Below are 56393 nucleotides of genomic sequence, written 5' to 3' on the forward strand. Positions count from 1 at the left end.
AAAACGTCAGGTTCAGGGTAGCGGCCAATTTCAGGGTGGTCAGGGCATAGACCCCCAGCGGGAAGGTGAATCCCCACCAGCCGAGGTTGAACGGAATGCCGTCGCGCAGATAACGCAGAGTAATCAGCAGCGCTACCAGCATCCACCACAGGCCGAAACCCCACAGGGTGATACCGGCCACCAGGCCCAGGCCCTCGGCGATTTCGCCCATTGCGGCCATGCCGTTGGCGGCGAAGATCGCTGGAGCGTCCGCGCCCAGCAGCAACATGCCCAGGGCTCCCGTGCCGATCGGCCCCAGGGCCAGCCAGCTCGAGGCAGCCATGCTTTCATGAGGCAGCTTATGCAAGGCCATGCGCAGCAGGAGAATGGTCAGGATGCTGAAAGCTACCGGCAGCGAGAAGGCCCAGAGCACATAGCTGGTCACCAGCATCACCAGTTGCGAATGCGCGTCCACCAGATGCGGCGCCAGCAGCCCGCCACTGGCGGCGGCGACTTCGGCCGCGACCACCGGCAACAGCCAGACCGCGGTCATCTGGTCGATACGGTGCTCCTGGCGGGTGAACATCATGTAGGGAATCAACACCCCGCAAGCCAGCGACAGCGCCACATCCAGCCACCACAACAGCTCGGCCAGTTGTACTACGCCCTCTCCCCAGCGCGGTACGCCGAACAGCAGGAAACCGTTGATGATGGTGGCCAGGCCCATGGGGATGGTGCCGAAGAACATCGAGACCGTGGAATGCCCGAAAATCCGCCGGGCTTCGTCGAAGAACATTACCCAGCGTGCCGCATAAGCAACGCTGAACACCACGAACAGCCCGATGGTGAACAGCCACAACCCCTCGGCCAACAGGTGCAGGCCCGGGATCCGCAGCGGCAACTGGGCCAGCGCCAGGGCCAGCACGCCGGTGCCCATGGTGGCGGCGAACCAGTTGGGGGTGAAATGGCGGATGGCTTCGCGAGGATGCTGCAGCTGGCTCAAGGGCCGTCCGGTTCTGAGGGTATTGGGGCATGTCATGGTGTGATCTCCTGTCCTCCGATGAGGTGGAGCCCATGGTAGAACTGGATCGAATATCTATATAACGGGTAATTTCTCTATCTGTTATCTATTTTGTAAATATAAAAGCTAGACACTGCCTGCGTTTCAACCACCGGCATCCGCGTCGCGCTCAACTCTCTTGCGCGACGCAGGCCTTGGCGGTTCGCTGACGCAGCAACCCCAGCAAAGCGCCCAGGGACAACAGGATCAACACTGCGCCATAACCGTCGGTGGTAGCGATCAGGCCGAAGCTGCGCGTCAGGTTTCCCGCCAACAGGGATGGCAGGCAGAACGCCAGATAACTCAGGACATAAAACGCCGACATCAACCCCGCCCGCTCATGGGGCAAGGCCAGCGGCATCACACTGCGCAGAGCACCGAGGAACCCGGAGCCAAAACCTCCGCCCGTGACCAGGGTGCCGAGGAAGAACAGCGGCAGGCTGGCGGTGTGCACGGCGATGAGGATCAGGCTGATGCCGACGGCCAACAGGCTCGCGCCCAACCGCAGAACCTTGTCGGCCGGACGATGGCGCAGGGAAACAATCATCAGGGCACCGCTCAGGGTCAGCACCGCCACCAGGCCGCCGCCGATCAGGTTCGAGGTCGAGCCTGTCGCGGTGCGCACCAGCGATGGCGCCAATGACAGAAAGAACCCGCCCACGGCCCACACCGCCACATCCACCGGTAACGCCAACCACAGCGCCCGCCGCGCCTGGGGCGGTACATGCAGCGAAGGCCGCAGGGAAGCCCAGACACCGGCCTGGGCAGTGGCCGTCTCCGGCAGGCGCCAGACGTACAGCGCCTGGGCGACAAACAGCACCAGCAGCAACCAGTAGGCCAGTTGCAGCGGCAACGGCGCATATTCCACCAGCAAGCCGCTGCCCATCGCCCCGCACGCCATGCCCAGCAAGGGCGCCACGCTGTTGACCAGAGGCCCCTGTTGGCGGTCGGTATCCAGCAGCGCCGCCCCCAGCACACTGGTGGCCATGCCGGTGGCGAAGCCCTGCATCACCCGGGCAGCAATTAGCCAGGCCACGCTGTCGGCCTGGATGAACAGCAGCATCGCCAGTATGTCCAGCAGCAGCGCCACGAAGATCACCGGCTTGCGCCCCAGATAGTCCGAAAGCGAGCCCACGGTCAGCAGCGCCGCCAACAGGCTCAAGGCGTAGACGCCGAAGATCAGGGTCAAGGTCGCCGACGAGAATTGCAACGCCTCCTGATACAGGTGATACATCGGCGTCGGCACACTGGAAGCGGCGAGAAAACTGAGTAAGGTGATCGCCAGAAACAACAGTCTGGAACGGTTTGACCGTGAAGAGTCGACACTACTGGACATGGGCACGCTCCATTAAAGCTAATTTTTTGCTTTTGCGGATTGTGCTACCGCCTCGCTCTTAAAGCAAATTCTTTGTGTTAAGGTTCGATCCATGGCTATTAAAGAAGGTTTACGCCCGGGCGGACGCAGTGCCCGGGTACAGGAATCCATCCACTCGGCAGTCAGGGAACTCCTCGAAGAACAGGAGCGCTCGACCCTGACCGTGCCGCAAATCGCCACCCGCGCCGGCGTTACGCCCTCGACCATCTACCGGCGCTGGGGCGACCTGTCGGCACTGCTGGCGGATGTCGCCCTGGAACGCATGCGCCCAGACAGCGAACCGGCCGCCACCGGCAGCCTGCGCGGCGACCTGCGGGCCTGGGCCGAACAATACCTCGACGAAATGAGCTCCGAACCCGGGCGCAACATGATGCGCGACGTGCAATGCAGCAGCACGCCCGGCTATTGCGTGAACATTCTCAGCGGGCAATTGCAGATCATCCTCGACCGTCACCGGCACAGCGAAGCGGCCCCGCCCAGCATTGACCGGCTGTTGAACATGCTGGTGGCGCCAACGGTGTTCCGCATCCTGTTCGCCGCGCAACCGCTTGAAGTGCAGGAACTGCATGAACTGATCGACATCGCGCTGCGGCCTTGAGGCCGCTCTCGCGCCAACCGGTTCCGAGCCACCTTCCATAGGCGCGCGCCTTCCGCGATAAAACCTGACAGACAGCCCTCTTCCCCCTGCGACACCTGGCCGCGCCAATACCTTGGTCGACACTGACGAACCCCGAACATCGTGCGAGACTGTCTGACCGGGCTGAAGCGCCCGGCGCGCCTTTATGTTCGGAGTTTCCATGTCGCTGTCCAGCGGGCTGATCGCCATCGTCGCCCTGGCCTATATGGCCATCATGTTCGCCATCGCCTTTTACGGTGACCGCCGCAGCGCGCCCTTGCCGCCGCGAGTGCGCGCCTGGGTGTACAGCCTGTCGCTGGCGGTGTATTGCACCAGCTGGACCTTCTTCGGCGCCGTCGGCCAGGCCGCCGAGCAACTCTGGTCGTTCTTGCCGATCTACCTGGGGCCGATCCTGCTGCTGGTGCTCGCGCCCTGGGTCCTGCAAAAGATGGTGATGATCAGCAAACAGGAAAACATCACCTCCATCGCCGACTTCATCGCCGCGCGCTACGGCAAGTCCCAGACCCTGGCGGTGGTGGTGGCGCTGATCTGCCTGGTCGGCGTGCTTCCTTATATTGCCCTGCAGCTCAAGGGCATCGTGCTTGGCGTGGACCTGCTGATCGGCGCGGGGGCCGACACCATGGGCACCCGCGCCCAGGACACGGCACTGATCGTGTCGCTGATCCTGGCGCTGTTCACCATCGTCTTCGGTACCCGCAACCTCGACGCCACCGAGCACCACCGCGGCATGGTGCTGGCGATTGCCTTCGAATCCCTGGTCAAGCTGCTGGCCTTTCTCGCGGTCGGCGCCTTTGTCACCTATGGCCTGTACGACGGTTTCGACGACCTGTTCAGCCAGGCCATGCTCGCCCCGCGCCTGGAACAGTACTGGGAAGAAACCATCAACTGGCCGTCGATGGTGGTGCAGACCGGCGTCGCCATGATGGCGATCATCTGCCTGCCGCGGCAGTTCCACGTCACCGTGGTGGAGAACATCGAACCCCAGGACCTGCGCCTGGCCAAGTGGGTGTTTCCCGCCTACCTGGCCCTGGCCGCGCTGTTCGTGGTGCCGATCGCCCTGGCCGGGCAGATGCTGCTGCCCAGCTCAGTGCTGCCGGATTCGTTCGTCATCAGCCTGCCCCTGGCCCAGGCCCATCCGGCCCTGGCCGTGCTGGCCTTCATCGGCGGCGCGTCGGCCGCCACCGGCATGGTGATCGTCGCCAGCGTGGCCCTGTCGACCATGGTCTCCAACGACATGCTGCTGCCCTGGCTGCTGCGCCGGCAGAGTGCCGAACGGCCCTTCGAAGTGTTCCGCCACTGGATGCTCTCGGTGCGCCGGGTCAGCATCGTGGTCATCCTGCTGCTGGCTTATGTCAGCTACCGCCTGCTGGGCTCCACCGCGAGCCTGGCGACCATCGGCCAGATCGCCTTTGCCGCGGTGACCCAACTGGCCCCGGCCATGCTCGGCGCGCTGTACTGGAAGCAGGCCAACCGCCGCGGCGTGTTCGCCGGATTGGCGGCCGGCACTTTCCTGTGGTTCTACACCCTCGTCCTGCCGATCGCCGCCCACAGCCTGGGCTGGTCGCTGAGCAGCTTCCCGGGCCTGGCCTGGCTGCACGGCAACCCGCTGAACCTGCCAATCACACCCTTGACCCAGGGGGTGGTGCTGTCGCTGGCCGGCAATTTCACCCTGTTCGCCTGGGTCTCGGTACTGTCGCGTACCCGGGTTTCGGAGCACTGGCAGGCCGGGCGCTTCATCGGCCAGGAAATCAGCGGTCGCCCCAGCGCCCGCTCGATGCTCTCGGTGCAGATCGACGACCTGCTCAAGCTCGCCGCGCGTTTTGTCGGGGAAGAACGGGCCCGCCAGAGCTTCATCCGCTTTGCCTACCGCCAGGGCAAAGGCTTCAACCCCAACCAGAACGCCGACGGCGAATGGATCGCCCACACCGAACGCCTGCTGGCCGGCGTGCTCGGTGCATCGTCCACCCGCGCGGTGGTCAAGGCCGCCATCGAAGGGCGGGAGATGCAGCTCGAAGACGTGGTGCGCATCGCCGACGAAGCCTCGGAAGTGCTGCAATTCAACCGGGCCTTGCTGCAAGGCGCGATCGAGAACATCAGCCAGGGCATCAGCGTGGTCGACCAGTCCCTCAGGCTGGTGGCCTGGAACCGTCGCTACCTGGAACTCTTCAACTACCCGGACGGGCTGATCAGCGTCGGCCGGCCGATCGCCGACATCATCCGCCACAACGCCGAACGAGGCCTGTGCGGGCCGGGCGAGGCCGAAGTGCATGTCGCCCGCCGCCTGCACTGGATGCGTCAGGGCCGCGCCCACACCTCCGAACGGCTGTTCCCCAATGGCCGGGTGATCGAGTTGATCGGCAACCCGATGCCCGGCGGCGGCTTTGTCATGAGCTTCACCGACATCACCCCGTTCCGCGAGGCCGAACAGGCCCTCACCGAAGCCAACGAAGGCCTGGAACAACGGGTCGCCGAGCGAACCCAAGAACTGTCGCAACTGAACGCCGCGCTGACCGAGGCCAAGGGCACCGCCGAGGCCGCCAACCAGTCCAAGACCCGTTTCCTGGCGGCGGTCAGTCACGACCTGATGCAACCGCTGAATGCCGCACGGCTGTTCTCCGCCGCCCTCTCCCACCAGGACGACGGTTTGTCCGCCGAAGCCCAGCAATTGGTCCAGCACCTGGACAGCTCCCTGCGCTCTGCCGAAGACCTGATCAGCGACCTGCTGGATATCTCCCGCCTGGAAAACGGCAAGATCAATCCGGAGCGCAAGCCGTTCGTGCTCAACGAACTGTTCGATACCCTGGGGGCCGAATTCAAGGTGCTGGCCCAGGAGCAAGGCCTGAAATTCCGCCTGCGCGGCAGCCGTCTCAGGGTCGACAGCGACATCAAGCTACTGCGCCGGGTTCTGCAGAATTTCCTGACCAATGCCTTCCGTTACGCCAAGGGGCCTGTATTGCTGGGCGTGCGCCGCCGCGGCAACCAGCTGTGCCTGGAAGTCTGGGACCGTGGACCGGGGATTCCGCTGGATAAGCAGCAAGTGATCTTCGAAGAATTCAAACGCCTCGACAGCCACCAGACCCGTGCCGAAAAAGGCCTGGGCCTCGGGTTGGCGATCGCCGACGGGCTGTGTCGCGTGCTCGGTCACGGCCTGCAAGTACGCTCCTGGCCGGGTAAGGGCAGCGTCTTCAGTGTCAGCGTGCCTTTGGCCAAGGCGGCCGTCAGTGCACCGAGGCAGGTGGCCGAACTCAACGGCCATCTGCTGTCCGGCGCCCAGGTACTGTGTGTCGATAACGAAGACAGCATCCTGATCGGCATGAACAGCCTGCTCAGCCGCTGGGGCTGCCAGGTCTGGACCGCGCGTAACCGCGAAGAATGCGCGGCGCTGCTCAATGATGGCGTGCGCCCGCAACTGGCATTGGTGGACTATCACCTGGACGATGGCGAAACCGGCACCGAGGTCATGGCCTGGCTGCGTACCCAGTTGGGTGACCCGGTGCCAGGCGTGGTGATCAGCGCCGACGGGCGCCCCGAGATGGTCGCCGAGGTGCACGCCGCTGGGCTGGACTACCTGGCCAAGCCGGTGAAGCCCGCGGCGTTGCGGGCGCTGTTGAGCCGGCATCTGCCGCTCTGACCTTCCGCCCCCGGGTCAATCCGGCAGTTCGAGCAACGCGCCATCGGCATCGGTCATTGCCCGCTCCAGCAGGTCCGCCGGCAGGCTCTTGCTGGCACGCGCCCCGAGCAACCGCAGTTGCTCGCTGCGGCTGACCAGGTTGCCACGCCCCTCGGTCAGCTTGTTGCGCGCGGCGCTGTAGGCCTTGTCCAGCTGCTGCAGGCGATTGCCGACTTCATCCAGATCCTGAATGAACAACACGAACTTGTCGTACAGCCAACCGGCGCGTTCGGCGATTTCCCGGGCGTTCTGGCTCTGCCGCTCCTGCTTCCACAGGCTGTCGATCACTCGCAGGGTAGCCAGCAAGGTGGTCGGGCTGACGATCACGATATTGCGGTCGAAGGCTTCCTGGAACAGGTTGGGCTCGGCCTGCAAAGCGGCGGAAAAAGCCGCCTCGATGGGTACGAAGAGCAACACGAAATCCAGGCTGTGCAAACCTTCCAGACGCTTGTAGTCCTTGCCGGCCAGGCCTTTGACGTGATTGCGCAAGGACAGTACGTGCTGCTTCAGCGCCGCCTGGCCGATCACTTCATCGTCCGCTGCGACAAACTGCTGGTAGGCGGTCAGGCTGACCTTGGAGTCCACCACCACCTGCTTGTCGCCGGGCAGCATGATCAGCACGTCGGGCTGGAAACGCTCGCCGTCGGGCCCTTTGAGGCTGACCTGGGTCTGGTACTCACGACCCTTCTCCAGGCCGGCATGCTCCAGTACCCGCTCGAGAATCAGCTCGCCCCAGTTGCCCTGGGTTTTCTGGCCCTTGAGCGCACGGGTCAGGTTGGTCGCCTCGTCACTCAAACGCAGGTTCAGCTGTTGCAGGCGCTCGAGCTCCTTGCCGAGGGAAAAACGCTCGCGCGCTTCGGCCTGATAGCTCTCTTCGACCCGCTTCTCGAAGGACTGGATGCGCTCCTTGAGCGGGTCGAGCAATTGTCCGAGACGCTGCTGGCTGTTCTCGGCAAAACGCTGCTCACGCTCGTCGAAGATCTTGCCCGCCAGCTCGGCGAACTGCGCCCGCAGCTCGTCCCGCGAGCCTTGCAGGTCGCTCAGGCGTTGCTGGTGGCTTTCCTGCTGCTCGCGCAACTCGGCATTCAATGACGCGGCCTGGGCGTCCAGGCGCCGCAGCTCGGCTTCCTTGTTGGCCCGTTCAAGGTTCCAGGCGTGGGCGGCATCACGGGCGTTGTCGCGCTCGATCTGCAACAACTCGACCTCCCGGCGCACCGCCGCCAGATCGGCCTGCTTCACGGCATTGGCCTGGCCCAGGTCGCTGATCTCGTCGCGGCAGGCGTCCAGTTGGGCGTTCAAGCCATCCTGTGCCAGCAACGCGGTGGCCAGGCGTTCCTCCAGCAGGGACAGTTCGGTTTGGCGGGAGCTCAGACGGCGTTGCAGTTGCCAGGCGAGCGCCACCAAGGGCAATGCCGCGCCTGCCAGACCGAGCAGTACGCTGGTCAAGTCCATAGCCATAGCCACTCCAGACAGTGAAATAAAGCTTGAAGGTTAACCAAGGGACCGAGGCTTGGACAGCTCAGTCTTCGATCTGGCCAAGCTCCAGCTGGGCGCGGCGATCGCCAGCCCGTGCCGCCTGGCGCAGCAGGTCATGACCAATCCGCCGATCGCGGGCGTTGCCGCATTCGCGGCACATCAGCTGGCCAAGACGACTCTGTGCGGCCACCACCCCTTCCCGGGCAGGCTGCTTGAGCAAACGCCCGGCAAAGTGCTTGACGTTCCGGTTATCACCCAGGCGCGGGCTGTCGAGCAGCCACATGGCCACACGTAACGAAAAACGCTTGGGCTCGGTAACACTGGAAGAGGCAGAGGTAACAGAAGGTGACACTGAGCGAAACTTCATAAAGCACTGTAGGGCAGATCGGAAGGCGCGCCACTCTACTCCTTTTTTCACACGCGTAAAGTCGAAAAAACTCGGCACGCCCGTGCTAGAGCAAGCGCTTGGGACAATCCACAGAAGCTGTGGATAACTCAGTGGACAACCGCCCTACAAGTCTCCGAAAGCCGCATGGGACGGGGCCCGCAGTCAAACTGACGATTTTTTCACCAGTAAAAAAAACCGATGTTTTTCATTGACTTAAATTTTCATCGCAGGCATTGGAGGGCCCGGCAGGTGAGGTGACAGGCCGGTGACAGCCCGCGCAACTATTGTGCACAAGTAACCTTGATCCGGTTATATCGGTGCACCTTTTTCGCCCGTTCATGGGAGAACAGCAGCGAAGACCAAAGCTCCAGTAACAACTTTCTGCTCAACTACGGTGGAAAGCCCGGCCTGCCTCGTTCACGACCCCGCTCCCTGTGACACTCATAACCATTTTGCCTAACACACTTGCACCAGCTACATCAATCCGTTATCATCCACAGCGTTAGTACCAAGCTGAAAGTCAATTCTGGTCGAACAAGTCCCCCGGTTCAGCTTCCCTGAAGAGAAGTTTCTACCGAGCACACGGGATCGACCACCTCGCTGGTTTCCAGGTAAAGCTTTTGCCGACACTGCCTTTGAACACATTGCAAAGGATGTCGCGAAGCCCTTTTTACTCTGACCGAACCAACCTGCAAATTGATCAGGATCTTCACCTGGGGCCCAGAACCTTAACCCCTGCTGTGATTGCCTGCCCTCCTAAGTACCTACCTGCCAGCCCTAGCGCGCACTTGATAAAGCGCTTCCAACTGGCTGCTTTGTTCCAGTCGGGTTCTTCGTTCGACCAATGGTGGTCGGCGTTACTGGAACGTTTTAACGTTGCACGGTTCTTAACCGTGTCATTTGTAGGAACACCCAATAACTATGTCTACTCAAATCCAGACTCAGGATGCCATTCGCACCCTCACCAATGCTTTTGCTCCAATGAACTGCCTGATCATGGCTGCTCGCAAAGGCTGCTTCAGCTTCACCCTGGTCAACGAACACGGTATCGCTCGTCACAGCGAACGCCTGTACCCCGATCAGTATTCCAGCGCCGAGCCGCTGCAAGCGGTGATCGAGCGCACCCGTCAGGCCCTCACCGCCTGAGACGCCAGAGCGCTGAAAACCCGAAGCCCCGCCTGAATAGCGGGGCTTTTTATTACCTGTTATTTCGATTTGCCCGTCTTCGGCTAAAGCACCATCCGATATAACGGTTATAACAGGAAGCCGGAAATATTTTAAAAACAGGCCTTTACAGCAACGATATGACACTACACTTCAACTCAAGCGGCATGATCCGCTTCCGGCGAGCCTGACCGATCCACCGCTGCCAAGCTCCCCCATCAGGCCTCGCCGGCCACTTCACGCTTCGAGGGCTTTATGGGTATTGCCGCCAGCGAACTGTGCCGCTACGTGATCCGCCCGACCCTGATCTATCTGGGCAACCACAGTCGCACCGCAGAATCATTGCTGCTAGGCATCGCCGCCAGTCAATCCGCCCTCGGCTCCGCCCTGCACGACCGCAGAGGCCACGGCCTCTACCGCATCGCCGAACCCCGCCACCAGGCACTCTGGGACCACTATCTGGCCCTGGACCCGGAACGCGCCAGCCTGGTTCGCGGCCTGGCCAGCCAGCATGCATTCCTCAGCGGGCCGCATCTGGAACTGACCGTCAACCTGCGTTACGCCACCGCCATCGCCTGGCTGCTGGTAGAAGAGCAGAACACCCCGCTCCCCGAGGCCGATGACCTGGTCGGCATGGCCCGTATCTGGAAGCAGATCTTCCAGCCACAAGGACGTTTGCGGGATTTCGCCGATGCCTGGCAGACCTGTGTTGCGCCACTGAATCAGGTCGCCTGCTGATCGGACTTTTTGCAAGTTCGCGCAAACAAGCGCAATTTTGGTCGGATTGTCCTACAAAACCGCTCTATCTCAAGCCATACAGCCTATAGCGTTGAGGAGGAAATGTTGGTAATTTTCGCTCCGGTGATCACCAGGAGTTCTAATAATGAAAAAAGTAATACTCAAAACCAGTCTTAGCCTTGCCGTTGCCATGGCATCCACCCAACTTTTCGCAAGTGGCTTTGCCCTGAACGAACAAAGCATCAGCGGCATGGGTACTGGTTTCGCCGGTCGATCCTCTGCTGCCGACGATGCAAGCACAGTTTTTGGTAACCCTGCCGGTATGTCGCGCCTGAAACGCCAGCAAGTCACTGGCGGTCTCGCGGCCATTGACGCGTCCACCGATATCAACGACGCCAGCGGTAGCCAGAGAGGGACCAACAAAGGCGATATGGTGCCGTTCACCGCCGTCCCAATGGCCTACTACGTCAAGCCAATCGATGACCAGTGGGCCTTCGGCCTGGGTGTCTACGCCCCGTTCGGCCTGATCACCGACTATGAAAGCGGCTTCCAGGGCCGTAACTTCGGCAGCAAAAGCGAAGTTAAAATCGTCACCTTCCAGCCAACCGTCAGCTATGCCTTCAACGACAAGGTGTCGATCGGTTTCGGCCCGACCATCAACCGTATCTCCGGCACCCTGGAATCCGCGCTGACCACGCCACTGTCGCCTAACGATGGCAATGTCCAGATCAAGGGTGACGATATCGGCTATGGCTACAACATCGGTGTGCTGGTCCAGGCGACCGATACCACTCGCGTGGGCCTGACTTATCACTCGAAGGTCAAGTACAAGCTGGAAGGCCACACCGAAGTCAGCCCAGGCGCCGGTACTCCGGGCGCCCTGCTGCGCGGTGCTCGCTACGACGCCTCGCTGGACATCACCACCCCTGAGTCGGCCGACCTGTCGGTGACCCAGGATCTCAACGATGCCTGGAAACTCTACGCCGGTGCGACCTGGACCCGCTGGAGCCGCCTGAAAGACATCACCGTGCAAAACGAAGGCGTAACCGCCAGCGCCGGCGGTCTCCTGGCCCCGGGTGCGCTCAGCACCGTCAAGGAAGAGCAGAACTGGCACGACACCTGGGCCTATGCCATCGGTACTTCCTACCAGCTGAACAAGCAGTGGGTACTGCGTACCGGCCTGACCTTCGACCAGTCGCCAGCCAACAACACCAACCGCTCGCCACGCATTCCTACCGGCGACCGGACCATCTTCAGCCTCGGCGCCGGCTGGAGCCCAACTGAAGACCTGACCATCGACGTGGCTTACTCCTACCTCAAGGAAGAGAAAGTCAAGGTCAACAACCACAATACGCTCGGCCAGTCTTACAGCGCCGAGTACGAAAACAGCGCGAACGGCTTCGGCGTGGGGGCAACCTACCGCTTCTAAAGCCTGACGGCCTGAACGAAAAAGCCCCCGCATCCAAGGATGCCGGGGCTTTTTTATTGGCCGCGGATAAATCTCAAGGCTTGGACGCCAGTGCCTGTTCCACGGCCTCGATCAATTCAGGACTGTCCGGTTTGGTCAGGCTGGAGAAATTGGCGATCACCTTGCCCTGGCGATCGACCACATACTTGTAGAAATTCCACTTCGGCGCACTGCTCTGCTCGGCCAGGACCTTGAACAGGTGCACCGCGTCCGGGCCTCGGACCTGCTGCGGCTCGGTCATGGTGAAGGTGACGCCGTAGTTCGCATAACAGACCTTGGCCGTCTCCGCGCCATCCTTGGACTCCTGTTTGAAGTCATTGGACGGCACGCCTACCAGCTCCAGCCCCTGATCCTTGTAACGCTGGTACAACGCCTCGAGCCCCTTGAACTGTGGGGCGAAGCCGCAAAAACTCGCGGTATTGACCACCACCAGCGGCTTGCCGGCAAAGCGTTGGCACAGGTCGATGGATTCCTTGGCGCGCAACTTGGGCAACGAGCCCTGCAACAGCGACGGGCATTCGCCCGCCCAGGCCGAACCGACAAACACCATGAGTACAGCTGGAACAGCAAGCCAGCGCGCCAACATATTCAACTCCTTGAAAGTACCGTCAGAGGGTGAAGCTACTCGCCCGGCGGACGCCCTAGCAAGCGCTTCCTAGCAGACGCCCATGCCCAACTGCATCAGCGCCAGCCCACCCTGGTGCCAGCCCCACCAAGCCAACACCAGCAAGGCGATAACAACCATCAGGCCGACCCAGCGCAAACCTGTCCGGCTCATGCCGCGCTCGCCTGCAGACGGGCAACCGGACGCTCGCGCACCGGCCAGTTCAGGGCCGCGGCCAGCAGACTGAGGAGAATCGCCACCTGCCAGATCAAGTCATAACTCCCGGTTCGATCGTAGACCACCCCGCCGAGCCAGCCGCCGAGGAACGAGCCCAACTGGTGAAACAGAAACACGATGCCGCCCAGCATGGACAGGTTGCGCACCCCGAACAAGGTGGCCACCGTGCCATTGGTCAGCGGCACCGTCGACAGCCACAGAAAGCCCATAGCCATGCCGAACAGATACGCGCTGAGCTGCGTCACCGGCAGCCAGAGGAACAGGCCGATGACCACCGCGCGCAACAGGTACAGGCCGGTCAACAAGCGCGGCTTGGACATGCGCCCGCCCAGCCAGCCGGCGGTGTAGGTGCCGAAGATATTGAACAGGCCGATCAGCGCCAGCACGGTGGTGCCCACCGTGGCCGGCAAGTGCTGGTCCACCAGGTAGGCCGGCAAATGCACGCCGATGAATACCACCTGGAAACCGCAGACGAAAAAGCCGAACGCCAGCAGCCAGAACCCGGAGTGAGAGCAGGCCTCACGCAAGGCCTCGGAGAGGCTCTGTTCATGGCCCAGGCTGGGCAGCGGTTTGTCCTTGAGCATGCTCACCAGCGGCACGATCAATGCCACCAGCAACCCCAGCACCAACAGTGCCGACGACCAGCCGAGCCAGCCGATCAAGCCCAGGGTACCCGGCAGCATGGCGAACTGACCGAACGAACCGGCCGCACTGGCGACCCCCATGCCCATGCTGCGTTTCTCCGCCGGCAGCGCGCGCCCCACCACGCCGAGAATCACTGAAAACGAGGTCCCCGAAAGCCCGATACCGATCAGCAAGCCGGCGCTCAACGACAGCGACAGCGGAGAATCGGCCAACCCCATGAACAACAGGCCCACGGCGTATAACACACCGCCGACCAGTACCACCTTCGCCGCACCGAAGCGGTCGGCCAGGGCTCCAGTGAAGGGCTGGGCCAGGCCCCAGATGAGGTTCTGCAGGGCAATGGCAAAGGCAAACACTTCGCGCCCCCAGCCGAATTCCGCGCTCATGGGCGGCAGAAACAGCCCGAAGCCATGCCTTATCCCCAGGGACAAGGCCAGGATCAGCGCACTCCCGAGAAGAACCCAACCGCTGGTACGCCACATCGAAGTCATTTTATTCTCCATTTACGGGTATATACCCGCTTATCATCGAACGAAAGGCCTTCACGCCAGTTCGTTCAGCAAGGCCAGCAAGGTTTCGCGTTTTTCTGCACCCAGACGGTCGATCAAGCGCTGTTGCGCCGCTTCCCAGGCTGGCAAGGCCGCCAGCAGTCGCTGCTGGCCCTCATCGGTCAGCTGAACGATGCGATTGCGTTGATCCTCGCCTTCGGACAGCCGGACCAGGCCCTCGCCTTCCAGCACCCGCAGGTTACGGCCCAGGGTGCTGCGGTCCAGGCCCATGGCCTCGGCCAGGCTGGAAATGCTCGGTTGGTCCAGGCGCTGCAGGTTGCTCAGCAGGGAATACTGGGCAACGTTGATCCCGAAGCCGTCGAGAGCGCCGTCGTAGAACCTGCTGACGCCACGGGCGGCGCGCCGCAGGTTGGTGCACAGACATTGAGAAGGAAGCATGGTGCGTGTATATACCCGCGATTAAGGGAATGCAAGAAATTTGCATAGTTCAGGGCGCGAATAGAACCCGCGCTCCGCCTTTCTAGAACAGCGCCAACCCTACCAGGACCGTCACCTCCAGCAGTTCCAGCAGGGCGCCCGCCGTGTCCCCGGTGGTGCCGCCCAGGCGACGCAGCATCAACTGACGCAAGCCAGCAAACACCAGGCCCGCCAGCAGCAACGCCAACACCGCGCTCCAACCACCGAGCACGACACAGGCCAGCGCGGCGAGCGCCAACACCCACTTGCCGGCCAGACGTGGCAGATGATTCGCCAGCGCCTGCCCAAGGCCACCAGGGCGCACATAAGGCGTGCAGAGGAACAATCCCAGCAAGGCGCCGCGACCGATCAGCGGCGCCAGCAGCAAGGCGAAACCGGCCTGCTGCTCGATCAGCGCCACCAGCGCGGCGAACTTGAGCAGCAACACCAGCCCCAGGGTGACCACGGCAATCGGCCCGCTGCGCGGGTCCTTCATGATCGTCAGCGTGCGCTCCCGATCGCCAAAGCCGCCCAGCCAGGCGTCCGCGCTGTCGGCCAGCCCGTCCAGATGCAAGGCACCGCTGAGCAGCACCCAAACCGTCAGCAACAACGCCCCATGCAGCAACAGTGGTGCGCCCATCAACAACTGGTTCAGCCCCCAGAGCAGCACCCCGAACAGCAGGCCGATCAGCGGATAGAACAGCAACGACCGGCCCATTTCCTCGGGCGACGGCATGCCCGGCAAACGCACCGGAAAACTGCTGAGAAATTGCAGGGCGATCCAAAATGGCAACACGCTCAGACTCCTTCGCTCAATACCAGGCCAGCCTCGACAGTCAGAGCGAACAAGGCACCGTGAGCGACCTCGACACTCAGCAACTGCTCGCGCGGCAACCCTCGGGCCCGGGCCAGCAACAAGCGCATCACCCCGCCATGGCTGACCAGCAGCACCCGCTCGCCGGCATAGCGCTGATGCAGACGTTCGACCGCCCCCAGCACCCGCGCGGAAAACGCCAGCACCGGCTCGCCCTGCGGCGGGGTAAAGGCATAGGGATCGGCCCAGAACCGCCCCAGCGCCTCGGCATCGGTCGCCATCAGCGCCGCCGCGCTCTGCCCTTCCCAGGCACCGAAATGCAGCTCCTGCAGATCCGGGTCCAGGGTCACCGGCAGCGCCAGGCGCGCCCCCAGTTCCTCGGCAAAACGCGCGCAGCGTTGCAAGGGCGAACTCACCAGCCGATTCCAGGGCCCCAGGCCTGCGACAGCAGCACGCATCTGCTGCCATCCGGCATCGGTCAGGGCATCGTCGAGGCTGCCGCGCAGGCCACCACCGAGCTCGGTTTCGCCGTGGCGCAGCAGGTCCAGGCGCAAGGTCATGCCGGACGATCCGCCACGGCCGCCTCGGCGAAAGTCGCCATCTGCCCGTGCAGGTCGCAGGCCAGGCGCAGCAACGGCACCGCCAGCGCCGCGCCGCTGCCCTCGCCCAGGCGCAGGCCGAGGTCCAGCAAAGGCTCGGCCTCGAGGGTGTGCAGGATATGCCGATGCCCCGGCTCGGCCCCACGGTGGCCGAACAGCAACCACGGGCGGCATTCGGGGTTCAGCCGCACTGCCACCAGCGCCGCCACGCTGCAAATGAAACCATCGACCAACACCGCGACGCCTTCCTGGGCACAGGCCAGGTACGCCCCAACGAGCGCGGCGATCTCGAAACCGCCGAGGTTGAACAAGGTCTGCAAGGCATCGCCACGCTGGGCGGCATGCAGACTCAAGGCGCGCTCGATCACCTGCGCCTTGTGGCTGACACCCGCCGCATCCAGGCCGGTGCCCGGCCCCGCGAGGTGCGCCACCGGAATGTCCAGCAAGGCGCAGGCCACGGCGCTGGCCGCGGTGGTGTTGCCGATGCCCATCTCACCGCCGATAAACAGTTCGCTGCCCTGCTCGACGGCCCGCAGCACACTGTCACGTCCGGCCTGCAGGGCCTGCTCGCCCTGGGCCTGGGTCATGGCCGGCCCCTCGACGAAGTTCCGGGTGCCCGCCCCCAGGTTCAAATGCCGCACGCCGGGCAGGTTCAAGCCGGGCGTCACCGTGCCGAGGTCGACCACTTCCAGGCGTGCCCGCAACTGCCGCGCCAACACGCTGATGGCCGCGCCGCCGCTGACGAAGTTGTGCAGCATCTGCCCGGTGACTGCCTGCGGATAAGCCGAAACGCCCTCGGCCACCACCCCGTGGTCGCCGGCGAAAATCGCGATCCACAGCTGCTCCAGGCCAGGCTTGACCCGCCCCTGCAAGCCGGCCAGCTGTACCGCGACCCGCTCCAGCTGCCCCAGCGAACCCGCGGGCTTGGTCAATTGCTGCTGACGCGACTGCGCCGCCTCCAGGGCTTGAGTGTCGAGCGCCTTGCACGGCCGCAGCCACCAGAAGTCATTCATAACGCAGTTCCTTTCAGAGTCAGGGGCAGGCCGGCCACCGTCAGCACTACCCGCTGACAACGCTCGGCCAGGGCTTGATGCAGCCAACCGGCTTCATCGACATAACGGCGAGTCAATTCGCCCAGCGGCACGACACCCATTCCGGTCTCGTTGCTGACAAAAATGATTTCGCCCGGCAGCGACGCCAGGCACTCCAGCAGCGCTTCGCGCTCACTGGCGAGCCGCTGGGCATCCTCCAGCAGCAACAGGTTGGTCAGCCACAAGGTCAGGCAATCCACCAGCAGGCAGCGCTCGGTGCTCGCGGCTTCGCGCAGCACCCGCGCCAACTCCAACGGCTCCTCGATCAATGCCCATTCGGCCGGACGCCGTTCGCGGTGATGGGCGATGCGCTGATTCATCTCGCCGTCCAGCGCCTGGCTGGTGGCGATATAGGTCACGGCCAGGCCGCTCTCGCCAGCGAGCTTTTCCGCCAGGCGACTCTTGCCGGAACGGGCACCGCCGAGGATCAGTTGCAACATGCTTGGAAACCCTTGAATTGAGGTACAGCCACAGCGGCGCGGCAATGCCGGCGCCGACGCTCTAAAGCCCGCAAAGCTGGCGCAGGTGCTCGGTGTCCAGGTGCCGCTCCACCAGATCGGCCAGGCGCTCGATGTCACGCTCGCGCAGGGCGTGGTAGTCGACCGCCTGCACCTCGCGCAAACCCGCCCAGCGCAGCAGCGCACTGCAGGCCGCCGGCGCCTCGAACAAACCGTGCAGGTAAGTGCCGAGAATCTGCCCGTCGTCGCTGCGCGCGCCGTCGCAGCGACCGTCGTCCAGGGTCACGGCGGCCAGTTCCAGCGCTGGCCCCGTCGTGACGCCGGCATGGATCTCATAACCGCTGACCTCGGCCTCCTCCAGCGCCAGACGTCCACGCACATTGCGCAGCTGCTTCTCTTGTTCCAGCACCGTTTCGAACGCCAGCAACCCCAAACCCGCGCTGGACCCCGGCGCGCCTTCCAGCCCTAGGGGATCGTGCAGTTGCTCGCCGAGCATCTGCAAACCGCCGCAGATGCCCAGCAGCTTGCCGCCGTAGCGCAGGTGCCGGGCGATGGCCGTGTCCCAGCCCTGGGCGCGCAGGTACGCCAAGTCGCTGCGCACGCTTTTCGAGCCGGGCAGGATGATCAGGTCGGCCGACGGAATCGCCTGGCCGGGACCGATGAATTGCAGGTCCACCTGAGGGTGCAGGCGCAGCGGGTCGAAGTCGGTGTGATTGCTGATGCGCGGCAAAACCGGCACCCGTACTTTCAGCACCTGCTCGACCTTGTCGGCCTGACGCTGGTCGATACCGTCCTCGGCTTCCAGATGCAGGTCCAGCACATAGGGCAACACGCCGATCACCGGCTTGCCGGTACGCGCTTCGAGCCAGTCGAGGCCCGGTTGCAGCAGGGCGATATCGCCGCGGAAACGGTTGATGATGAAACCTTTGACCCGCGCCTGCTCGCTCGACGACAACAGCTCCAGGGTGCCCACCAGATGGGCGAAAACCCCGCCACGGTTGATGTCGGCGATCAGCACCACCGGGCAGTCCACCGCTTCGGCAAAGCCCATGTTGGCGATATCGCCGGCCCGCAGGTTGATCTCCGCCGGCGAGCCCGCGCCTTCCACCATCACCACCGGATAGGCCGCGCTCAGGCGTTGATGAGAGGCCAGCACCGCCTGCATGGCGATGGCCTTGTAGTCGTGATAGGCCACCGCGTTCATGGTGGTCACCGCACGACCGTGAATGATCACCTGGGCCCCCGTATCGCTGTTGGGCTTGAGCAGCACCGGGTTCATGTCGGTGTGCGGCTCCAGGTGCGCGGCCTGGGCCTGTACTGCCTGGGCCCGGCCGATCTCGCCACCGTCGGCGGTCACCGCGCTGTTGAGGGCCATGTTCTGCGGTTTGAAGGGCACGACGCTGACACCCTGGCGCGTCAGCCAGCGGCAGAGCGCCGTCACCAGGGTGCTTTTACCGGCGTCGGAAGTGGTGCCCTGCACCATCAGGGTGGTCATGGATGTTCCTTGGCGTAGGCGACGAAGGCCTGTTCGAGACGCGACCAATCGGCTTCGTCGGCCGGCAGGCCAAAACGCAGGCTGCTGTTGTGAGTGAACAGCCGCAGCAGGATGCCCCGGCGCGCCATGAACTCATGCAACAGCTCGGCGCAATCGGTGATCAGCCACTGGAACAGCGCACAGCCACCCTGGGGTTTCAGACCGTGGCGCTCGAGCAACTGCGCCAGGCGCAGGCTCGCCGCTTCGCTGCGCAGCCGTTGCCGCCCATGGCCTTGGCTGTCGCGCAGGCACACCTGGCCCAGTACCCGGGTCGGTCCGCTGACGGCCCAGGGACCGACCTGCTCGGCCAGCAGCTTGAGCAGCTTGCGCTCGGCCAGGACGAAGCCCAGGCGCACACCGGCCAGGCCGAAGAACTTGCCGAAGGAACGCAGGACGATCAACCCCACCTGATCGGCCTGGGCCGCCAGGCTCAGCTGGGGAGTGTTGTCCATGAAGGCTTCGTCGACCACCAGCCAGCCACCGCGCTGCGCCAGGCGCGCATGCCAGTCCAGCAGGCGCTCCGGGGTCAGGCTCAAGCCCGTGGGGTTGTTCGGGTTGACCACCACCAGCACGTCCAGGCTGTCGAGGAAAAAGTCCACTTCCTGTTCCAGCACTTCCCGCACGATGTAGCCGCTGCGGCGCCAGGCTTCGGCGTGCTCGGCATAACAGGGCGACAGCACGCCGACCTTGCCGGCGCGGCGCAAACGCGGGAGCAGCTGGATCGCCGCCTGGGAACCGGGCACCGGCAACACATGGGCCGCGCCGTAGTAGTCGCGGGCCGCCTGCTCCAGGCCATCGTCGGTTTCCGGCAGGCGCGCCCAGGCCCGCATCCCGATCTCGGGAATCGGCCACGGCCAGGGTGCCAGGCCGCTGGACAGGTCCAGCCAGTCGGCCTCGGCGATGCCGTATTGCTCGGCCGCCTTGCGCAGGCGGCCACCGTGCTCAAGCATAGAACTCAGCTCCCACGCAGAGAATCAGCAGCCATAACCAGACCCCGCGCTGTACCAGTTGCCAGCCGCGATCGATGGACAAGGCATCGGCCGCCACGCCTTCGCCCAATTGCGGGCGCTGGTGCAGCTCGCCGTGATAGATCGCCGCGCCGCCCAGCTCGACGCCCAGGGCCCCGGCCCCGGCCGCCATCACCGGCCCGGCGTTAGGGCTGTCCCAGGTCGGCCCCTGGCGGCGCCAGCATTTCAGCGCCAGGCGGGTCTTGCCCAGCAACGCGTAAGTCAGGGCTACCAGGCGGGCTGGAATGTAGTTGAGCAGGTCGTCGATCTTCGCCGCCGCCCAGCCGAAACGCTCGAAACGTTCATTACGATAGCCCCACATCGCATCCAGGGTATTGCTCAGGCGATAGAGCACCACGCCCGGCGCACCGGCCACGGCAAACCAGAACAAGGCGGCGAACACCGCATCGCTGCCGTTTTCCAGCACCGACTCGGTGGCGGCGCGGGCGACTTCGGTGGCATCCAGCTCGCTGGTCTGCCGGCTCACCAGATAACCGACCCGCTGCCGCGCCTGGTCCAGGTCGTCGCTGCGCAAGGCCTGGGCCACCGGCTCGACATGCTCGCCGAGGCTGCGCAGGCCAAGGGCGCAATACAGCGCCAGGATCTCGAACAACCAGCCGATGTAGGGCAGCCAGGAAAACAGGGTTGCCAGCAGGGTCAGCGGCAGCACCGCGATGACCCAGGCGGTGACGCCATGACTGCGCCAGCCGCGACCGCCGGAGTTGAAGCGTTGCTCGATGCGATCGGCAAAACGGCCGAACGCCACCAGCGGATGCCAGCGCTTGGGTTCGCCCAGCAACGCATCCAGCGCCACCCCGGCGACACTCAGCAACGCCACACTCATTGACTCACTCCCCAGTAATTTTCATACAGCAATTCACTCAGCGGACGCTCCCGCGCCCAGCCCTCGAGCACCAGCATCGGCGCCGGGTAAAACTCGCCCACCGGGCCCAGGCACAGCACCGCCAGCGGCTTGGCCCCGGCCGGCAGGCCCAGCAATTGGGCCAAGGCAGCGGGCTCGAACAACGACACCCAGCCCATGCCCAGCCCTTCGGCCCGGGCCGCCAGCCACAGGTTCTGAATCGCGCAGGAAAGCGAGGCCAGATCCATTTCCGGCAAGGTGCGGCGGCCGAAAATATGCCGCTCACGGTCGTCCATCAGCGCCGCCACCAGGACCTCGGCGCAGTCGTTGATGCCTTCGACCTTGAGCTTCATGAACTCATCGGAACGTTCGCCCAGGGCCTCGGCGGTGCGTACCCGCTCCTCTTCCACCAGCTGCTGGATTTGCCCGCGCAACGACCGGTCACTGATACGGATAAACCGCCAGGGCTGCATCAGGCCGACGCTGGGCGCCTGGTGCGCCGCCTCCAGCAGGCGACGCAAGACCTGCGGCTCGACCGTGCCACCGACGAAGTGGCGCATGTCACGACGCTCGGCGATCGCGCGATAGACCGCGTCGCGCTCAGCCGCGGAAAAGGCGTTGTCGCTCATAGGCGCCGCGCGAGCACGCTCGCTCCTGCCGGCGCCAGCAGGGCCGCCACCGCTTCGGGGTTGGACGGAAAATAGAAGTGCACATAAGAGGCGGTCATCCGCCCTTCGCGGTAAACCGCTTCCGCGCCGCGCCCGCCATTCGGGCTCAGGCCGCGGGCGATCGGCGCAAGCTCGGTGCTGGTCAACGAATGATGGTAGGTATGCCCGCGCAACGAGCCTTCCGGCAACTCCACCGCCTGCAAGGCCAGGGCCGCCAGGCGCTTTTGCATCACCGCATCGCCGGGCAACAGGCCCAGCAGTTCGGCGCGCTCACCGTCGACGTCGGTCAGGGAATCCAGCAGATACAACATGCCGCCACACTCGGCGAGCAAGGGTTTGCCTGCGGCGTGATGCGCGCGGATCGCGCTGAGCATCGAGCCGTTCGCCGCCAGCGCCCGGTGATGCAACTCCGGGTAACCGCCCGGCAGGTACAGGCTGTCCGCCTCCGGCAGTGTCGCGTCATGGATCGGCGAGAAAAAGCCCAGCTCGGCGCCCATGGCCCGCAACAGATCCAGGCTCGCGCCATAGGTAAAGGCAAAGGCTTCGTCACGGGCCACGGCAATACGCACGCCGGCCAACAGCGGCTCGACGGCAACCGTCTGAGGAGCGGCGAACGCCACGGCGGGCGGCAAGGCCACTTCGCAGCTGTCCGCCAGGGCGGCGGCCGCGGCGTCGAGACGCAGATCCAGATCGTTGAGTTCGCTGGCCTGCACCAACCCCAGATGGCGGCTGGGCAGTTCGATGCCGGTCTCCCGGGACAGCGCGCCGTACCAGCGCAGGCCTTCGGTCAGGCTGCCTTCGAGCAACTGCGCATGCCGCAGGGTGCCGACGCGGTTGGCCAGCACGCCGGCGAACCGCAAGTCCGGCTGATAACGCGCCAGCCCCAGCGCCAGGGCGCCGAAGGTCTGGGCCATGGCGGTGCCATCGATCACCGCGAGCACCGGCACCCCGAAATGCCGCGCCAGATCGGCGCTGGACGGCGTGCCGTCGAACAGCCCCATCACGCCTTCAATCAGGATCAGATCCGCCTCGCCGGCGGCCTCCCACAACAGGCGGCGGCTTTCCTGCTCGCCGACCATCCACATGTCCAGCTGATACACCGGCGCACCGCTGGCGCGCTCGAGGATCATCGGGTCGAGAAAGTCCGGGCCGCACTTGAACACGCGCACCTTACGCCCCTGATTGCGATGCAGGCGGGCGAGCGCGGCGGTCACAGTGGTCTTGCCCTGACCGGAAGCCGGCGCGGCAATCAATACCGCCGGGCAATGACGGGCATCACTCACAGTTCGACGCCTTTTTGCGCTTTGATCCCGGCCTGGAAGGCATGCTTGACCATGCCCATTTCAGTGACGGTGTCGGCCAGCTCGATCATCTCTGGCTTGGCGCCACGTCCGGTGACCACCACATGCTGCATCGGCGGCCGCGCCTGCAGGTCGCTGAGCACCTGATCCAGGTCCAGATAGCCGTGCTTGAGGGCGATGTTCAATTCGTCGAGCACTACCAGACCGATGTTCGGGTCGCTCAGCAGTTCGCGGGAAACCGCCCAGGCCGCTTCGGCCGCGGCAATGTCGCGCTGGCGGTCCTGGGTTTCCCAGGTGAAACCTTCGCCCATGACATGGAAACGCACCAGCTCCGGGAAGCGCCGGAAGAACAATTCCTCGCCAGTGCTGTTGCGGCCCTTGATGAACTGCACCACGCCGCATTGCATGCCGTGGCCCATGGCCCGCGCGAGCATGCCGAAGGCCGAGCTGCTTTTGCCTTTGCCGTTGCCGGTCAGCACCAGCAGCAAGCCGCACTCGTTCGGCGAATTGGCGATGCGTTCATCGATCACGGCTTTTTTGCGCAACATGCGCGCCAGATGGCGTTCGTCACGATCGGGGGATTCAGTCATGGGGCAGCTCTCCGTTGGGGCTGGATAACGGGGGGCAGGAATAGGAATAGACGGCGCAAGCCTGGCATCGCCCACCGTGATGCCGTTGGATGGATCAGGCCGGTCTCCGGGCTTGTGAGTGGCTGGAATGCCCAACTGCGCGCCTTCCCATGTCGACAGTCGACACAGTGGCATCAGGCGCAGTCTTGACTCACTTACCGTTGCGGGGGCAGCGCCGGAATTGTCGTGCGTGCGCCTTCGGCACGCGTACTCACCGGCTTCCCTGTTTCACTCTGTCGACCCAAGGCCACAGAGCACCTGAAACAAGTCGCGAAGGTTAGAGGGTTGGGGGTGGAGCGTCAATTAAAGCCCCGCAGATCGGCGAATGCTGCATATCGGAAAAATGACGCCAATCTTGTGCCACACTCAGAGCAGTGATATCAAATAGCCATAATCGCGTTAAAAAACTCCAATATCTCAACAATAATAGGAAAAGTCCGATGCAAGGCATGATCATCAGCAATCCGAAACTGGAATTCCTGCGCCCTGCCCTGGAACGCTGGTTCGATTGCATCGACCGCTACAACGCCGTGCGCGGCGATAACGAAAGCCCGTACTGGTTCGACGAAAAAGCCAACCTGGGAATGCTCTCGGCGGCAGCCTGGATGGCGGAGATGGTCACCCTGGAACACGCACCGAGCAAAAAACAGCTCGAGGACGGCGACCGCAATGGCCGCACCGACCTGTACATCGCCACGCAGGAGGAACGCGTCTATATCCAGACCACCCAGCGCTGGCCCCGGGTCAACAGCCTGCACCTGACCCAACCGTTGCTGGATGCTGCCAGCGACGCGAAAAAAGCCAGCTACCCCAGCGACCTGAAACTCGGCTGCCTGTTCGTCACGCCACAGAAAACCCAGCACAGCGCCACCCCGGAAGAATTGCAGGACATGGTCGACGACCTGCAAAAGGAACATTGCTGCGCCGTGGCCTGGTACTTCCCCTACGCGTACCGCAAATTGCGCAATGAAGCCGGCAACTATCACCCCGGCGTTGCCGTGCTGTTCAAGGAAGCGCGCTGAGCAGGTGGAACCATCGTCCATCTGTGCTTCTCTATGACTACACCGACTTCGTGCATTCATAGGGAAATCAGCATGCTCAAGCTTCGATACGCAATCCTTGTCGCCGTCGCCGCAGGCCTTGCTGCCTGTGGCGAAACCTCCACCCTCCAGGTCTCCGACGGCACCGGCCCCTCGCCGAAACTGCCCGAACCGAACAAAACCCTGTTCCCGACCGTGAACATCGCGCCCGCGATCGGCTGGCCGCAAGACGCCAAACCGGTGGCCGCCGCCGGCACCCAGGTCGCCGCATTCGCCGAAGGCCTGGACCATCCGCGCTGGTTGTACGTGCTGCCCAACGGCGACGTACTGGTGGCGGAGACCAACGCCCCGCCCTCCCCTGATGACAGCAAAGGTATTCGTGGCTGGATAGCCAGCAAGATAATGAGCCGCGCCGGGGCCGGCGTGCCCAGCCCGAACCGCATTACCCTGCTGCGGGACAAGGATCACGATGGCGTGGCGGAAACCCGCACGGCATTCCTGGAAAACCTCAACTCGCCGTTCGGCATGACCCTGGTGGGCAACGACCTGTACGTCGCCGATACCGATCGCCTGCTGCGCTTCCCCTACAAGGACGGCGACACCAGGATCAGCGCCCAGCCGACCAAGGTGGTGGACCTGCCTGGCGGCAAGTTGAACCACCACTGGACCAAAAATGTGATTGCCAGCAAAGACGGCAGCAAGCTGTACGTCACGGTCGGTTCCAACAGCAACGTCGGCGAAAACGGCATGGACCAGGAAAAAGGCCGTGCCGCCATCTGGGAAGTCGACCGCGCCACCGGCAAGCAACGGATTTTCGCCTCCGGCCTGCGCAACCCCAACGGCATGGCCTGGGAGCCGCAAAGTGGCCAGTTGTGGACCGCGGTCAACGAGCGCGACGAGATCGGCAGCGACCTGGTGCCGGACTACATCACCTCGGTCAAGGACGGCGCCTTCTATGGCTGGCCATTCAGCTATTACGGCCAGCATGTGGACGTGCGAGTCACTCCGCAGAACCCGGACCTGGTGGCCAAGGCCATCGCCCCGGATTATGCCGTCGGCCCGCATACCGCCTCCCTGGGCCTGACCTTCGCCGAAGGCAGCAAGCTGCCGGCGCCGTTCACCCAAGGCGTGTTCATCGGCCAGCATGGCTCGTGGAACCGCAAGCCCCACAGCGGCTACAAAGTGATCTTCGTACCCTTCGCCAACGGCAAGCCGGTAGGCCAACCGGTGGACGTGCTGACCGGTTTCCTCAACACCGACGAGAAAGCCATGGGCCGCCCGGTCGGCGTAGTGATCGACAAGCAAGGGGATCTGTTGGTGGCCGATGATGTCGGCAACAAAGTCTGGCGCGTATCAGCAGTCAAGGCGCAGTAGGTTCAGCGCTTGCGGCACAGGGTCAAGCCGTCCCCAAGGGGCAGCAGCGACAGGTCGACACGCGGGTCATCCTTCAAGGCGCGATTGAGTGCCTGGATGGCCCGGGTGTCTTCGCTCTGGGGATTTTCCTCCAGCACCCGACCGCTCCACAGCGTGTTATCGAATACCGCCAGCCCGCCCACGCGTAGCAGCCGCAGGGCACTTTCCAGATAAGCCGGGTAATTGGCCTTGTCGGCGTCGATGAAGACCAGGTCGAAACCACCCTCGCCCTCCTCCTGCTCGATCCTGGCCAAAGTCTCCAGGGCCGGTGCCAGGCGCAACTCGATCCGTCCGGTGACACCTGCTTCCTGCCAGTAGCGGCGCGCGGTGGCGTTGTAGTCGCCCGGGATGTCACAGCAGATCAGTTGACCATCCTCCGGCAAGGCCGCGGCCATGGACAAGGCGCTGTAGCCGGTGAAGGTCCCCACTTCCAGCACACGCCGGGCACCGATCAGCTTGATCAGCAACGCCAGGAACTGTCCCTGCTCGGGTGCCACCTGCCAGCGCGCCATGGGCAGCGCCTGGGTTTCGTCACGCAGACGGCGCAGCAGCGGCGTTTCGCGCAGGGAAACGTCGAGCAGGTAGTGATAGAGGGCGTCGTCGAGGTTGAGGGTACGAGCGGTCATGGCAACCTCGACGCAGAGACAGGACTAAGGGTTGTGCGCCAGATGCTCTGGCTGCAGCACGCGCTTGGCGCTCAGGTAGGCTTTTTGCCAATAGGCCTTGGACAGACTGTCCAGCTTCACCGTGCCACCGGTGGCCGGCGCATGGACGAAGCGGCCTTCGCCGACATAGATGCCCGCGTGGCTGACCTGGGAACCGCCATTGGTGGCAAAAAATATCAGGTCGCCGGTCTGCAAGGCATTCTTGCCGACATTCGGTGCCCGCATGCCGATCATTTCGCGGGTCGAGCGCGGCAGCGAGATACCGGCGGCGTCGCGATAGACGTAGCCGATCAGGCCACTGCAATCGAAACCGGAGTCCGGCGTGTTGCCGCCCCAGCGATAAGGTGTGCCCACCAGGCCCAACGCACGAAACAGCACGTCTTCGGCAGCCGGCGAGAAGGTCTGGGGAGTGTTGAATACGGGAGCACGTACCACAGGCGCGGGTGGCGGGGTACGACTGGCGCACGCGCTGAGCAGCGCGGCGAGAACGATCAATGCAAGGCGGGCCGACGTCGACATATGCAGAACAATCCTGATCTGGATGCGGCTTTCTCTGCCGTGAGGCCGAAAACAAAACCGCGTAAGCAGGGCTTACGCGGTTAGTTTTCAACAATAGATCAGGATTCTAGCGTCTACGCGCCAAACTTCAAGTAAGACTTTAACTTCACCTTACAAAAAGTCAGCTTACTTGCGTGCGGTGACCACAGTCGGCGCCATGGCGAGGGCGCGCTTGGCTTCGATGAAGGTCTTGCTCCAGTAGCTGTCGCCCAGGCTGTCCACCCGCACGCCACCGCTGCGGCGGCTGCTGGAGTGGATGAATTGGTCATCGCCCAGGTAGATGCCTGCGTGGCTTACGCGACCGCGGCGACCATTGGTGGCGAAGAACAGCAGATCGCCCGGCTGCAGCTTGTTACGCGCAACCAGCGGAGCATCAACGTTGATCATTTCACGGGTGGAGCGCGGCAGATTCATGCCGGCTTCTTCACGGAACAGGTAGCCGATGAAACCGCTGCAATCGAAACCGGCTTCGGAGGTACCGCCGAAACGGTAACGGGTACCGATCAGGGACATGCCACGTTCGAGAATACTGTCAGCCAGCACTGGCAGCTGGTAAGGCTTGTTGTCAGCAAACTCGGCGAGTTCTTTTTCGGTTGCCAGCTCTTCCTGGAAAATAGCGGAAGACTGGGCTTTTGAAGAGTTTTGAACCTGTTGCTGCTCTTGCTGGCTCACCGGAGAGTGGGTGGCGCAACCAAACAACAGGGTAACGAGTGCAAGAGGCACGAGGGGTGCGAAGCGCTTCAGCATGGGCACGACCGTGGCTTAAAGTTATAAAGAAGCCGCGACTATGCCTTCTATCGCTCTAATTTGCAAATTCAATCGATTGAAATGTGACTTATCGGTTTCTACTCAACATCTAAGGCCTTAAGCCCATTTTAAACGCACGCGCCTCTGGAACCACTTCCGGATGCGGGTTTCTGGCGCCTGAAATATGCCAAAAAGCCACTACCGCCCGCGGTTTTACCAGCCCAGAGTTTCCTTGAGAAAGGGAATGGTCAGCTTGCGCTGAGCCTGCAAGGACGCCTGATCGAGGCGCTCCAGCAGCTCGAACAAGGCGCTCATGCTGCGGGTACCGCGCGTCAGGATAAAGTGCCCGACTTCGTCGGTCAGGTGCAGCCCGCGACGCGAGGCGCGCAATTGCAATGCACGCAATTTGTCTTCATCGGAGAGCGGGCGCATCTGGAAGATCAGCGCCAGGGTCAGGCGGGATTTGAGGTCCGCCAGCTTCACCGGCAACTCCCGGGGGGAGGTCGAAGCCGCAATCAACAGGCGCCGACCGCTGTCACGCAAGCGGTTGAACAGATGAAACAGCGCCTCTTCCCAGTCAGCCTTGCCCGCCACCGCTTGCAAGTCGTCCAGGCAGACCAGTTCGTACTGTTCCAGGTTGTCGAGGATTTCGATGCCGCGATCCAGCAATTCCGCCAGGGGCAAATAGACCGCTGGCTCCCCCAACTGCTCGAACCGCAGGCAGGCCGCCTGCAGCAAGTGCGTACGCCCTACCCCATCCTTGCCCCAGAGGTAGATCAGGCTTTCGGTCCAGCCGGCGTCGGCTTCGCAAAGCCGCTCGACATAGCCGAGTGCAGCGGCATTGGCGCCTGGGTAGTAGTTGATGAAGGTGGCGTCATCACGCAGACGCACACCTAGGGGCAGCTGAATCGGTTTCATGCTGACTGAACAGTTCCAAACGAACCGTTAGTGGCCTCTGTGTAAAGTTTGCAAAGTTTATACCCGTGACGCCGGGCGCACAATGTAGCAGACCACAAGCAAAATCAAAGGTTTGCGTTAGCCTGATGAAATCACGGGGGTTTCTTTGACGGTGGATGTGACAGCTGTAAACACGCTCGACGGCACCCGCCTGAAACGCAGGCGCCCCGAAAGCGTTAACCGTGGACGTTACAGCTCGGACTCCTCTACACCGCTATAGATGTCCGAATCCTTGTACAAGTCGTGCACATGGCGCACCAGCACCATAATCACCGCCGCCACCGGCAAGGCCAGCAGGATGCCGGTGAAACCGAATAGCTCGCCACCGGCGAGAATCGCAAAAATCACCGCCACCGGGTGCAGGCCGATCCGGTCGCCTACCAGCAAGGGGGTCAGCACCATACCCTCCAGGGCCTGGCCGACCATGAACACGGCCACGATGCCGATCATCGGGTACAGGTCGCCGCCGAACTGGAACAACCCGGCAATCAGCGCCGCGCCGATGCCGATGACAAATCCCATGTACGGCACGATGGCCGCCAGGCCGGCAATCAGACCGATCAACAGCCCCAGTTCCAGCCCGACCAGCATCAGGCCGGCCGCATAGATCATCCCCAGGGCCACCATCACCAGCAGCTGACCACGGACGAACGCCCCCAGCACTTCATGGCATTCTCCCGCCAGCGCCACCACACGCTCCTCACGATCACGGGGCAACAGGCTGCGGATCTTCGCCATCATCAAGTCCCAGTCGCGCAGCAGGTAAAAGCTGACCACCGGAATCAGCACCAGGTTGGCCAGCCAGCCAATCAGCGCCAGGCTGGAGGCCGTTGCCTGGCTCAGGACCACGCCGACGATATCGGTGGTCTGCCCCATGTGCTCGCTGATCGCAGCCTTGACCTTGTCGAACTTCCAGAAACCATCGGACAAACCCAGCTTGGACTGCGCCCAGGGCATTGCCGTGTGCTGCAGCCAATCGAGCATCTGCGGCGCCAGTTCGTACAGGCGCAGCAGCTGCTTGGCGAGCATAGGCACCAGCACCAGTAGCAACGCCATGACAATCAGGGTGAACAGGGCAAATACCGCCACCACGCCCCAGGTGCGCGACAGCCCGAGCTTTTCCAGGCGGTCCACTAGCGGATCGAACAGATAGGCCAATAGCAAGGCCACCAGGAACGGCGTCAGGATCGGATGCAACAGGTACACAAATCCACAGAGCAGGACCAACCCACCCAACCAGACCCATCGACGCGTATCAGCCATGAACCACTCCATTGCTTCTATATAAAGAAAGAAAACCTACCAGCGAAAACGCAGTTGCGCGGCCGGTGCAGGCGCGGGTGTCGCGCCTTCGACAGTCGGCTGGACAGGCACAGCGCCCGCCGGGACTTCCTGCAACCGAGCCAGATTCAACTGCGCACGCAACTGCTCGGCGCTGCCGCTGACCCGGTACACCGAACGTTCACCATCGACGCTCTGCAAACGCCCACCGAAGGGCTCGAGCAAACGGCCCAACGCCGCATAGCGCTCCAGGTTCATGCCCTGCACTTCCAGCAACTGCTCGCTGGAGGCGCCCGGCTTGACCGCGAAACGCGGGGCCAGGCGCTGGCTGACCGCCAACAGCACGGCATCGGCCAAGGCCGGCACATCAGCTCCCTGGACGCTGCCCTGTTCCTTCTGGTCACCCAGCCACAGGCGCCATTTGGCCTGCCACTGACCGCCCTCTTCACTGGCATGCACCGCCAGCAGGGCGTCCGCGCCGTAACGCTCCGACGCGGCGCGCAATGGCGCCGGATCGGAACCTTCGAGATTCGGCGCCGTGGCGACAATCTGCTCATCCAGGTCACCCAGCGGCAAACGCAGCGGCAGGCCACGATGCAGGGCCGCACGGCGCAACGGCGTGGCGCTGGCCTGGCCATCGCCCACCAGGCTGGAACCTTCACTGGAGTCGGTCAGCCACCAGCCGAGAATCGACGGGCGATTGCTGCCCCACAACGACAGGCCAGCCTGGCGCAACGCCCGGTCGGTGCTGGCCGGGTCGAAGTCGACCTGCAGGCTTTCGGGAGGACCGGCGTCGTAGCCGTACTGGCTGATGATCTGCTGCGGGTCCTTGCGGATGGCCGCCAGTCCCGGGTTCTGCAGGGCCTTGCTATCGCCGGTCAGGCGCAATACCAGGGTTTCCAAGGCCCGCTGGGTAGCCTGGTCGCGCTCGCCAGGGGCCTGGCTGCTGACCGGTTCGCGGACCTGATACAGGTTATTGAGGGTTTCGGCATGACTCGCCAGGCTGACCAAAGACAAACAGCCCACAAAAAGAAATTTACCCAAACGCATGGAGGATTCCCGACGACAAAAGGCGGCTGGAACAGACCGCATGAACAGGATTGACCAAGGCTGTGACCACAAAGCCTGGGCAAACATTCACCCGGTCGATGGAAGTTTTCGTGCTGTCATAACGATAGCGGGTACAAGGCTATACCTTATACAGCCCCGAGCGGCGCGATCGACACGCGCAATTGCGGTTTTTTTTAAGCGGATATGCCCTGCCCGTCGGCCCGAGGATGGCCGCTACACCTCAAGCCTGATAAAATCGCGCGCCTTCGCAGACCGGCAACAGCCGGGGTCGCTGAAATGATTGCACGGCATTGCCGCCGCGACTGTTTCACTGGCCTCCCTGGACTCGGTCGATACCCCCTGAATCCCCCCTAAAGGCCTGGATCATGAGCAAGCAACCCTCCCTGAGCTACAAAGACGCCGGTGTAGACATCGACGCCGGTGAAGCATTGGTCGAACGCATCAAGAGCGTCGCCAAGCGCACCGCGCGCCCGGAAGTCATGGGCGGCCTGGGCGGTTTCGGCGCCCTCTGCGAAATCCCGGCCGGCTACAAGCAGCCAGTACTGGTCTCCGGTACCGACGGCGTGGGCACCAAGCTGCGCCTGGCACTGAACCTGAACAAACACGACAGCATCGGCCAGGACCTGGTCGCCATGTGCGTCAACGACCTGGTGGTCTGCGGTGCCGAGCCGCTGTTCTTCCTCGACTACTACGCCACCGGCAAGCTGAACGTCGACGTTGCCGCCACCGTGGTGACCGGTATCGGCGCTGGCTGCGAACTGGCTGGCTGCTCCCTGGTCGGCGGTGAAACCGCTGAAATGCCCGGCATGTACGAAGGCGAAGACTACGACCTGGCCGGCTTCTGCGTCGGCGTGGTGGAAAAAGCCGAAATCATCGACGGTTCCAAGGTTGCCACCGGCGACGCCCTGCTCGCCCTGCCATCGTCCGGCCCGCACTCCAACGGCTACTCGCTGATCCGCAAGATCATCGAAGTCTCCGGTGCCGATATCGAAACCGTCCAGCTCGACGGCAAGCCGCTGACCGAACTGCTGATGGCCCCGACCCGCATCTACGTCAAGCCACTGCTCAAGCTGATCAAGGACACTGGCGCGGTCAAGGCCATGGCCCACATTACCGGCGGCGGCCTGCTGGACAACATCCCGCGCGTTCTGCCAAAAGGCGCCCAGGCCGTGGTCGACGTGGCCAGCTGGCAGCGCCCGGCGGTATTCGACTGGCTGCAAGAGAAAGGCAACGTCGACGAACACGAAATGCACCGCGTGCTGAACTGCGGCGTGGGCATGGTGATCTGCGTGGCTCAGGAGCACGTTGAAAGCGCCCTGAACATCCTGCGCGAAGCCGGCGAACAACCTTGGGTCATTGGTCAGATCGCTAGCGCCGCCGAGGGCGCTGCCCAGGTCGAGCTGAAAAACCTCAAGGCACATTGATGCAAGAGCCGATGTCAGCCACCTGTGATGTAGTGGTGCTGTTGTCCGGTACCGGCAGTAACTTGCAGGCCCTGATCGACAGTACGCTGGCCGATGACAGCCCGGTACGCATCCGCGCGGTGATTTCCAATCGCGCCGATGCCTACGGCCTGCAACGCGCCCGGGACGCGGGTATCGATACCCGCGCCCTCGATCACAAGGCATTCGAAGGCCGCGAGGCCTTCGATGCCGCGCTGATCGAACTGATCGACGCCTTCCAGCCCAAGCTGGTGGTGCTTGCCGGATTCATGCGCATTCTCAGCGCGGATTTCGTGCGGCACTATCAGGGTCGCCTGCTCAATATCCACCCTTCGCTGCTACCCAAATACAAAGGGTTACACACTCATCAGCGAGCGCTGGAGGCCGGAGACACCGAGCACGGCTGCAGCGTGCACTTTGTGACAGAGGAACTCGATGGCGGACCACTGGTCGTACAGGCAGTGATCCCGGTAGAGTTGCACGACTCGCCGCAAAGCCTGGCGCAGCGGGTCCACGTCCAGGAACACCGGATTTACCCGATGGCCGTACGCTGGTTTGCCGAAGGTCGACTCACACTCGGCGAACAGGGTGCTTTACTGGATGGTCAGTTACTGGCCGCCAGTGGCCACTTGATTCGTAATTAGGAGATTTTATGCGTCGCGCCCTGCTCTTCGCTTGTGCTCTGCTCGCCCTGCCCTTCGCGCAGGCTGCGGACCTTCAACCCTTCTCCGCCAGCTATACCGCCGACTGGAAACAGCTGCCGATGAGCGGTACCGCCGAACGCAGCCTGGAAAAGAAAGGCGACGGCACCTGGAAGCTGAGCTTCAAGGCCTCGATGATGATCGCCAGCCTGACCGAAGAAAGCACCCTGAAGCTCGACAAGGACACCCTGCTGCCGCAGTCCTATCACTTCGAGCGCGGCGGCCTGGGCAAAGCCAAGAAGGCCGACCTGGACTTCGACTGGAACGCCAAGATGGTCACTGGCACCGATCGTGGTGACGCGGTCAAGATCCCGCTCAATCGCGGCATGGTCGACAAATCCACCTACCAGCTCGCCCTGCAGCACGATGTAGCCGCCGGCAAGAAAAGCATGAGCTACCAGGTTGTCGATGATGGCGAAGTCGATACCTACGACTTCCGTGTCCTGGGCTCGGAAAAAGTCGACACCAAGGCCGGCCAGATCGATGCGATCAAGGTCGAGCGCGTGCGCGACCCGACACAAAGCAAACGCATCACCGTCATGTGGTTCGCCAAGGACTGGGATTACCTGCTGGTTCGCCTGCAACAGGTCGAAACCGACGGCAAGGAGTACAACATCATGCTCCTGAACGGCACCGTCAACGGCAAGACCGTCAAAGGCAGCTAAGCCGCACGTCAATAAAAAGCCCCGCCGATGCGGGGCTTTTTTTCGCCTGGAGTTTCTATCTAACCGCTCAAGCACAGCCCTCCTGGCGACCCGGCAGGCTCGCTCGCCGGGCAAAGATGCCCAGCACAACAGCCGCCCAACATGAAACTTTTGTCATAAAACTCCGACACCTGCGACCGAATGCCACAGTTTCCGCGGCCTCCGGGACTGTTTCGAAATCTGCAAAAGATTGTTGCATTTGAAAGCAATTTACTTAGCCAGCTAACAAAATATATAACGGAGTCCTGCACACGCCTTGCTGCAGATCAATAGAGATTGGAGCTAGCAGATGACTGTAAAAGTAACTGAACGCGACGATTCACACATGTCCCATGAAGGCGTAGCCGCAGGTGTACGGATCTGGGACGTGCATCAACAAGACTTGCTGGTGGGAATGTTTCATTCCGAGACCGATGCCCATAATTACAAGGCCGAACTGGAGAAGCTGGAGCAGAACCGCGCACCGCAAAGCTCCTGACCTCACGATGACTGCCGCGCCTGCCGCCACGCATCGACAGGCGCTTCAGAAACAACAAACCCCGCTCATGGCGGGGTTTGTTGTTTATGCGGGTTTACCACATCAGATCGTCAGGGATCTGGTAGGCCGCATACGGATCGTCCTCGTCCGGCGCCTCGGTTGGCGTGTTGAGCTGAACGATGCGCCGTGGATCGCGCTCCTGGATCTTCAGCGCAGCTTCACGCGGGATGACCTCATAACCGCCGGCATGGTGCACGATGGCCAGCGAGCCGCTGCTCAGCTTGTTGCGCATCAGGGCGTTCACCGACAGGCGCTTGACCTTCTTGTCGTCGACGAAGTTGTAGTAGTCCTCGGTGGTCAGCTTCGGCAGGCGCGACACTTCGATCAGTTGCTTGATCTGCGCGGCACGGGCCTTCTGCTCGGCCTTCTCCTGCTGCTGGCGGTTGAGTTCCTGGTCGCGCTTGACCTTCTCGGCCATGGCTTCCTGAGCCGCCCGCTGCTGGGTATCGTCCAGTTCGATCTGGCCTTTGTGGGCCAGGCGTTGCTGCTTCTGTTTCTCTTTGCTGACCTGTTTGGCCTGCTTTTGGTTGACCAGCCCTGCTTTGAGCAACTGGTCGCGAAGGGAAAGGCTCATTGGTGCTCACTCACTTAGGCAACAGCCTCAGCCACAGCTGGGCAAATTCTTTTCCTGACGTTTGGCTTCGCCCCACAAGGCGTCCAACTCTTCGAGGGTGCAATCTTCCATGGGTCGGCGGGTATCGCGCAATGCCTGCTCGATAAATCGAAAGCGCCGCTCGAACTTGGCATTGGCGCCACGCAGGGTGGTTTCCGGATCGACCTTCAGATGCCGGGCCAGATTGACCACGGCGAACAGCAAGTCGCCCACCTCGTCGGCGATCGCCTGCGGGTCATTCTCGGACATGGCTTCGAGCACTTCATCGAGCTCTTCGCGGATCTTGTCCACCACCGGCAAGGCATCCGGCCAGTCAAAACCGACCTGGGCCGCGCGCTTTTGCAGCTTGGCCGAACGGGACAGCGCCGGCAGCGCCGCGGGCACATCGTCGAGCAAGGACAACTGCAAAGGCTGCGCCGACTTCTCGGCGCGCTCCTCGGCCTTGATCTCTTCCCAGCGCTGCTTGACCTGTTCTTCATCCAGCCGCGGAATATCCAGCGGCGCGTACAGCTCCCCGGTAGGGAATACATGGGGATGGCGACGGATCAGCTTGCGGGTGATGCTGTCGACCACGCCATCGAACTCGAAACGCCCCTCCTCCCGCGCCAGCTGGCTGTAATACACCACCTGGAACAGCAGATCGCCCAACTCGCCCTGCAAGTGCTCGAAATCGCCCCGCTCGATGGCATCGGCCACTTCGTAGGCTTCTTCCAGGGTGTGGGGGACGATGGTGGCGTAGTTCTGCTTGATATCCCAAGGGCAGCCGTACTGCGGGTCCCGCAGCCGCGCCATCAGGTGCAACAGGTCTTCAAGGCTGTACATCGGTCACTCTCGTTAGCGCCCCTGCGGGAGCAAGCCAGCTTGCTCCCGCAGTATCGGGCCATCTTCAAGGGGTACGGTTACGGCGGGTCTCGATGATGTTCGGCAACTGGGAAATACGCCCCAGCAACCGCCCCAACGCGTCCAGCCCCGGAATCTCGATGGTCAGGGACATCAGCGCGGTGTTGTCCTCCTTGTTCGAGCGGGTGTTGACCGCCAGCACGTTGATCCGCTCGTTGAGCAGCACCTGGGACACGTCACGCAGCAAACCGGAGCGGTCGTAGGCGCGAATGATGATGTCCACCGGGTAGGTCTGCACCGGCACCGGGCCCCAGCTGACCTGGATGATCCGCTCCGGCTCGCGGCCGGCCAGTTGCAGCACCGAGGCACAGTCCTGACGGTGAATGCTCACCCCGCGCCCCTGGGTGATGTAACCGACGATCGCATCCCCCGGCAGCGGCTGGCAGCAGCCAGCCATCTGGGTCAGCAGGTTGCCGACGCCCTGGATCTGGATGTCGCCGCGCTTGCCGGGCTTGTAGCCGGTGGCCTTGCGCGGGATCAGCTCCAGCTGTTCGTTGCCGCGCTCCGGCTCCACCAACTGCTGAGCCAGGTTGACCAGTTGCGCCAGGCGCAGGTCGCCCGCGCCCAGTGCCGCGAACATGTCCTCGGCGGTTTTCATGTTGGCCTTGTCGGCCAGCTTGTCGAAATCCACCTGCGGCAGGTCGAGGCGATTGAGTTCGCGTTCGAGCAGGGTCTTGCCCGCCGCCACGTTCTGATCCCGCGCCTGCAGCTTGAACCAGTGGACGATCTTCGCCCGCGCCCGCGAGGTGGTGACATAGCCCAGGTTCGGGTTCAGCCAGTCGCGGCTCGGCGTGCCGTGCTTGCTGGTGATGATCTCGACCTGCTCGCCGGTCTGCAGGCTGTAGTTGAGCGGCACGATGCGCCCATTGATCTTCGCGCCCCGGCAGTTGTGACCGATCTCGGTGTGCACGCGGTAGGCAAAGTCCAGCGGGGTCGCGCCTTTCGGCAAGTCGATGGCGTGGCCGTCGGGGGTGAAGATGTAGACCCGGTCCGGCTCGATATCCACCCGCAACTGCTCGGCCAGGCCGCCGATATCCCCCAGCTCCTCATGCCACTCGAGCACCTGACGCAGCCAGGAGATTTTCTCTTCGTAGTGGTTGGAACCGGACTTGACGTCGGTGCCCTTGTAGCGCCAGTGGGCGCAGACCCCCAGCTCGGCCTCTTCGTGCATCGCGTGGGTGCGGATCTGCACTTCCAGCACCTTGCCCTCAGGGCCGATGACCGCCGTGTGCAGCGAGCGGTAACCGTTCTCCTTGGGGTTGGCGATGTAGTCGTCGAACTCTTTCGGAATGTGCCGCCACAGGGTGTGGACGATCCCCAGCGCGGTGTAGCAGTCGCGCATTTCCGGGACCAGCACGCGCACCGCGCGCACGTCGTAGATCTGGCTGAACTCCAGGCCCTTGCGCTGCATTTTGCGCCAGATCGAATAGATGTGTTTGGCCCGGCCGCTGATGTCGGCGTCGACGCCGGTGGCCCGCAGTTCGTTCTGCAGCTGGTTCATCACGTCGGAGATGAAACGCTCGCGATCAAGGCGCCGCTCGTGCAGCAACTTGGCGATCTGCTTGTACTGCTCAGGCTCCAGGTAGCGGAAGGACAGGTCCTCCAGCTCCCATTTGATATGGCCGATACCGAGGCGATGCGCCAGCGGCGCATAGATGTCGAAGACTTCCCGGGCGACCCGGTTGCGCTTCTCGTCGTCGGCGTTTTTCACCGCGCGAATCGCGCAGGTCCGCTCGGCCAGCTTGATCAGTGCCACGCGCACGTCATCGACCATCGCCACCAGCATCTTGCGCAGGTTTTCCACCTGGGCCTGGGTGCCGAGCACGAGGGATTGGCGGGGGCTGAGGCTGGCGCTGATCGCCGCCATGCGCAGCACGCCGTCGATCAGTTTGGCCACCACCGGGCCGAAGCGCTGGCTGACGGCCGGCAGCGGGATCTGGCCTTCCCGGACGCCACGGTAAAGCACCGCGGCTACCAGCGAATCCTGATCCAGCTTGAGGTCGGCAAGGATCTCCGCGATCTCCAGGCCAGTGCTGAAACTCGACATGTCCTCGCCGCTGAGATTCTTCGCCGCGATGTGTTGTTGCTCTGCCTCACGAGCAAACTCGCAGGCTTCTTTCAAGGCTTCACGGTCCAGTGCCATGTCGACGCTGACCGCATGATCGAGCCACGCCTCGAGATTGATACTGCCGTCGGTGTTGATCGGCTGGTGCGCTCTCACCTGTACCATCTTGCTTTACCTTCCCTACGACGCACATTCAATGCGTCAAATCGCTGACCTTCACTGCCAGTATTTCCTCGCTGGGCCGGCGAGTGCTGCCTGACGGGCCAACGGATTAGACGAGCCATCCTAGCTCGCTTCAAATAACGCCATGGCCTCGACATGTGCCGTCTGAGGAAACATATCGAGGATCCCGGCACGTTTTAACCGGTAGCCCTGCCTGACCAGTTCGACTGTGTCACGTGCCAGAGTGGCAGGGTTGCATGACACATAAACCAGGCGCTTGGCGCTCAGGCTCGCCAGCTTGCGGACCACCTCGAAAGCCCCGTCCCGAGGTGGGTCCAAGAGTACCGCAGAAAAGCCTTCGCGGGCCCACTCGGCGTCGCTCAGGGGCTGCGATAAATCGGCCTGAAAAAACCGGGTGTTATGCAAATTGTTGCTAGCGGCATTCTCCGCGGCACGCGCGACCATGGTCGCCACCCCTTCGACCGCCACCACTTCCCGAACGTTCTGCGCCAGCGGCAAGGCAAAGTTGCCCAAGCCGCAAAACAGGTCCAGCACGCGCTCGTCGGCCTGTGGCGCCAACCACTCCAGGGCCTGGGCCACCATCGCCTCGTTGACCCCGGCGTTGACCTGGACAAAATCCCCCGGCCGATAAGCCAGCTGCAGATTCCAGGGCTCCAGGCGATAGCCCAGGGTCTGGTCCGGGTCCACCGGTTGCGGCTCGCCTTCGCCATGCAGCCACAACTGGGCCTCATGGAATGCGCAGAACGCCTGGAGAATCTCCAGGTCGGCCGCGGACAACGGCGCCATATGGCGCAGCAGCACGGCAATCGCCGAACCGCTGAACAATTCCACGTGCCCCAGTGCCTGCGGCTTGCTCAGGCGCTGCAGCATGGCCGGCAAGCGGCTCATGATCGGTTGCAAGGGCTGTACCAGCACCGGGCATTCGTCGATGGCGACGATGTCCTGGCTGCCGGCGGCGCGAAAACCCACTTCGAGCTTTTTCGCCTTGGCGTCCCAGCGCACCGCGACCCGCGCCCGGCGCCGGTAGCCGAACTCCGGACCGCTCAAGGGCGCCGCCCATGCCTCTGGCTCGACACCGGCGACCCGCGACAGCTGCTCGGCGAGCATGCGCTGTTTCAGGGCAAGCTGTTCGTCATGGGGCAGATGCTGCACGCTGCAGCCACCGCAACGGCCGGCATGGGCGCACGGGGCCGGGCGCCGCAAATCGCTGGCGCTGAACACCCGCTCGGTACGGGCTTCCACCACTTTGCCGTGGGCGCCCAACACGCGCGCCTCGACCTCTTCGCCCGCCAATGCGCCAGCGACGAACCAGGTACGTCCTTCCAGGAAGGCAATGCCGCGACCATCGTTGGCCAGGCGCTCGATGGTCAGGCGCTGTTTTTTCCCGACGGGTATCTGCGCAGCCCGGCTGCCGCCCGAAGGCTGGAAGCGCAGGCCTCTGACTGGCTTAGCCATCAGTTGGGCGCATCGAAGATGCCGGTCGACAGGTAACGGTCGCCACGGTCACAGATGATCGCGACAATCACCGCGTTTTCGACTTCGCGGGACAGGCGCAACATCGCCGCCACCGCACCGCCCGAGGACACGCCGCAGAAGATGCCTTCTTCGCGGGCCAGGCGCCGGGTCACGTCTTCGGCTTCGCTTTGCGCCATGTCGACGATGCGATCCACGCGACTGGCCTGGTAGATCTTCGGCAGGTATTCCTGCGGCCAGCGGCGAATGCCGGGAATGGCCGAGCCTTCCATCGGTTGCAGGCCGATGATCTGCACGTTCGGGTTCTGCTCCTTCAGATAACGCGAGGTGCCCATGATGGTGCCGGTGGTGCCCATGGAGCTGACGAAATGGGTGATGGTGCCCTCGGTCTGGCGCCAGATTTCCGGGCCGGTGCCGGTGTAGTGCGCCTCCGGGTTGTCACCGTTGGCGAACTGGTCGAGCACCTTGCCACGACCTTCGGCCTGCATCTTTTCGGCCAGGTCGCGCGCGCCTTCCATGCCCTCTTCCTGGCTGACCAGGATCAGTTCGGCGCCATAGGCGGTCATTGCCGCCTTGCGCTCGGCACTGGAGTTGTCGGGCATGATCAGGATCATCTTGTAGCCCTTGATCGCCGCGGCCATCGCCAGGGCAATCCCGGTGTTGCCCGAGGTCGCTTCGATCAGCGTATCGCCGGGGTGAATCTGCCCACGCAGCTCGGCGCGAGTGATCATCGACAGCGCCGGGCGGTCCTTGACCGAACCCGCCGGGTTATTGCCCTCGAGCTTGAGCAGCAGGGTGTTGCTGGTGACGCCAGGCAGGCGCTGCAAACGGACCAGCGGGGTGTTGCCGACGCAATCGGCGATGGTGGGGTACTGCAAGGTCATGGCGTATTCGCAATCCGGACTGCGGGGGCGACTATCATACCGGCAAACGTTCGCAGGCCATATCACGCAAAGTGAGGGTCTTATGGCTTAACGATATAAGGCAGCGAATCAGCCTCGGGCGAAGGCGCGTCCATCACAACGGTAGCCCGCAGGCGCATGTTCAAACGCAGCCCACGCCCGGTATTTTCCGCCCACAGCTGGCCGCCCTGACGCTGCACGGCGTTGCGCGCAATACTCAACCCCAGGCCAAAACCGCCATGGCCCGGGCGCGAGCCGTCGAGGCGGGTAAAGGGGTCGAAGATCCGCTGCAGATCGGCGTCGGCCACGCCAGGCCCTTCATCCTCCAGCCACAGCAACCAATGCTCGCCCTGGCGCTGGCCGTCCAGCAGCACACGACCGCCCGCGGGCGAATGACGAATGGCATTGCGCAGGATATTTTCCAGGGCCTGGGCCAGGGTATTGAGGTTGCCCCGGACCCAGCATGAAGCGTCCAGCGCACAGTGCAGTTGCGCGCTGGACCAGGCGCTTTCGAAGCAGGCGTTTTCCGTGAGCATTTCCCACAGGGCCTGGATCTGGATGTCTTCCTCGGCCAGCGGTGCCCGCTCGGTGTCGAGCCAGGCCAGTTGCAGGGTGTCGTCCACCAGCCGCTGCATGCCATCGACCTCCCGTGCCAGCCGCTCGCGCAGTGCCGGCAGGCTCTGCTCGCCGTCACAGGCGACCCGCAGGCGACTCAGGGGCGTACGCAATTCATGGGAAAGATCGCGCAGCAATTGTTGCTGCAAGGCCACCGTGCCCTGCAGGCGCTCGGACATCTGGTCGAACGCCCGACCCAGCTCGCCCAACTCGTCCTGGCGACTGGTGGTCTGGCTCGACAGCCGCGCATTCAGTTGATCGGCGCGCCAGGCGTTGGCCTGTTCGCGCAGCTGGTTCAGCGGCACCACCAGCAGTCGATACAGCCCGACACACAGCAGCAGGGTGAACAGGCCGGGAATCACCCCATTGGTCAGCACCCGCCAGAACACCCGGTAGCGCCCGGGCATGAAGCGCTGGGGCAACTCGATCACCAGGCTGCCGGCGGACGGGTCGTTGGGAAACGCAATCTTCAGCCAGGGCAAGCCACGGGTATGCCGGCTGACCGGCCAATCCAGGCCGCGCAGGAACGTCAGGTGCTGGCTCTCGGCTTCGCTCAGCGGATAGCTGCTCAGCGATTGCAGGTCGCGGCCGATGACCCCGACCCAATGGCGCTCGCGCTCGGCCATGCCCTGCAGCCAGGCATCGACCCCGGCGCTCTGCCCCTGGTTCCAGGCCCGTTCGGCTTCGGCGGCGTAGCCGGTCAGCGTGCCGCGGGCCTCGTCGGAAAGGAACAGGTTCTTCTGTTCCATGTAGCGGCCCCAGGACCAGCTCAGCCAGATCATCAGCAGGCAGAACGCGACCAACAGGCAGGCCAGCTTCCAGAACAGCGAATGCCTGCCGGGCAGCTCAGGCCATTTCATCGACGGCACTCAGCACATAGCCCTTGCCCCAGACCGTGCGCACTTCCCGCGCGACATAACCGACGGCCTTGAGTTTGCGGCGGATCTGGCTGATGTGCATGTCCAGGCTGCGATCATGGGGCGCGTAGCCGCGCTGCAGCACATGCTGATAAAGGAAGGGTTTGCTCAGGACCTCGTCGCCGTTGCGGTTGAGCGTCTCCAGCAGGCGGTATTCGCTGCGGGTCAGCCCGGCCCACTGTTGCCCGTAATGCACGTCGCACAGCTCGTCGTCGAAACGCAGGCCCTGGGCTTCCTGCCTGAGCGGCGCCGGGGCCGGCCGGCGATCCAGGGCCACGCGCCGCAGGATGGCTTCGATCCGTACCCGCAGTTCGGCCATGCTGAAGGGCTTGGGCAGATAATCGTCGGCCCCCAGGCGAAAACCGCTGATGCGATCGGCCTCGGCCCCCAGCGCCGACATCAGCAGCACCGGTGTGGAATGGCTCTGGCGAAAATGGGTGAGCACCGTCAGCCCGTCCATCCCCGGCAGCAGGATGTCCATCAGCACCACATCGAAAGGTTGCTGGCGAGCCATCGTCAGGCCTTCCTGGCCGTTCTGGCACCAGGTGACATCAAACCCACAACGGCCCAATTGCTCGTGCACATAGGCACCGAGCACCAGGTCGTCTTCGATACTCAGGATCCGGGGATGGCCGACAGATACGGGATTCATTAGCTTCTGCAAGTAATTCTCAGTTGGGCGATTATTCAAGATTGTCCGCGGCCGGGCAACCGACACCGGTCGACAAAGCGCTCGCTAACCCGCGGCACCTGAGCGGTTCGATGGTTAATTTTGCGAAGATTGCGACAAAGCAAATGGCTACACTGCGCAGGTGGTGCGCACCGGATGTGCGCAGGGTTCATTCAAAACGGCGTGGTAGCAGGAGAGTTGCGTGCTTAAGAAACTGGGGATCAAAGGCCGCGTGCTGTTACTGACCTTGCTGCCAACCAGCCTGATGGCGTTGGTGCTGGGCGGTTATTTCACCTGGATGCAGCAGTCGGACCTGCAAACCCAGCTTCTGCAACGCGGCGAAATGATCGCCGAGCAACTGGCGCCCCTGGTGGCACCGGCCCTGGCCCACAAGAACATCGCCCTGCTGGAACGCATCGCCACCCAGTCCCTGGAACAGCAGGACGTGCGCGCAGTGACCTTCCTCGCGCCCGACCGCACGCCCCTGGCTCATGCCGGCCCGAGCATGCTCAACCAGGCGCCGACCGGTAACGGCAGCCAGATGCTGCAACGCACCGGCAGCGACGCCACCCGCTATCTGCTGCCGGTGTTCGGCCGCCACCGCAACCTGGCCGGCGACCTGATTCCCGACGAGTCCGACCGCCTGCTCGGCTGGGTCGAGCTGGAGCTGTCCCATAACAGCATGCTGTTGCGCGGCTACCGCAGCCTGTTCGCCAGCCTGCTGCTGATTATCGCCGGGCTGATCTGCACCGGCCTGCTGGCGCTGCGCATGGGGCGCACCATCAACAACCCGCTGAGCCAGATCAAACATGCCGTTACCCAACTCAAGGACGGCAACCTGGAAACCCGCCTGCCCTTGCTCGGCAGCCAGGAGCTGGACGAACTGGCCTCGGGCATCAACCGCATGGCCGGCACCCTGCAGAACGCCCAGGAAGAATTGCAACACAGCATCGACCAGGCCACCGAGGACGTCCGGCAAAACCTGGAAACCATCGAGATCCAGAACATCGAACTGGACCTGGCGCGCAAGGAGGCCCTGGAGGCCAGCCGCATCAAGTCGGAATTCCTGGCCAACATGAGTCACGAAATCCGCACGCCGCTCAACGGTATTCTCGGTTTCACCCACCTGTTGCAGAAAAGCGAACTGACCCCGCGCCAGCTGGATTACCTGGGCACCATCGAAAAGTCCGCCGACAGCCTGCTGGGAATCATCAACGAAATTCTCGACTTCTCGAAAATCGAAGCCGGCAAGCTGGTGCTCGACAGTATTCCGTTCAACCTGCGCGACCTGTTGCAGGACACCCTGACCATCCTCGCCCCGGCCGCCCACGCCAAGCAGCTGGAACTGGTCAGCCTGGTGTATCGCGATACCCCGCTGTCGCTGGTGGGCGACCCGCTGCGCCTCAAGCAGATCCTCACCAACCTGGTGAGCAACGCCATCAAGTTCACCCGCGAAGGCACCATCGTCGCCCGCGCCATGCTCGAAGAAGAACACGAAGACAGCGTGCAACTGCGCATCAGCATTCAGGACACCGGCATCGGCCTGTCGAACCAGGACGTGCGCGCCCTGTTCCAGGCCTTCAGCCAGGCCGACAACTCGCTGTCGCGGCAACCGGGCGGTACCGGCCTGGGGCTGGTAATTTCCAAGCGCCTGATCGAACAGATGGGTGGCGAGATCGGCGTCGACAGCACGCCCGGCGAAGGTTCGGAGTTCTGGATCAGCCTGCGCCTGCCGAAAACCCGCGACGACGCCGAAGACCTGCCCGCCCCGCCGCTGCTCGGCAGGCGGATCGCGGTCCTGGAGAACCATGAGCTGGCACGCCAGGCCCTGCAGCATCAACTCGAGGACTGCGGCCTGGAAGTGACGCCGTTCAATACCCTGGAAGCCCTGACCAACGGCGTGACCGGAGTGCACCAGACCGAACAGGCGATCGATCTGGCGGTGCTCGGCATCACCAGCAATGACATGCCGCCGGAACGCCTCAACCAGCACATCTGGGACCTCGAACACCTGGGCTGCAAAGTGCTGGTGCTGTGCCCGACCACCGAACAGACGCTGTTCCATCTGTCGGTGCCCAACCCTCACAGCCAGTTGCAGGCCAAACCGGCCTGCACCCGCAAACTGCGGCGCGCCCTGGCCGACCTGGTCAACCCCAAGGTGGTGCGCAACGAGCCGAGCGAACCGATCGCCAGTCGCCCGCCACGGGTGCTGTGTGTCGATGACAACCCGGCCAACCTGCTGCTGGTGCAGACCCTGCTCGAAGACATGGGCGCCAAGGTGCTCGCGGTGGACAGCGGCTATGCGGCGGTCAAGGCAGTGCAGAACGAATCGTTCGACCTGGTGATGATGGACGTGCAGATGCCCGGTATGGACGGCCGCCAGAGCACCGAGGCGATTCGCCAGTGGGAGAGCGAACGCAACTGCACGCCGCTGCCGGTGATCGCCCTCACCGCCCACGCCATGGCCAACGAAAAACGCGCGCTGCTGCAAAGCGGCATGGACGACTACCTGACCAAGCCCATCAGTGAGCGGCAACTGGCTCAGGTGGTGCTGAAGTGGACCGGTCTGGCCCTGCGCAACCAGGGACCGGAACGCACTGGCGAACCGTCCGGCAACGGCCTCGAGCTGCAAGTGCTGGATCACGACGAAGGTTTGCGCCTGGCCGCCGGCAAGGCGGACCTGGCCGCCGACATGCTGGCGATGCTCCTGGCCTCGCTGGAGGCCGATCGTGAAGCGATTCGCGCCGCCCGTGCCGCCAACGACCACAATGCGCTGATCGAACGGGTCCACCGTCTGCACGGGGCGACCCGCTACTGTGGAGTGCCGCAGTTGCGCGCCGCCTGCCAGCGCAGCGAAACCCTGCTCAAGCAGGAAGACGTCAAGGCCTTCGCCGCCCTCGACGAACTCGAACGGGCCATCAACCGCCTGGCCACGGAGGCCCGCATCAACGCCTGATCCAGGGCAACGACAGGTTTGCCCCGAAGGTTCATGCTCGGGGCAACCTCCCACAAGGACGACGCCATGCGCACGATTCTCTTCAGCAGCCAGAACTATGACCGCGACAGCTTCCTCGGTGCCGAGCCGCCGCCGGGTATCGAGCTGCAGTTCCAGGCCGCGCGCCTGAGCCTGGACACCGCGGCCCTGGCGGAGCACCACGAGGTGGTCTGCGCTTTTATCAACGACGACCTGAGCGCCCCGGTGCTGGAGCAACTGGCCGCCGGCGGCACGCGCCTGATCGCGCTGCGCTCGGCCGGCTACAACCATGTCGACCTGGCCGCGGCCAAACGCCTGGGCCTGAGCGTGGTCCGGGTCCCGGCCTATTCTCCCCATGCCGTGGCCGAGCACGCCGTGGCCCTGATCCTGGCGCTGAACCGCCGCCTGCACCGCGCCTACAACCGCACCCGCGAAGGCGACTTCAGCCTGCACGGCCTGACCGGCTTCGACCTGGTGGGAAAAACCGTCGGCATCGTCGGCACCGGGCAAATCGGCGCGACATTTGCCCGGATCATGGCCGGCTTCGGCTGCCAGTTGCTGGCCCACGATCCCTTCCCCAACCCGCAAGTCGAGGCCCTGGGCGCGCGTTACCTGAGCCTGCCGGAGCTGCTGGCCCAGGCGCAGATCGTCAGCCTGCACTGCCCGCTCACCGCCGACAGCAAACACCTGATCAACCGCCAGAGCCTGGCCCGGATGCAACCGGGCGCAATGCTGATCAACACCGGCCGTGGCGGCCTGGTGGATACTCCGGCGCTGATCGAGGCGCTGAAGAACGGCCAGTTGGGCTACCTGGGGCTGGATGTCTACGAAGAGGAGGCGCAGCTGTTCTTCGAGGACCGCTCCGACCTGCCGCTACAGGACGACGTGCTGGCGCGGCTGCTGACCTTCCCCAACGTGATTGTCACCGCCCACCAGGCGTTCCTCACCCGCGAGGCCCTGGCGGCGATCGCCGACACCACCTTGCACAACATCGCCGCCTGGGCCGCCGGCGCGCCCTGCAACCAAGTGGAAGGCTGAGCCGACGGACCGGCGGTAAGCGAAGGTCATCTGCCTGCAACCTGAGGTATCGGGGTGCGTGCTAGCATACGCGCCAGATTTGGAGGACCCATGGTCGAACACGATTTCCGCTACAGCCTGATGAACCCGCAACACACCCTGATCGAATGCCGCGCCCTGGTGCCCGGCCGCTATCAGGTCACCGGCAACGGTGGCTCCATCCGCAACGACGACGTGCTGATCGTCACCCTCAAGGGCAGCAAGGACCTGTCGATGCGCCTGACGGTGGAAACCGTGCGGCACCTGATCAACCCGGTCGGCCAATGGGTCGCCGTGGCCCGTGGTCCGGTATTCGGCGAGCTGGCGATCCATCAGTGGCAGGTCAACTGCGACAGCTGCGCGGCCGAGCTGAGCTTCGAGTTCGCGGTGGATGCCAAGCTGGGCAGCAAGGCGCAAAAACCCGCGGCCAGCGCGCGGATCGCCGAGCTGGGCTGGATCAGCGAAGGGGAAAAACACCTCTGCCCGAAATGCCAGCGAGCCGCCCAATGAAACGCCTGGCGTTAACCGCCGCGTTCGGCGCCGGCCTGCTGGGTTGCGCGGCGGAGCCGGTGAAACTACAGCAGGATCGCAGCTACATCCTGGAGTGGATCGGCGAGCGTCCGCTGATCGACTACAGCCACCTGACCATCACCCTCGGTGAAGACGGTCGCGCCTACGGCAACGGCGGCTGCAACCACTGGTTCGCGCCCTATACCCTGGACGGCGACAAGCTCAGCTTCGGCAAGGTCGGCAGCACCCGCAAGCTGTGCGCGCCAGCCCTGATGGAGCAGGAACGACGCTTCCTGCAGGCGCTGGAAACCGTCCAGCGCTGGGACATTTCCCCAATCGAGCAAGTGCGCTTCTGGCCGGCCGAAGGCAAGCCGTTGCGCTGGTGGCTCGAGGAAGGTTGATACCGCCCCCTGTAGCCGCTGCCGCAGGCTGCGATAAGGTCCGCAGGACCTTCAGCGATCCCTAGATCGCAACGGCCTTGCAGGCCGATCGCAGCCCGCGGCAGCGGCTACAGATCAATGCCCGCGCAGGGCCTCCAGCTTCGCCATCACACCCGCCGCGGTCTGTTCGCCCATCAGTTGCTCACGCACCTTGCCCTGGTCATCGATGATGTAGGTCACCGGCAGCCCTTCGCTGCGTGGCAAGTCGAAAATCTCTGCTGGGTTCTGCGCCAGCACGGTGAACTTGATCCCCAGTTTTTCACTGGCGCTCTTCAGTTCTTCACCCTGGACGTTATCGAAATTGACCCCCAGCACACTCACCGGCTGGCCCTTGAGCCCTTCGGCCAATGCATTGAGCTCGGGAATCTCGGTGCGGCACGGCCCACACCATTCGGCCCAGTAATTGAGCACCAGCCACTGCTTGTCCACACGCTCGGCGGCGACTTTCCGGCCATATTGATCGACCCCGTAATCGTTACCGCAGCCGCTCAGCAACAAAGTGCCGATGATCGCCAATGCCGCTGCCAGTTGCCTTGCCATGCCTTGATCCTTGTATTGAAAAAAACCCGTCAAACCCGCTTTCTCGTGCGACCCATCGCCTCGCAAGGTTCAGGACTGCCCGTCGCACAGGTAGAATAGCCGCCACCTTACGCAAGATGCGACCCGCCCATGACCGATCTGACGCTTTATCACAACCCGCGCTGCTCGAAATCCCGCGGTGCGCTGGAACTGCTGGAAGCCCGTGGCCTGACCCCGACCGTGGTCCGCTACCTGGAAACCCCGCTCGATGCCGCCCAGCTGCAAAACCTGCTGGGCAAGCTCGGGATCGGCGCCCGCCAGCTGCTGCGCACCGGCGAAGACGAGTACAAGACCCTCAACCTGGCCGACGCCAGCCTGAGCGAAGCACAGCTGATCGCCGCCATCGCCGCGCACCCGAAACTCATGGAACGGCCGATTCTCGAAGTCGGCGACAAGGCCATCATCGGCCGGCCGCCGGAGAACGTGCTGGAGATCCTGCCTTGAGTACGCCGTACATCCTGGTTCTCTACTACAGCCGCAACGGCTCGACCAACGAGATGGCCCGGCAGATCGCCCGGGGCATCGAACAAGGAGGCATGGAAGCGCGCCTGCGCACCGTGCCGGCGATATCCGCCGACTGCGAGGCCGTGGCCCCGAGCATCCCGGAAGACGGCGCGCTGTACGCCAGCCTCGACGACCTGAAGCACTGCTCCGGCCTGGCTCTGGGCAGTCCGACCCGGTTCGGCAACATGGCCGCGCCGCTGAAGTACTTCCTCGACGGCACCAGCAACCTGTGGCTGACCGGAGCCCTGGTGGGCAAGCCGGCCGGGGTGTTCACCTCCACCGCCAGCCTGCACGGCGGCCAGGAAACCACCCTGCTGTCGATGATGCTGCCGCTGCTGCACCACGGCATGCTGATCACCGGCCTGCCCTACAGCGAGTCGGCCCTGCTGGAAACCCGTGGCGGCGGCACGCCTTACGGGGCCAGCCACCATGCCGGCGCCGACGGCAAGAGCCCGCTGAACGAGCACGAGGTCGCCCTCTGCCGCGCCCTGGGCCTGCGCCTGGCCAAGACTGCCCTGCAACTGGAGAGCAGCCGTGGCTAAAAAGCCGAAGATCCTGCCGGCCATCGAATGGCTGGAGCCGCGCGTACGCATCACCCGGGTGCTGAGCCTGATCTGCTTTTTCGGCCTGGTCGGCCTGCTCTGCGGCTACTACCTGTTCGTCGCCGACCTGCACGGCGCCCGGCCCTGGGTGATCCTGCTGATCGAACTGGTGCCGCTGCTGTTGATGGCGCCGGGCATGCTGGTGGGCAGCGCCCGCGGGCATTCCTGGATGTGCTTCGTGGTGAACCTGTATTTCATCAAGGGCGCGCTGGCCGCCTACGACCCGAACCGGCAACTGTTCGGCATCCTGGAGATGCTGGCCAGCCTGGCGGTATTCTGCTCGGCCCTGCTCTACGTGCGCTGGCGCTTCCAGCTCAACCGCAAGCTGGCGGGCGAAGGCCAGGTCAGCGCCGCCTGACGGCGCGCTATCGCGGGCAGGCCTCGCCCCTACAGAGCACCCAGTACTTCTGTAGGAGCGAAGCTTGCTCGCGATGAACGATGACGCGGTACTCCAGGGAACACGCCCCGATCAGTGATTGACCGTATACGCCAGCATCATCGAGATCTGGCACAGCGGCCGGCCACTTTCGGCGTGCCACTGGTTGAAGGCGCCCTGCACGGTGGCCAGGTCCTTGAGGCTGCTGGGCACCTTGTCGATGATCTGCTGCGCATTCAGCGCCGCCACCACGTCATAGGTCGGCACGAAGGTGTCCTTGCCGACCATCCGCAGAAAGCGCGGGGCCGACAGGCCGCCCAACTGGTGACCGTGCTTGGCCAGGTACTTCCACAGGCCGACGATGTCGGTCACCGGCCAGTCGGCGATCAAGGCGCCGAAACTGCCCTTCTCCTTTTCCACGTCGAGCACCATCTGCGCGTTGCGCGGCACGCTCTTGAGCTTGCCCAGGTGGCGAATGATCCGCGTGTCCTGCATCAGTCGCTCAAGGTGCTCGGCGCCCATCAGCACCACTTTTTCCGGGTCGAAGCCAAAGAACACCTCTTCGAAGGCCGGCCATTTGGCGTCCACCAGGCTGTGCTTCAAACCGGCGCGGAATACCCGCAGGGCCAGGGTCGAGAGGTAACGGTCATCGCTGATCTTGCGCAATTGCGCCGGGGTTTTCGGCACCGGCAGATGGGCTTCCAGCTCGGCCGCCGAACCGAAGCGGTTCAGACAGTATTCGTGCAGCCACTTGTAATCGCGCATGCCCTCTCCTAATGACGATAAAGAAACGGCGCTCGAAGGAGCGCCGTGATTCCACGATACAGAGCCGCGAGACGACTCAGAGGTTCACCACATTGACGAAACGCGAAGCCGCGGTTTCATCGATCTTCAGGCTGGTGAAGTCGAACAGGTTGCGGTCCGCCAGCTGCGACGGCACCACGTTCTGCAGGCCGCGGAAAATGCTTTCGGTACGGCCCGGGGTCTTGCGTTCCCATTCCTGGAGCATTTCCTTGACCACCTGGCGCTGCAGGTTTTCCTGGGAGCCGCAGAGGTTGCACGGGATGATCGGGAACTGCTTGAGGTCGGAATAGGCCTGGATGTCCTTCTCGCTGCAATAGGCCAGGGGGCGGATCACCACATTACGCCCGTCGTCGGCCCGCAGTTTGGGCGGCATGGCCTTGAGCGAGCCGTTGTAGAACATGTTGAGGAAGAAGGTCTCGACGATGTCGTCCCGGTGGTGACCCAGGGCCATCTTGGTCGCGCCGATCTCGTCGGCGAAGGTGTACAGGGTGCCGCGACGCAAGCGCGAACACAGCGAACAGGTGGTCTTGCCTTCCGGTATCAGCTCCTTGACCACCGAATAGGTGTCCTTCTCGACGATGTGGTATTCCACCCCCAACGTCTCGAGGTAGGCCGGCAATACGTGCTCGGGGAACCCGGGCTGCTTCTGGTCCATATTCACGGCGACGATGTCGAACTTGATCGGTGCAACCTTCTGCAGGTGCATCAGCACGTCGAGCATGGTGTAGCTGTCCTTGCCGCCGGACAGGCAGACCATGACCTTGTCGCCGTCTTCGATCATGTTGAAGTCGGCGACCGCTTCCCCGGCCTGGCGGCGCAAGCGTTTCTGCAGTTTGTTCTGGTTGACCGTAAGAGTGCCCATGGCGCTTGAAATCCGCGGTGTGTGACGAAAAGCCGGTCATTTTACGCAAAAACCGCGCGCGGGCGAAGCGCCAGGCGCCAGCCGACCGATCAAATCGCCGAATGCGATTACCAGTCGCGTCGACAGCGCGATTTGCTCTAACGCCTGCGCCTTTTGCAAGGCAGTCCTTTCTATACTGCGACATAAGGTCGCACACGTATTCAGACCTTTACTTACTTGGCCGCTGGCCCGTAGGCGCTCCATTGGGGGGCGATGGCAATAACAAAGGAGTGACTGACTATGATTCATCATGTCGTGGGACTCTTCACCCACCCCGATCAGGAATGGCGAGAAATACGTGGCGACGAAGAAGAAAGCATCAGCCACATGTACCTCACCCACACGCTGATTCTCGCGGCGATTCCGGCAATTTCGGCGTTTATCGGCACCACCCAGGTCGGTTGGGTCATCGGCAATCGAGCACCGGTCATGCTGACCATGGAAAGCGCGCTGTGGATGACCATCATGTCGTACCTGGCGATGCTGGGCGGGGTCGCGGTCATGGGCGCCTTCGTCCACTGGATGGCCCGCACCTACGACGCCAGCCCGAGCCTGGCGCGCTGCATCGCGTTCGCCACCTATACCGCGACGCCCCTGTTCATCGGCGGCCTGGCGGCGCTGTATCCGCACATGTGGCTCGGCATGATCGTCGGCACGGCCGCCATCTGCTACACCGTCTACCTGCTGTATGTCGGGTTGCCGACCTTCATGAACATTCCCTCGGACGAAGGTTTCCTGTTCTCAAGCTCCGTACTAGCCGTTGGGCTGGTGGTGCTGGTCGCGATCATGGCGTTCACCGTGATCGTCTGGGGTCTTGGCGTCGGCCCCGTTTACACCAACTGACGTCGCTCAAAAAACCAACACAATCTGCCAACACAGGCCGCCGCAAGGCGGCCTTCTAATCTGCGCAACGACCATTCGGCGCCTGGACGATTCGGAATGCATCGGCTTTGCGGCATACTCACCCGCTCTGGAGAGCCGTTAAGCATGCCCGAGCAACTCAATACCCGCGTCGAAGACTGTTTCCAACTCGCTGAATCCTTTTTCAAACGACCTTTCAAACGCCCGGTGGTCAGCCTCAAGTTGCGCGGCCAGAAAGCCGGTGTCGCCCACCTGCACGAGAACCTGCTGCGCTTCAACCCGCAGCTGTACCGGGAAAACACCGAAGACTTCCTCAAACAGACCGTGGCCCATGAAGTCGCGCACCTGATCGCCCACCAACTGTTCGGCGAGCGCATTCAGCCCCACGGCGAAGAATGGCAACTGATCATGCGCGGCGTGTACGAACTGCCGCCCAATCGCTGCCACACCTACGAGATCCAGCGCCGCAGCGTGACCCGCTACATCTACCGCTGCCCCTGCGACAACGATTTCCCGTTTTCCGCCCAGCGCCACCGCCTGGTCGCCCAGGGCCGGCGTTATCTGTGCCGGCGTTGCCGGCACACCCTGGTGTTCAGTGGCGAGATGCGGGTGGAGTGAACCCGGCCCTGGCGCCCTACAGGATGACCCGGCCCTGGCGTAGCTCAGCGATGCGCTGCGCGCTGTAACCCAGCTCGACAAGCACCTGGTCGCTATGGGCGCCCAGTTCCGCCCCGATATGCCGAGGCTCCGGCAGCCCCTGGGAAAACTTCAACGGACAGGCCATCTGCGCCTGGTAGCTGCCATCGCCACGCGGCACCTGGCTGACCAGTTGCCGTGCCTGCAGCTGCGGATGCGCCACCGCCTCCGCCAGGCCCAGCACCGGTTCGACGCAGGCGTCGACCGCGGCAAACAACTCGCAGAGCTCGGCAAAATCGTGCTTCTCGAACTCGACCTGCAAGGCCTGCTTGAGCGCCTGCTGTTGTTCCGGCTGCGGTGACAGCCCCTGGGCCGCCAGTTCCGGACGCCCCAGGGCCTTGCACAGCGCCTGCATGAACGGCGGCTCCAGGCTGCCCACCGACAGCCAGCGACCATCCCGACTGCGGTAATAGTCATAGAAGCTGCCGCCATTGAGCACCTGCTGCTCCGCCGCGGGTTCGATCCCGCACGCCAGGTAGCCGGCCCCGGCCATGGCGTTCAGGCTGAACACGCAATCGGTCATGCTCACGTCCAGGTGCTGCCCCAGGCCGCTGTGCTGGCGGGCAATCACCGCCGCGAGCAGGCCGATGACCCCATGCAGCGAACCGCCGGCGATATCCGCCGCCTGGATGCCCAGGGGCAGCGGCCCGCTGTCCTTGCGCCCGGTGTAGCTGGCCAGGCCCGCCAGGGCCAGGTAATTGATGTCGTGGCCGGCGCGGTCCCGGTACGGGCCGGTCTGGCCGTAACCGGTGATCGAGACATAGATCAGCTTCGGGTTCAGCGCCTTCAGCGCCTCGTAGCCCAGCCCCAGGCGCTCCATCACCCCGGGGCGGAACTGCTCCAGGACGATGTCGTACTCCAGCACCAGTTGGCGGATCACCTCCAGCGCCTCGGGCTGCTTGAGGTCCAGCGCCAGACTGCGCTTATTGCGATTGAGGTAGGCATGGCTGGCGGAAACGCCCTGATCGTGGGGCGGCAGCACCCGCAACAGGTCCATTCGGGTCGGCGATTCGATGCGCAGCACCTCGGCGCCCATGTCCGCCAGCAGCAAGGAGGCGAACGGCCCCGGCAGCAGCGTGGAGAAATCCAGTACCTTGAGTGACGCCAGTGGCCCTTGCATGAGCACCCTCCCTTGCCGATTGACTGCCCACAGAGTAGGCAGCGTCTCGAGGCCCGGCAATCACCGCAAGCGCCACCCGGGCTGACCGTTGCGCTCAAACCCCGGGCATGAAAAAACCCGCCGCAGCGGGTTTTTCATCGACGCGATGAAGTTACTTCACGGACGTCGGGGTTGGGCCTTCGGCAACGCCCAGGTCATCTTCTTCGCGAGTGTCGCTGATAGCACGACCACCGGAAGCCAGCTCGGCCTGCAACTGGTCTTCGTCCAGCTCCTTGACCCACTTGGCGACCACTACGGTGGCTACCGCGTTACCCACCAGGTTGGTCAGCGCGCGGGCTTCGGACATGAAGCGGTCGATACCCAGGATCAGCGCCAGGCCGGCCACCGGCAGGTGACCCACGGCCGACAGGGTCGCCGCCAGCACGATGAAGCCGCTACCGGTCACGCCCGCGGCGCCTTTGGAGGACAGCAGCAGCACCAGCAGCAGGGTGATCTGGTGAGTGATGTCCATGTGGGTGTCGGTCGCCTGGGCGATGAACACGGCCGCCATGGTCAGGTAGATCGAAGTACCGTCGAGGTTGAAGGAGTAACCGGTCGGGATCACCAGGCCCACTACCGACTTCTTCGCGCCCAGGCGTTCCATCTTGATCAGCATGCGTGGCAGGGCCGATTCAGACGAGGAAGTACCCAGTACGATCAGCAGCTCTTCACGGATGTAGCGGATCAGCTTCAACACACTGAAACCGTGGGCGCGGCAGATGGCGCCCAGCACCACCAGCACGAACAGCACGCAGGTGATGTAGAAGCAGATCATCAGCTGGCCCAGCTGCACCAGCGAACCCACGCCGTAGGCGCCGATGGTGAAGGCCATGGCACCCAGCGCACCGATCGGCGCGAGCTTCATGATCATGTTGATGATGTTGAACATCACATGGGCGAAACGGTCGATGAAGTCCAGCACCGGCTTGCCATAGGCACCCAGGCGGTGCAGGGCGAAACCGAAGATCACCGAGAACATCAGCACTTGCAGGATGTCGCCGTTGGCGAAGGCGCCGACGATGGTGTTCGGAATGACGTTGAGGATGAAGCCGACGATGCTCTGATCCTTGCCGGCGGTGACGTAGGCCGCCACTTTCGAGGCATCCAGGGTGGACACGTCGATGTGCATGCCGTTGCCCGGCTGCACCACGTTGACCACGACCAGGCCGATCAGCAGCGCGATGGTCGAAACGATTTCGAAGTACAGCAGCGCGTAGCCACCGGTCTTGCCCACCGATTTCATGTTCTGCATGCCCGCGATACCGCTGACAACCGTACAGAAGATGATGGGCGCGATGACCATCTTGATCAGTTTGATGAACCCGTCACCCAGCGGCTTGAGGGCCACACCGGTCTGCGGGTAGAAGTGACCGAGCAGGATGCCGATGGCGATGGCAACGATCACCTGGAAATACAGGGATTTGTACAGTGGCTGACGAGTCGTCATTGCAAAGTTCCTCAAGAGCACCGTTGCACACCATCCATCGATGCACACGACGCCTAAAGTGCGAACCCTCCTGCACTGGAGGGATTTGTTGTGTAGAGCTGCGGGGAACACCTTTCGCTGCTCCCTTCTCCTTGCTCGCTATCGCAAAGCCCGTGCCAGCTTGCCCAAAAACCCTGAAGGCCTTTGGACATCAGGGTTTGCGCTCGCCCTCGCTCTCCCTGTCCCTACATGAAGTGGCGGATTTCCGCCCATCGCCCGACGCTCGTCCTACAATTTGGCGGATATCCGCCTTGCCCAGTCGTTGTCGGCTGTTAACATCCGCCACTTAATGGACGGATCAACCTTCATGCGCGAACGCACCATCGCCAGTCATTTCGCCCGCGCCGCCCTGGGCGGGGCGCGTCGGCGGGGCTACGACTGTTCGGAGTTGCTGCAGACCCTGGGCATCAGCCTCGAACTGCTCAACGAACCCAAGGCCCGTATCGCCCCCGAGCAGTTCGCCAGCCTGCTGCAACAGCTCTGGCAAGTCCTCGATGACGAGTACCTGGGGTTTGGCGACGGCCCGAGCAAGCGCGGCACCTTCGCCATGATGTGCCACGCCCTGATCCACTGCAGCAACCTGGAGAAGGCCCTGCAGCGCGGCCTGCTGTTCTATAGCCT

At 63.4% G+C, this 56393-nt stretch carries 57 protein-coding genes and 1 riboswitch (2 of these 58 running past the window's edge); of the genes, 21 read left to right on the forward strand and 36 right to left on the reverse strand.

Annotated features, from left to right (window positions below; translation table 11 throughout):
* Both BM019_RS01325 and BM019_RS01330 read right to left on the reverse strand, forming a co-directional pair.
* Positions 1-1018, reverse strand: the 5' portion of a protein-coding gene (locus BM019_RS01325) for a TDT family transporter (protein WP_092417436.1). It extends 131 nt beyond the left edge of the window; only the first 1018 of its 1149 coding nucleotides appear in the window; its start codon is at positions 1016-1018; its stop codon lies beyond the left edge, outside the window.
* A gap of 151 nt (positions 1019-1169) precedes the next feature.
* Positions 1170-2375: an MFS transporter gene (locus BM019_RS01330; RefSeq protein ID WP_092417437.1), complete on the reverse strand. Its 1206-nt coding sequence runs from the start codon at positions 2373-2375 to the stop codon at positions 1170-1172.
* 91 nt (positions 2376-2466) lie between these two features.
* On the opposite strand from BM019_RS01330, the gene BM019_RS01335 reads away from it, so the two are divergent.
* Positions 2467-3012, forward strand: a complete 546-nt coding sequence (locus BM019_RS01335) for a TetR/AcrR family transcriptional regulator (RefSeq protein WP_092417438.1) — start codon at positions 2467-2469, stop codon at positions 3010-3012.
* 199 nt (positions 3013-3211) lie between these two features.
* On the forward strand, positions 3212-6682 hold the full coding sequence (locus tag BM019_RS01340; protein ID WP_062824993.1) for a hybrid sensor histidine kinase/response regulator: 3471 nt from the start codon (positions 3212-3214) through the stop codon (positions 6680-6682).
* 15 nt (positions 6683-6697) lie between these two features.
* Here the strand turns inward: BM019_RS01340 and rmuC are convergent, their stop codons facing one another.
* The gene (rmuC, locus tag BM019_RS01345) at positions 6698-8065 is read right to left on the reverse strand and encodes a DNA recombination protein RmuC (protein WP_162096439.1); all 1368 of its coding nucleotides are present in this window, start codon (positions 8063-8065) and stop codon (positions 6698-6700) included.
* Positions 8066-8240: 175 nt separating this feature from the next.
* The gene (locus BM019_RS01350) at positions 8241-8564 is read right to left on the reverse strand and encodes an SEL1-like repeat protein (protein WP_009045091.1); all 324 of its coding nucleotides are present in this window, start codon (positions 8562-8564) and stop codon (positions 8241-8243) included.
* 942 nt (positions 8565-9506) lie between these two features.
* Between BM019_RS01350 and BM019_RS01360 the strand changes: the two genes are divergently transcribed.
* From BM019_RS01360 to BM019_RS01370, 3 genes are all read left to right on the forward strand, one after another.
* Positions 9507-9731: a hypothetical protein gene (locus BM019_RS01360; RefSeq protein WP_007927809.1), complete on the forward strand. Its 225-nt coding sequence runs from the start codon at positions 9507-9509 to the stop codon at positions 9729-9731.
* 273 nt (positions 9732-10004) lie between these two features.
* Entirely contained in the window at positions 10005-10487 is a 483-nt protein-coding gene (locus BM019_RS01365) for a hypothetical protein (RefSeq protein WP_007927808.1), read from the forward strand.
* Positions 10488-10632: 145 nt separating this feature from the next.
* A complete protein-coding gene (locus tag BM019_RS01370) occupies positions 10633-11916 on the forward strand; it encodes an OmpP1/FadL family transporter (RefSeq protein ID WP_009045092.1) in 1284 nt (427 codons plus the stop codon).
* Positions 11917-11989: 73 nt separating this feature from the next.
* Here BM019_RS01370 and BM019_RS01375 read toward each other — a convergent pair whose 3' ends face one another.
* The 14 genes from BM019_RS01375 to cobO all read right to left on the reverse strand — a co-directional run bounded on the left by BM019_RS01375 (position 11990) and on the right by cobO (position 23330).
* Positions 11990-12541, reverse strand: coding sequence for a glutathione peroxidase (locus BM019_RS01375; RefSeq protein ID WP_092417439.1), 552 nt, complete (start codon positions 12539-12541; stop codon positions 11990-11992).
* Between the two features lie 69 nt (positions 12542-12610).
* On the reverse strand, positions 12611-12733 hold the full coding sequence (locus tag BM019_RS31135; protein ID WP_009045094.1) for a hypothetical protein: 123 nt from the start codon (positions 12731-12733) through the stop codon (positions 12611-12613).
* The gene (locus BM019_RS01380) at positions 12730-13923 is read right to left on the reverse strand and encodes an MFS transporter (protein WP_175510578.1); all 1194 of its coding nucleotides are present in this window, start codon (positions 13921-13923) and stop codon (positions 12730-12732) included. Before BM019_RS01380 ends, BM019_RS31135 begins: the two co-directional genes overlap by 4 nt.
* A 60-nt stretch (positions 13924-13983) precedes the next feature.
* A complete protein-coding gene (locus BM019_RS01385) occupies positions 13984-14388 on the reverse strand; it encodes a MarR family winged helix-turn-helix transcriptional regulator (RefSeq protein WP_007927803.1) in 405 nt (134 codons plus the stop codon).
* 82 nt (positions 14389-14470) lie between these two features.
* Entirely contained in the window at positions 14471-15202 is a 732-nt protein-coding gene (locus BM019_RS01390; protein ID WP_092417440.1) for an adenosylcobinamide-GDP ribazoletransferase, read from the reverse strand.
* 2 nt (positions 15203-15204) lie between these two features.
* On the reverse strand, positions 15205-15780 hold the full coding sequence (gene cobC / locus BM019_RS01395) for an alpha-ribazole phosphatase family protein (RefSeq protein ID WP_009045097.1): 576 nt from the start codon (positions 15778-15780) through the stop codon (positions 15205-15207).
* The gene (cobT, locus tag BM019_RS01400) at positions 15777-16832 is read right to left on the reverse strand and encodes a nicotinate-nucleotide--dimethylbenzimidazole phosphoribosyltransferase (RefSeq protein ID WP_092417441.1); all 1056 of its coding nucleotides are present in this window, start codon (positions 16830-16832) and stop codon (positions 15777-15779) included. Before cobT ends, cobC begins: the two co-directional genes overlap by 4 nt.
* Entirely contained in the window at positions 16829-17350 is a 522-nt protein-coding gene (gene cobU / locus BM019_RS01405) for a bifunctional adenosylcobinamide kinase/adenosylcobinamide-phosphate guanylyltransferase (protein WP_092300507.1), read from the reverse strand. Before cobU ends, cobT begins: the two co-directional genes overlap by 4 nt.
* 61 nt (positions 17351-17411) lie before the next feature.
* The gene (locus BM019_RS01410) at positions 17412-18863 is read right to left on the reverse strand and encodes a cobyric acid synthase (RefSeq protein WP_092417442.1); all 1452 of its coding nucleotides are present in this window, start codon (positions 18861-18863) and stop codon (positions 17412-17414) included.
* Entirely contained in the window at positions 18860-19852 is a 993-nt protein-coding gene (cobD, locus tag BM019_RS01415; protein ID WP_092417443.1) for a threonine-phosphate decarboxylase CobD, read from the reverse strand. Before cobD ends, BM019_RS01410 begins: the two co-directional genes overlap by 4 nt.
* Positions 19845-20753 carry an adenosylcobinamide-phosphate synthase CbiB gene (cbiB, locus tag BM019_RS01420; RefSeq protein ID WP_092417444.1) on the reverse strand — a complete coding sequence of 303 codons (909 nt, stop codon included), beginning with the start codon at positions 20751-20753 and terminating at the stop codon, positions 19845-19847. Before cbiB ends, cobD begins: the two co-directional genes overlap by 8 nt.
* Positions 20750-21400: a 5,6-dimethylbenzimidazole synthase gene (gene bluB, locus BM019_RS01425; RefSeq protein WP_009045103.1), complete on the reverse strand. Its 651-nt coding sequence runs from the start codon at positions 21398-21400 to the stop codon at positions 20750-20752. The genes cbiB and bluB overlap by 4 nt, the downstream gene beginning before the upstream one ends.
* Positions 21397-22722 (reverse strand): cobyrinic acid a,c-diamide synthase CobB, encoded by a 1326-nt coding sequence (locus tag BM019_RS01430; protein ID WP_092417445.1) that lies wholly within the window; start codon positions 22720-22722, stop codon positions 21397-21399. Before BM019_RS01430 ends, bluB begins: the two co-directional genes overlap by 4 nt.
* On the reverse strand, positions 22719-23330 hold the full coding sequence (gene cobO / locus BM019_RS01435; protein WP_092417446.1) for a cob(I)yrinic acid a,c-diamide adenosyltransferase: 612 nt from the start codon (positions 23328-23330) through the stop codon (positions 22719-22721). The genes BM019_RS01430 and cobO overlap by 4 nt, the downstream gene beginning before the upstream one ends.
* Before the next feature lie 79 nt (positions 23331-23409).
* Positions 23410-23646: riboswitch (cobalamin riboswitch) on the reverse strand.
* 163 nt (positions 23647-23809) lie between these two features.
* Here cobO and BM019_RS01440 point away from each other — a divergent pair.
* Positions 23810-24391: a hypothetical protein gene (locus BM019_RS01440; RefSeq protein ID WP_092417447.1), complete on the forward strand. Its 582-nt coding sequence runs from the start codon at positions 23810-23812 to the stop codon at positions 24389-24391.
* 72 nt (positions 24392-24463) lie between these two features.
* Positions 24464-25783, forward strand: a complete 1320-nt coding sequence (locus BM019_RS01445; RefSeq protein ID WP_092417448.1) for a PQQ-dependent sugar dehydrogenase — start codon at positions 24464-24466, stop codon at positions 25781-25783.
* A 2-nt stretch (positions 25784-25785) separates the two neighbouring features.
* On the opposite strand, the gene BM019_RS01450 is transcribed toward BM019_RS01445, so the two are convergent.
* The 6 genes from BM019_RS01450 to BM019_RS01475 all read right to left on the reverse strand — a co-directional run bounded on the left by BM019_RS01450 (position 25786) and on the right by BM019_RS01475 (position 31080).
* Positions 25786-26448: a class I SAM-dependent methyltransferase gene (locus tag BM019_RS01450; protein ID WP_062824980.1), complete on the reverse strand. Its 663-nt coding sequence runs from the start codon at positions 26446-26448 to the stop codon at positions 25786-25788.
* Positions 26449-26472: 24 nt separating this feature from the next.
* Entirely contained in the window at positions 26473-27006 is a 534-nt protein-coding gene (locus BM019_RS01455; protein ID WP_007927778.1) for a C40 family peptidase, read from the reverse strand.
* A gap of 165 nt (positions 27007-27171) precedes the next feature.
* A complete protein-coding gene (locus tag BM019_RS01460; protein ID WP_009045110.1) occupies positions 27172-27792 on the reverse strand; it encodes a C40 family peptidase in 621 nt (206 codons plus the stop codon).
* Positions 27793-28005: 213 nt separating this feature from the next.
* The gene (gene hda, locus BM019_RS01465; RefSeq protein ID WP_007898944.1) at positions 28006-28710 is read right to left on the reverse strand and encodes a DnaA regulatory inactivator Hda; all 705 of its coding nucleotides are present in this window, start codon (positions 28708-28710) and stop codon (positions 28006-28008) included.
* A gap of 228 nt (positions 28711-28938) precedes the next feature.
* Positions 28939-30012, reverse strand: coding sequence for an AI-2E family transporter (locus tag BM019_RS01470; RefSeq protein WP_007927776.1), 1074 nt, complete (start codon positions 30010-30012; stop codon positions 28939-28941).
* A gap of 36 nt (positions 30013-30048) precedes the next feature.
* Positions 30049-31080: a DUF2066 domain-containing protein gene (locus tag BM019_RS01475; RefSeq protein WP_092417449.1), complete on the reverse strand. Its 1032-nt coding sequence runs from the start codon at positions 31078-31080 to the stop codon at positions 30049-30051.
* A 386-nt stretch (positions 31081-31466) separates the two neighbouring features.
* On the opposite strand from BM019_RS01475, the gene purM reads away from it, so the two are divergent.
* From purM to BM019_RS01495, 4 genes are all read left to right on the forward strand, one after another.
* Entirely contained in the window at positions 31467-32525 is a 1059-nt protein-coding gene (gene purM / locus BM019_RS01480) for a phosphoribosylformylglycinamidine cyclo-ligase (protein WP_092417450.1), read from the forward strand.
* An 11-nt stretch (positions 32526-32536) separates the two neighbouring features.
* A complete protein-coding gene (purN, locus tag BM019_RS01485) occupies positions 32537-33187 on the forward strand; it encodes a phosphoribosylglycinamide formyltransferase (RefSeq protein ID WP_009045113.1) in 651 nt (216 codons plus the stop codon).
* Positions 33188-33195: 8 nt separating this feature from the next.
* The gene (locus tag BM019_RS01490; RefSeq protein ID WP_009045114.1) at positions 33196-33909 is read left to right on the forward strand and encodes a DUF3108 domain-containing protein; all 714 of its coding nucleotides are present in this window, start codon (positions 33196-33198) and stop codon (positions 33907-33909) included.
* 328 nt (positions 33910-34237) lie between these two features.
* Positions 34238-34426, forward strand: a complete 189-nt coding sequence (locus BM019_RS01495) for a hypothetical protein (RefSeq protein ID WP_037004938.1) — start codon at positions 34238-34240, stop codon at positions 34424-34426.
* A 94-nt stretch (positions 34427-34520) separates the two neighbouring features.
* On the opposite strand, the gene BM019_RS01500 is transcribed toward BM019_RS01495, so the two are convergent.
* From BM019_RS01500 to BM019_RS01530, 7 genes are all read right to left on the reverse strand, one after another.
* Positions 34521-35060 carry a DUF2058 domain-containing protein gene (locus tag BM019_RS01500; RefSeq protein ID WP_062824977.1) on the reverse strand — a complete coding sequence of 180 codons (540 nt, stop codon included), beginning with the start codon at positions 35058-35060 and terminating at the stop codon, positions 34521-34523.
* Between the two features lie 27 nt (positions 35061-35087).
* Complete coding sequence (mazG, locus tag BM019_RS01505) at positions 35088-35921, reverse strand: nucleoside triphosphate pyrophosphohydrolase (RefSeq protein ID WP_092417451.1); 834 nt, start codon at positions 35919-35921, stop codon at positions 35088-35090.
* A gap of 64 nt (positions 35922-35985) precedes the next feature.
* On the reverse strand, positions 35986-38229 hold the full coding sequence (gene relA, locus BM019_RS01510; protein WP_007927768.1) for a GTP diphosphokinase: 2244 nt from the start codon (positions 38227-38229) through the stop codon (positions 35986-35988).
* 120 nt (positions 38230-38349) lie between these two features.
* Positions 38350-39702 (reverse strand): 23S rRNA (uracil(1939)-C(5))-methyltransferase RlmD, encoded by a 1353-nt coding sequence (gene rlmD / locus BM019_RS01515; protein ID WP_092417452.1) that lies wholly within the window; start codon positions 39700-39702, stop codon positions 38350-38352.
* The gene (gene cysM, locus BM019_RS01520) at positions 39702-40604 is read right to left on the reverse strand and encodes a cysteine synthase CysM (RefSeq protein WP_009045119.1); all 903 of its coding nucleotides are present in this window, start codon (positions 40602-40604) and stop codon (positions 39702-39704) included. The genes rlmD and cysM overlap by 1 nt, the downstream gene beginning before the upstream one ends.
* A gap of 80 nt (positions 40605-40684) precedes the next feature.
* The gene (locus tag BM019_RS01525; RefSeq protein ID WP_092417453.1) at positions 40685-42097 is read right to left on the reverse strand and encodes a sensor histidine kinase; all 1413 of its coding nucleotides are present in this window, start codon (positions 42095-42097) and stop codon (positions 40685-40687) included.
* Complete coding sequence (locus tag BM019_RS01530; RefSeq protein ID WP_092417454.1) at positions 42084-42806, reverse strand: response regulator transcription factor; 723 nt, start codon at positions 42804-42806, stop codon at positions 42084-42086. Before BM019_RS01530 ends, BM019_RS01525 begins: the two co-directional genes overlap by 14 nt.
* A gap of 220 nt (positions 42807-43026) precedes the next feature.
* On the opposite strand from BM019_RS01530, the gene BM019_RS01535 reads away from it, so the two are divergent.
* From BM019_RS01535 to BM019_RS01550, 4 genes are all read left to right on the forward strand, one after another.
* Positions 43027-45780 carry a response regulator gene (locus BM019_RS01535; protein WP_009045122.1) on the forward strand — a complete coding sequence of 918 codons (2754 nt, stop codon included), beginning with the start codon at positions 43027-43029 and terminating at the stop codon, positions 45778-45780.
* A 66-nt stretch (positions 45781-45846) separates the two neighbouring features.
* Complete coding sequence (locus BM019_RS01540; protein ID WP_092417455.1) at positions 45847-46836, forward strand: 2-hydroxyacid dehydrogenase; 990 nt, start codon at positions 45847-45849, stop codon at positions 46834-46836.
* Between the two features lie 90 nt (positions 46837-46926).
* Entirely contained in the window at positions 46927-47364 is a 438-nt protein-coding gene (locus tag BM019_RS01545) for a hypothetical protein (RefSeq protein WP_009050281.1), read from the forward strand.
* Positions 47361-47765 carry an META domain-containing protein gene (locus BM019_RS01550; protein WP_007927741.1) on the forward strand — a complete coding sequence of 135 codons (405 nt, stop codon included), beginning with the start codon at positions 47361-47363 and terminating at the stop codon, positions 47763-47765. The genes BM019_RS01545 and BM019_RS01550 overlap by 4 nt, the downstream gene beginning before the upstream one ends.
* Positions 47766-47879: 114 nt before the next feature.
* On the opposite strand, the gene BM019_RS01555 is transcribed toward BM019_RS01550, so the two are convergent.
* Entirely contained in the window at positions 47880-48344 is a 465-nt protein-coding gene (locus BM019_RS01555) for a TlpA disulfide reductase family protein (RefSeq protein WP_007931800.1), read from the reverse strand.
* A 129-nt stretch (positions 48345-48473) separates the two neighbouring features.
* On the opposite strand from BM019_RS01555, the gene arsC reads away from it, so the two are divergent.
* The 3 genes from arsC to BM019_RS01570 are packed head-to-tail and all read left to right on the forward strand — an operon-like array spanning position 48474 to position 49847.
* Entirely contained in the window at positions 48474-48827 is a 354-nt protein-coding gene (gene arsC / locus BM019_RS01560; protein ID WP_085531912.1) for an arsenate reductase (glutaredoxin), read from the forward strand.
* Positions 48824-49429 carry an NAD(P)H:quinone oxidoreductase gene (wrbA, locus tag BM019_RS01565; protein WP_007931797.1) on the forward strand — a complete coding sequence of 202 codons (606 nt, stop codon included), beginning with the start codon at positions 48824-48826 and terminating at the stop codon, positions 49427-49429. The genes arsC and wrbA overlap by 4 nt, the downstream gene beginning before the upstream one ends.
* Positions 49422-49847, forward strand: coding sequence for a DUF2069 domain-containing protein (locus BM019_RS01570; protein WP_053262269.1), 426 nt, complete (start codon positions 49422-49424; stop codon positions 49845-49847). Before wrbA ends, BM019_RS01570 begins: the two co-directional genes overlap by 8 nt.
* 111 nt (positions 49848-49958) lie before the next feature.
* On the opposite strand, the gene BM019_RS01575 is transcribed toward BM019_RS01570, so the two are convergent.
* Positions 49959-50630, reverse strand: coding sequence for a DNA-3-methyladenine glycosylase I (locus tag BM019_RS01575; RefSeq protein ID WP_009050287.1), 672 nt, complete (start codon positions 50628-50630; stop codon positions 49959-49961).
* A 76-nt stretch (positions 50631-50706) separates the two neighbouring features.
* Positions 50707-51531 (reverse strand): tRNA 2-thiocytidine(32) synthetase TtcA, encoded by an 825-nt coding sequence (gene ttcA / locus BM019_RS01580; RefSeq protein ID WP_007931792.1) that lies wholly within the window; start codon positions 51529-51531, stop codon positions 50707-50709.
* Positions 51532-51810: 279 nt separating this feature from the next.
* Here ttcA and BM019_RS01585 point away from each other — a divergent pair, with 279 nt between their 5' ends.
* Positions 51811-52413, forward strand: coding sequence for a Yip1 family protein (locus tag BM019_RS01585; RefSeq protein ID WP_007931790.1), 603 nt, complete (start codon positions 51811-51813; stop codon positions 52411-52413).
* 144 nt (positions 52414-52557) lie between these two features.
* The gene (locus tag BM019_RS01590) at positions 52558-53049 is read left to right on the forward strand and encodes a SprT family zinc-dependent metalloprotease (RefSeq protein WP_007931787.1); all 492 of its coding nucleotides are present in this window, start codon (positions 52558-52560) and stop codon (positions 53047-53049) included.
* A gap of 16 nt (positions 53050-53065) precedes the next feature.
* Here the strand turns inward: BM019_RS01590 and BM019_RS01595 are convergent, their stop codons facing one another.
* Complete coding sequence (locus tag BM019_RS01595) at positions 53066-54247, reverse strand: CaiB/BaiF CoA transferase family protein (protein ID WP_092417456.1); 1182 nt, start codon at positions 54245-54247, stop codon at positions 53066-53068.
* 151 nt (positions 54248-54398) lie between these two features.
* A complete protein-coding gene (locus BM019_RS01600; RefSeq protein ID WP_007931783.1) occupies positions 54399-55733 on the reverse strand; it encodes a dicarboxylate/amino acid:cation symporter in 1335 nt (444 codons plus the stop codon).
* A gap of 346 nt (positions 55734-56079) precedes the next feature.
* Between BM019_RS01600 and BM019_RS01605 the strand changes: the two genes are divergently transcribed.
* On the forward strand, positions 56080-56393 hold the 5' portion of the coding sequence (locus BM019_RS01605; RefSeq protein ID WP_085531918.1) for an AraC family transcriptional regulator. It continues 685 nt past the right edge of the window; only the first 314 of its 999 coding nucleotides appear in the window; it begins with the start codon at positions 56080-56082; its stop codon lies beyond the right edge, outside the window.

It is taken from the genome of Pseudomonas sp. NFPP07 (assembly GCF_900115645.1).
In the GTDB taxonomy this organism is placed as follows: domain Bacteria; phylum Pseudomonadota; class Gammaproteobacteria; order Pseudomonadales; family Pseudomonadaceae; genus Aquipseudomonas; species Aquipseudomonas chlororaphis.

Coding starts and splice junctions, on each gene's coding strand:
- BM019_RS01385 (WP_007927803.1), bottom strand. CDS start 14,388: ATGCTTCCTTCTCAATGTCTGTGCACCAACCTGCGGCGCGCCGCCCGT.
- BM019_RS01590 (WP_007931787.1), top strand. CDS start 52,558: ATGCCCGAGCAACTCAATACCCGCGTCGAAGACTGTTTCCAACTCGCT.
- BM019_RS01555 (WP_007931800.1), bottom strand. CDS start 48,344: ATGGCAAGGCAACTGGCAGCGGCATTGGCGATCATCGGCACTTTGTTG.
- BM019_RS01575 (WP_009050287.1), bottom strand. CDS start 50,630: ATGCGCGATTACAAGTGGCTGCACGAATACTGTCTGAACCGCTTCGGT.
- mazG (WP_092417451.1), bottom strand. CDS start 35,921: ATGTACAGCCTTGAAGACCTGTTGCACCTGATGGCGCGGCTGCGGGAC.
- BM019_RS01375 (WP_092417439.1), bottom strand. CDS start 12,541: ATGTTGGCGCGCTGGCTTGCTGTTCCAGCTGTACTCATGGTGTTTGTC.
- cobU (WP_092300507.1), bottom strand. CDS start 17,350: ATGTTGCAACTGATCCTCGGCGGTGCCCGTTCCGGCAAGAGTCGCCTG.
- cobC (WP_009045097.1), bottom strand. CDS start 15,780: ATGACCTTGCGCCTGGACCTGCTGCGCCACGGCGAAACCGAGCTCGGT.
- BM019_RS01525 (WP_092417453.1), bottom strand. CDS start 42,097: ATGAAATGGCCTGAGCTGCCCGGCAGGCATTCGCTGTTCTGGAAGCTG.
- BM019_RS01600 (WP_007931783.1), bottom strand. CDS start 55,733: ATGACGACTCGTCAGCCACTGTACAAATCCCTGTATTTCCAGGTGATC.
- BM019_RS01470 (WP_007927776.1), bottom strand. CDS start 30,012: ATGGCTGATACGCGTCGATGGGTCTGGTTGGGTGGGTTGGTCCTGCTC.
- BM019_RS01530 (WP_092417454.1), bottom strand. CDS start 42,806: ATGAATCCCGTATCTGTCGGCCATCCCCGGATCCTGAGTATCGAAGAC.
- BM019_RS01460 (WP_009045110.1), bottom strand. CDS start 27,792: ATGCTGAAGCGCTTCGCACCCCTCGTGCCTCTTGCACTCGTTACCCTG.
- purM (WP_092417450.1), top strand. CDS start 31,467: ATGAGCAAGCAACCCTCCCTGAGCTACAAAGACGCCGGTGTAGACATC.
- BM019_RS01475 (WP_092417449.1), bottom strand. CDS start 31,080: ATGCGTTTGGGTAAATTTCTTTTTGTGGGCTGTTTGTCTTTGGTCAGC.
- BM019_RS01540 (WP_092417455.1), top strand. CDS start 45,847: ATGCGCACGATTCTCTTCAGCAGCCAGAACTATGACCGCGACAGCTTC.
- BM019_RS01545 (WP_009050281.1), top strand. CDS start 46,927: ATGGTCGAACACGATTTCCGCTACAGCCTGATGAACCCGCAACACACC.
- relA (WP_007927768.1), bottom strand. CDS start 38,229: ATGGTACAGGTGAGAGCGCACCAGCCGATCAACACCGACGGCAGTATC.
- BM019_RS01550 (WP_007927741.1), top strand. CDS start 47,361: ATGAAACGCCTGGCGTTAACCGCCGCGTTCGGCGCCGGCCTGCTGGGT.
- bluB (WP_009045103.1), bottom strand. CDS start 21,400: ATGAGCGACAACGCCTTTTCCGCGGCTGAGCGCGACGCGGTCTATCGC.
- BM019_RS01450 (WP_062824980.1), bottom strand. CDS start 26,448: ATGACCGCTCGTACCCTCAACCTCGACGACGCCCTCTATCACTACCTG.
- BM019_RS01380 (WP_175510578.1), bottom strand. CDS start 13,923: ATGTGGCGTACCAGCGGTTGGGTTCTTCTCGGGAGTGCGCTGATCCTG.
- BM019_RS01365 (WP_007927808.1), top strand. CDS start 10,005: ATGGGTATTGCCGCCAGCGAACTGTGCCGCTACGTGATCCGCCCGACC.
- BM019_RS01340 (WP_062824993.1), top strand. CDS start 3,212: ATGTCGCTGTCCAGCGGGCTGATCGCCATCGTCGCCCTGGCCTATATG.
- purN (WP_009045113.1), top strand. CDS start 32,537: ATGTCAGCCACCTGTGATGTAGTGGTGCTGTTGTCCGGTACCGGCAGT.
- BM019_RS01440 (WP_092417447.1), top strand. CDS start 23,810: ATGCAAGGCATGATCATCAGCAATCCGAAACTGGAATTCCTGCGCCCT.
- cobO (WP_092417446.1), bottom strand. CDS start 23,330: ATGACTGAATCCCCCGATCGTGACGAACGCCATCTGGCGCGCATGTTG.
- cbiB (WP_092417444.1), bottom strand. CDS start 20,753: ATGAGTGTGGCGTTGCTGAGTGTCGCCGGGGTGGCGCTGGATGCGTTG.
- BM019_RS01410 (WP_092417442.1), bottom strand. CDS start 18,863: ATGACCACCCTGATGGTGCAGGGCACCACTTCCGACGCCGGTAAAAGC.
- BM019_RS31135 (WP_009045094.1), bottom strand. CDS start 12,733: ATGAGCCGGACAGGTTTGCGCTGGGTCGGCCTGATGGTTGTTATCGCC.
- BM019_RS01495 (WP_037004938.1), top strand. CDS start 34,238: ATGACTGTAAAAGTAACTGAACGCGACGATTCACACATGTCCCATGAA.
- BM019_RS01335 (WP_092417438.1), top strand. CDS start 2,467: ATGGCTATTAAAGAAGGTTTACGCCCGGGCGGACGCAGTGCCCGGGTA.
- BM019_RS01330 (WP_092417437.1), bottom strand. CDS start 2,375: ATGTCCAGTAGTGTCGACTCTTCACGGTCAAACCGTTCCAGACTGTTG.
- arsC (WP_085531912.1), top strand. CDS start 48,474: ATGACCGATCTGACGCTTTATCACAACCCGCGCTGCTCGAAATCCCGC.
- BM019_RS01585 (WP_007931790.1), top strand. CDS start 51,811: ATGATTCATCATGTCGTGGGACTCTTCACCCACCCCGATCAGGAATGG.
- BM019_RS01350 (WP_009045091.1), bottom strand. CDS start 8,564: ATGAAGTTTCGCTCAGTGTCACCTTCTGTTACCTCTGCCTCTTCCAGT.
- cysM (WP_009045119.1), bottom strand. CDS start 40,604: ATGACCTTGCAGTACCCCACCATCGCCGATTGCGTCGGCAACACCCCG.
- BM019_RS01455 (WP_007927778.1), bottom strand. CDS start 27,006: ATGTCGACGTCGGCCCGCCTTGCATTGATCGTTCTCGCCGCGCTGCTC.
- hda (WP_007898944.1), bottom strand. CDS start 28,710: ATGAAACCGATTCAGCTGCCCCTAGGTGTGCGTCTGCGTGATGACGCC.
- cobD (WP_092417443.1), bottom strand. CDS start 19,852: ATGCTTGAGCACGGTGGCCGCCTGCGCAAGGCGGCCGAGCAATACGGC.
- ttcA (WP_007931792.1), bottom strand. CDS start 51,531: ATGGGCACTCTTACGGTCAACCAGAACAAACTGCAGAAACGCTTGCGC.
- BM019_RS01360 (WP_007927809.1), top strand. CDS start 9,507: ATGTCTACTCAAATCCAGACTCAGGATGCCATTCGCACCCTCACCAAT.
- cobT (WP_092417441.1), bottom strand. CDS start 16,832: ATGAATGACTTCTGGTGGCTGCGGCCGTGCAAGGCGCTCGACACTCAA.
- BM019_RS01490 (WP_009045114.1), top strand. CDS start 33,196: ATGCGTCGCGCCCTGCTCTTCGCTTGTGCTCTGCTCGCCCTGCCCTTC.
- BM019_RS01445 (WP_092417448.1), top strand. CDS start 24,464: ATGCTCAAGCTTCGATACGCAATCCTTGTCGCCGTCGCCGCAGGCCTT.
- rlmD (WP_092417452.1), bottom strand. CDS start 39,702: ATGGCTAAGCCAGTCAGAGGCCTGCGCTTCCAGCCTTCGGGCGGCAGC.
- BM019_RS01595 (WP_092417456.1), bottom strand. CDS start 54,247: ATGCAAGGGCCACTGGCGTCACTCAAGGTACTGGATTTCTCCACGCTG.
- BM019_RS01370 (WP_009045092.1), top strand. CDS start 10,633: ATGAAAAAAGTAATACTCAAAACCAGTCTTAGCCTTGCCGTTGCCATG.
- BM019_RS01500 (WP_062824977.1), bottom strand. CDS start 35,060: ATGAGCCTTTCCCTTCGCGACCAGTTGCTCAAAGCAGGGCTGGTCAAC.